49 protein-coding genes and 2 pseudogenes (1 of these 51 running past the window's edge) are annotated in these 57569 nt (G+C 58.1%); 24 read left to right on the top strand and 27 right to left on the bottom strand.

The window, feature by feature from the left end; genetic code table 11:
- A partial coding sequence (locus tag EK369_RS21860) for an Ig-like domain-containing protein (RefSeq protein ID WP_164727049.1) occupies positions 1-3393 on the top strand: 3393 nt, incomplete at its 5' end.
- Positions 3394-3475: 82 nt separating this feature from the next.
- Here the strand turns inward: EK369_RS21860 and EK369_RS19120 are convergent.
- Positions 3476-4156, bottom strand: a pseudogene (locus tag EK369_RS19120) (IS6 family transposase).
- Between the two features lie 292 nt (positions 4157-4448).
- On the opposite strand from EK369_RS19120, the gene EK369_RS19115 reads away from it, so the two are divergent.
- The 3 genes from EK369_RS19115 to EK369_RS19105 all read left to right on the top strand — a co-directional run bounded on the left by EK369_RS19115 (position 4449) and on the right by EK369_RS19105 (position 7407).
- Complete coding sequence (locus tag EK369_RS19115) at positions 4449-5342, top strand: tripartite tricarboxylate transporter substrate binding protein (protein ID WP_164727048.1); 894 nt, start codon at positions 4449-4451, stop codon at positions 5340-5342.
- Positions 5343-5408: 66 nt separating this feature from the next.
- Positions 5409-5885 (top strand): tripartite tricarboxylate transporter TctB family protein, encoded by a 477-nt coding sequence (locus tag EK369_RS19110; RefSeq protein WP_206198121.1) that lies wholly within the window; start codon positions 5409-5411, stop codon positions 5883-5885.
- Positions 5886-5889: 4 nt separating this feature from the next.
- Positions 5890-7407 carry a tripartite tricarboxylate transporter permease gene (locus EK369_RS19105; protein WP_127115870.1) on the top strand — a complete coding sequence of 506 codons (1518 nt, stop codon included), beginning with the start codon at positions 5890-5892 and terminating at the stop codon, positions 7405-7407.
- Between the two features lie 30 nt (positions 7408-7437).
- Here EK369_RS19105 and EK369_RS19100 read toward each other — a convergent pair whose 3' ends face one another.
- From EK369_RS19100 to EK369_RS19070, 7 genes are all read right to left on the bottom strand, one after another.
- Positions 7438-8517: an AbrB family transcriptional regulator gene (locus EK369_RS19100; protein WP_164727047.1), complete on the bottom strand. Its 1080-nt coding sequence runs from the start codon at positions 8515-8517 to the stop codon at positions 7438-7440.
- A gap of 87 nt (positions 8518-8604) precedes the next feature.
- Positions 8605-9993, bottom strand: a complete 1389-nt coding sequence (locus tag EK369_RS19095) for an FAD-binding oxidoreductase (protein WP_235871486.1) — start codon at positions 9991-9993, stop codon at positions 8605-8607.
- A 33-nt stretch (positions 9994-10026) separates the two neighbouring features.
- Entirely contained in the window at positions 10027-12318 is a 2292-nt protein-coding gene (locus EK369_RS19090; RefSeq protein WP_127115867.1) for a molybdopterin-dependent oxidoreductase, read from the bottom strand.
- 18 nt (positions 12319-12336) lie between these two features.
- Complete coding sequence (locus EK369_RS19085) at positions 12337-13428, bottom strand: 3-hydroxyacyl-CoA dehydrogenase family protein (RefSeq protein ID WP_127115866.1); 1092 nt, start codon at positions 13426-13428, stop codon at positions 12337-12339.
- 2 nt (positions 13429-13430) lie between these two features.
- A complete protein-coding gene (gene bktB / locus EK369_RS19080) occupies positions 13431-14636 on the bottom strand; it encodes a beta-ketothiolase BktB (RefSeq protein WP_127115865.1) in 1206 nt (401 codons plus the stop codon).
- Positions 14637-14669: 33 nt separating this feature from the next.
- Positions 14670-15023: a hydroxyisourate hydrolase gene (locus EK369_RS19075; RefSeq protein ID WP_127115864.1), complete on the bottom strand. Its 354-nt coding sequence runs from the start codon at positions 15021-15023 to the stop codon at positions 14670-14672.
- Complete coding sequence (locus EK369_RS19070) at positions 15023-16759, bottom strand: thiamine pyrophosphate-binding protein (RefSeq protein ID WP_235871485.1); 1737 nt, start codon at positions 16757-16759, stop codon at positions 15023-15025. The genes EK369_RS19075 and EK369_RS19070 overlap by 1 nt, the downstream gene beginning before the upstream one ends.
- Positions 16760-16991: 232 nt before the next feature.
- On the opposite strand from EK369_RS19070, the gene EK369_RS19065 reads away from it, so the two are divergent.
- The 6 genes and pseudogenes from EK369_RS19065 (at position 16992) to EK369_RS19040 (ending at position 22619) form a co-directional block, all read left to right on the top strand.
- The gene (locus tag EK369_RS19065; RefSeq protein WP_127115863.1) at positions 16992-17924 is read left to right on the top strand and encodes a LysR substrate-binding domain-containing protein; all 933 of its coding nucleotides are present in this window, start codon (positions 16992-16994) and stop codon (positions 17922-17924) included.
- A 144-nt stretch (positions 17925-18068) separates the two neighbouring features.
- A complete protein-coding gene (locus tag EK369_RS19060; protein WP_127115862.1) occupies positions 18069-19238 on the top strand; it encodes an acyl-CoA dehydrogenase family protein in 1170 nt (389 codons plus the stop codon).
- A 2-nt stretch (positions 19239-19240) separates the two neighbouring features.
- Entirely contained in the window at positions 19241-20041 is an 801-nt protein-coding gene (locus EK369_RS19055; protein WP_127115861.1) for an enoyl-CoA hydratase, read from the top strand.
- A 54-nt stretch (positions 20042-20095) separates the two neighbouring features.
- A complete protein-coding gene (locus tag EK369_RS19050; protein ID WP_127115860.1) occupies positions 20096-20548 on the top strand; it encodes an OsmC family protein in 453 nt (150 codons plus the stop codon).
- A 137-nt stretch (positions 20549-20685) separates the two neighbouring features.
- Entirely contained in the window at positions 20686-21717 is a 1032-nt protein-coding gene (locus EK369_RS19045; protein WP_127115877.1) for a YeiH family protein, read from the top strand.
- A gap of 218 nt (positions 21718-21935) precedes the next feature.
- Positions 21936-22619 (top strand): annotated as a pseudogene (locus tag EK369_RS19040) (IS6 family transposase).
- A gap of 203 nt (positions 22620-22822) precedes the next feature.
- Here EK369_RS19040 and EK369_RS19035 read toward each other — a convergent pair.
- From EK369_RS19035 to repC, 3 genes are all read right to left on the bottom strand, one after another.
- Positions 22823-24055 carry a type II toxin-antitoxin system HipA family toxin gene (locus tag EK369_RS19035; RefSeq protein WP_127115859.1) on the bottom strand — a complete coding sequence of 411 codons (1233 nt, stop codon included), beginning with the start codon at positions 24053-24055 and terminating at the stop codon, positions 22823-22825.
- Positions 24055-24459 (bottom strand): helix-turn-helix domain-containing protein, encoded by a 405-nt coding sequence (locus EK369_RS19030; protein WP_235871484.1) that lies wholly within the window; start codon positions 24457-24459, stop codon positions 24055-24057. The genes EK369_RS19035 and EK369_RS19030 overlap by 1 nt, the downstream gene beginning before the upstream one ends.
- A gap of 311 nt (positions 24460-24770) precedes the next feature.
- Positions 24771-25148 carry a replication initiation protein RepC gene (gene repC / locus EK369_RS22205; protein ID WP_235871483.1) on the bottom strand — a complete coding sequence of 126 codons (378 nt, stop codon included), beginning with the start codon at positions 25146-25148 and terminating at the stop codon, positions 24771-24773.
- Positions 25149-25438: 290 nt separating this feature from the next.
- Between repC and EK369_RS19020 the strand changes: the two genes are divergently transcribed.
- Positions 25439-26332, top strand: coding sequence for an IS481 family transposase (locus tag EK369_RS19020; RefSeq protein ID WP_127115858.1), 894 nt, complete (start codon positions 25439-25441; stop codon positions 26330-26332).
- Between the two features lie 51 nt (positions 26333-26383).
- Here the strand turns inward: EK369_RS19020 and EK369_RS19015 are convergent, their stop codons facing one another.
- From EK369_RS19015 to EK369_RS18990, 6 genes are read right to left on the bottom strand one after another with little or no spacing between them, the layout of a single operon-like run.
- Positions 26384-27235, bottom strand: a complete 852-nt coding sequence (locus EK369_RS19015; RefSeq protein ID WP_127115857.1) for an alpha/beta fold hydrolase — start codon at positions 27233-27235, stop codon at positions 26384-26386.
- Positions 27232-28683, bottom strand: coding sequence for a M81 family metallopeptidase (locus EK369_RS19010; RefSeq protein WP_127115856.1), 1452 nt, complete (start codon positions 28681-28683; stop codon positions 27232-27234). Before EK369_RS19010 ends, EK369_RS19015 begins: the two co-directional genes overlap by 4 nt.
- 10 nt (positions 28684-28693) lie before the next feature.
- On the bottom strand, positions 28694-29233 hold the full coding sequence (locus tag EK369_RS19005) for a TRAP transporter small permease (protein WP_127115855.1): 540 nt from the start codon (positions 29231-29233) through the stop codon (positions 28694-28696).
- A 4-nt stretch (positions 29234-29237) separates the two neighbouring features.
- Positions 29238-30215, bottom strand: a complete 978-nt coding sequence (locus EK369_RS19000) for a TRAP transporter substrate-binding protein (protein WP_127115854.1) — start codon at positions 30213-30215, stop codon at positions 29238-29240.
- A gap of 38 nt (positions 30216-30253) precedes the next feature.
- Positions 30254-31540 (bottom strand): TRAP transporter large permease, encoded by a 1287-nt coding sequence (locus EK369_RS18995; RefSeq protein WP_127115853.1) that lies wholly within the window; start codon positions 31538-31540, stop codon positions 30254-30256.
- Positions 31537-32673 (bottom strand): NAD(P)/FAD-dependent oxidoreductase, encoded by a 1137-nt coding sequence (locus tag EK369_RS18990; protein ID WP_127115852.1) that lies wholly within the window; start codon positions 32671-32673, stop codon positions 31537-31539. The genes EK369_RS18995 and EK369_RS18990 overlap by 4 nt, the downstream gene beginning before the upstream one ends.
- Before the next feature lie 130 nt (positions 32674-32803).
- Between EK369_RS18990 and EK369_RS18985 the strand changes: the two genes are divergently transcribed.
- Entirely contained in the window at positions 32804-33388 is a 585-nt protein-coding gene (locus EK369_RS18985) for a helix-turn-helix domain-containing protein (RefSeq protein ID WP_235871482.1), read from the top strand.
- A 157-nt stretch (positions 33389-33545) separates the two neighbouring features.
- Entirely contained in the window at positions 33546-34361 is an 816-nt protein-coding gene (locus tag EK369_RS18980) for a bifunctional allantoicase/(S)-ureidoglycine aminohydrolase (protein ID WP_127115850.1), read from the top strand.
- 32 nt (positions 34362-34393) lie between these two features.
- On the opposite strand, the gene bhcR is transcribed toward EK369_RS18980, so the two are convergent.
- Positions 34394-35242, bottom strand: a complete 849-nt coding sequence (gene bhcR, locus EK369_RS18975; RefSeq protein ID WP_127115849.1) for an HTH-type transcriptional regulator BhcR — start codon at positions 35240-35242, stop codon at positions 34394-34396.
- A gap of 169 nt (positions 35243-35411) precedes the next feature.
- On the opposite strand from bhcR, the gene bhcA reads away from it, so the two are divergent.
- From bhcA to bhcD, 4 genes are all read left to right on the top strand, one after another.
- The gene (gene bhcA / locus EK369_RS18970) at positions 35412-36602 is read left to right on the top strand and encodes an L-aspartate--glyoxylate aminotransferase BhcA (protein WP_127115848.1); all 1191 of its coding nucleotides are present in this window, start codon (positions 35412-35414) and stop codon (positions 36600-36602) included.
- Positions 36602-37570 (top strand): beta-hydroxyaspartate dehydratase BhcB, encoded by a 969-nt coding sequence (bhcB, locus tag EK369_RS18965; RefSeq protein ID WP_127115847.1) that lies wholly within the window; start codon positions 36602-36604, stop codon positions 37568-37570. Before bhcA ends, bhcB begins: the two co-directional genes overlap by 1 nt.
- 33 nt (positions 37571-37603) lie before the next feature.
- Complete coding sequence (gene bhcC / locus EK369_RS18960) at positions 37604-38767, top strand: 3-hydroxy-D-aspartate aldolase BhcC (protein WP_127115846.1); 1164 nt, start codon at positions 37604-37606, stop codon at positions 38765-38767.
- A gap of 77 nt (positions 38768-38844) precedes the next feature.
- Complete coding sequence (bhcD, locus tag EK369_RS18955; protein ID WP_127115845.1) at positions 38845-39810, top strand: iminosuccinate reductase BhcD; 966 nt, start codon at positions 38845-38847, stop codon at positions 39808-39810.
- 83 nt (positions 39811-39893) lie between these two features.
- Here bhcD and EK369_RS18950 read toward each other — a convergent pair whose 3' ends face one another.
- A complete protein-coding gene (locus EK369_RS18950; protein WP_127115844.1) occupies positions 39894-40805 on the bottom strand; it encodes a LysR family transcriptional regulator in 912 nt (303 codons plus the stop codon).
- Between the two features lie 161 nt (positions 40806-40966).
- On the opposite strand from EK369_RS18950, the gene xdhA reads away from it, so the two are divergent.
- The 5 genes from xdhA to guaD all read left to right on the top strand — a co-directional run bounded on the left by xdhA (position 40967) and on the right by guaD (position 48722).
- Complete coding sequence (gene xdhA / locus EK369_RS18945; RefSeq protein ID WP_127115843.1) at positions 40967-42430, top strand: xanthine dehydrogenase small subunit; 1464 nt, start codon at positions 40967-40969, stop codon at positions 42428-42430.
- Between the two features lie 12 nt (positions 42431-42442).
- Entirely contained in the window at positions 42443-44767 is a 2325-nt protein-coding gene (gene xdhB, locus EK369_RS18940; RefSeq protein ID WP_127115842.1) for a xanthine dehydrogenase molybdopterin binding subunit, read from the top strand.
- A gap of 11 nt (positions 44768-44778) precedes the next feature.
- Complete coding sequence (gene xdhC, locus EK369_RS18935; protein ID WP_127115841.1) at positions 44779-45630, top strand: xanthine dehydrogenase accessory protein XdhC; 852 nt, start codon at positions 44779-44781, stop codon at positions 45628-45630.
- Positions 45631-45698: 68 nt separating this feature from the next.
- A complete protein-coding gene (locus EK369_RS18930; RefSeq protein WP_127115840.1) occupies positions 45699-47279 on the top strand; it encodes a xanthine/uracil/vitamin C permease in 1581 nt (526 codons plus the stop codon).
- A 102-nt stretch (positions 47280-47381) separates the two neighbouring features.
- On the top strand, positions 47382-48722 hold the full coding sequence (gene guaD, locus EK369_RS18925) for a guanine deaminase (RefSeq protein WP_127115839.1): 1341 nt from the start codon (positions 47382-47384) through the stop codon (positions 48720-48722).
- 80 nt (positions 48723-48802) lie between these two features.
- Here guaD and EK369_RS18920 read toward each other — a convergent pair whose 3' ends face one another.
- From EK369_RS18920 to puuE, 3 genes are read right to left on the bottom strand one after another with little or no spacing between them, the layout of a single operon-like run.
- Positions 48803-50227 (bottom strand): uracil-xanthine permease family protein, encoded by a 1425-nt coding sequence (locus tag EK369_RS18920; protein WP_127115838.1) that lies wholly within the window; start codon positions 50225-50227, stop codon positions 48803-48805.
- Between the two features lie 50 nt (positions 50228-50277).
- Positions 50278-50763 carry an ureidoglycolate lyase gene (locus tag EK369_RS18915; protein ID WP_127115837.1) on the bottom strand — a complete coding sequence of 162 codons (486 nt, stop codon included), beginning with the start codon at positions 50761-50763 and terminating at the stop codon, positions 50278-50280.
- Positions 50760-52172 (bottom strand): allantoinase PuuE, encoded by a 1413-nt coding sequence (gene puuE, locus EK369_RS18910; RefSeq protein ID WP_127115836.1) that lies wholly within the window; start codon positions 52170-52172, stop codon positions 50760-50762. Before puuE ends, EK369_RS18915 begins: the two co-directional genes overlap by 4 nt.
- 147 nt (positions 52173-52319) lie before the next feature.
- On the opposite strand from puuE, the gene uraH reads away from it, so the two are divergent.
- Positions 52320-52673, top strand: coding sequence for a hydroxyisourate hydrolase (gene uraH, locus EK369_RS18905; RefSeq protein ID WP_127115835.1), 354 nt, complete (start codon positions 52320-52322; stop codon positions 52671-52673).
- 13 nt (positions 52674-52686) lie between these two features.
- Here uraH and EK369_RS18900 read toward each other — a convergent pair whose 3' ends face one another.
- Positions 52687-53601: a LysR family transcriptional regulator gene (locus EK369_RS18900; protein ID WP_127115834.1), complete on the bottom strand. Its 915-nt coding sequence runs from the start codon at positions 53599-53601 to the stop codon at positions 52687-52689.
- Positions 53602-53701: 100 nt separating this feature from the next.
- Here EK369_RS18900 and EK369_RS18895 point away from each other — a divergent pair, with 100 nt between their 5' ends.
- Entirely contained in the window at positions 53702-54937 is a 1236-nt protein-coding gene (locus EK369_RS18895) for a urate hydroxylase PuuD (RefSeq protein WP_127115833.1), read from the top strand.
- A 47-nt stretch (positions 54938-54984) separates the two neighbouring features.
- Here EK369_RS18895 and EK369_RS18890 read toward each other — a convergent pair whose 3' ends face one another.
- The 4 genes in view from EK369_RS18890 to EK369_RS18875 are tightly spaced (at most 11 nt apart) and all read right to left on the bottom strand, a layout consistent with a single transcriptional unit that may run on beyond the window.
- A complete protein-coding gene (locus EK369_RS18890) occupies positions 54985-56079 on the bottom strand; it encodes a class II histone deacetylase (protein ID WP_127115832.1) in 1095 nt (364 codons plus the stop codon).
- An 11-nt stretch (positions 56080-56090) separates the two neighbouring features.
- Complete coding sequence (locus EK369_RS18885; RefSeq protein WP_127115831.1) at positions 56091-56786, bottom strand: ABC transporter ATP-binding protein; 696 nt, start codon at positions 56784-56786, stop codon at positions 56091-56093.
- Position 56787: 1 nt separating this feature from the next.
- Entirely contained in the window at positions 56788-57537 is a 750-nt protein-coding gene (locus EK369_RS18880) for an ABC transporter ATP-binding protein (RefSeq protein ID WP_127115830.1), read from the bottom strand.
- Positions 57534-57569, bottom strand: partial view of a branched-chain amino acid ABC transporter permease gene (locus EK369_RS18875; protein ID WP_127115829.1) — the final stretch only. Its footprint extends 942 nt past the window's final position; only the last 36 of its 978 coding nucleotides appear in the window; its start codon lies beyond the right edge, outside the window — the gene reads right to left on this strand; it ends in the stop codon at positions 57534-57536. Before EK369_RS18875 ends, EK369_RS18880 begins: the two co-directional genes overlap by 4 nt.

Below are 57569 nucleotides of genomic sequence, written 5' to 3'. Positions count from 1 at the left end.
GACAACGCGGCCCCCAGTTTCGTCACCGCCGTTCGGCAAAACCCGACCGCGGAAGACACCAGTGCCGATACGCTGACATTCCGTGTGACGTTCAGCGAGGCAGTGGCAAGCGTGAGTGTTGGCGATTTTGCGATCAGCGGCACAACGGCCGTAGCGACCAGTAGCTCGGTCATCAATTCGTCAACCTATGACATTGGCGTCTCAGGCGGGGATCTGGCGGGGTTCAATGGTACGGTTGGCATTTCTCTGTCTGGTTCGTCTGACATTTCTGATGCCGCGGGTAATCTCGTCAGCAACGCCACCGCCAGCACGACGAACCAGACCTATGCAATCGACAATGCTGCGCCGACGGTCGGGATCACGGGTGTTCCCGCATCTCCCAATGGCCCTTTCACGGCAACATTCACGTTTAGCGAGGCCGTCACAGGCTTTGTACAGAGCGACATCGCCCTGACCAATGCCACGGCTTCGGCCTTTAATCCGGTCTCGACAACACAATACACTGCCTTGATTACCCCGACGACCGACGGTGCCATCAGCGTTGGCGTCAATGCAGGAGTTGCTGACGACGCGGCTGGCAACGGAAACACCGCGGCGACGACCCAGAACGGCACGGCTGACCTGACCGCGCCGACGCTGCAGTCCTTTTCTCGCCAAACTCCTGGTTCGGTAAACACCAACGCAGACGTGCTGGTATTCCGCGCAACCTTTAACGAGACGGTACAGAATGTCGGCGTTGCAGATTTTGCCGCCTCAGGCACAACGGGCACCGTTTCTGCGGTGTCAGCGGTCAGTGGCTCGGTCTATGACGTAACCGTTTCTGGAGGGGATCTGGCCTCGCTTTCCGGGACGGTGGGGCTGAACCTGGCCCCTGGGCAGGATATTCAGGATGCAGCAGGCAATGCGCTGCCAAATTCGGAACCGGCAACAGATCACACATATTCCGTGGACAACGCGGCCCCCAGTTTCGTCACCGCCGTTCGGCAAAACCCGACCGCGGAAGACACCAGTGCCGATACGCTGACATTCCGTGTGACGTTCAGCGAGGCAGTGGCAAGCTTGGGACTAGGCGACTTTGCGATCAGTGGCACAACGGCCGTAGCGACCAGTGGCACTCTCATCAATTCGTCAACCTATGACATTGTCGTCACAGGCGGGGATCTGGCGGGGTTCAATGGTACAGTTGGCATTTCTCTGTCTGGAACGCATAGTGCTGCTGATGCCGCGGGCAATCTCGTCAGCAACACCACCGCCAGCACAACGAATGAAACCTATTCTTTGGACAACATTGCGCCGGGCGTTACCGCGGTTTTGCGACAATCACCAACGACTCTTCTGACCAATTCGGATACGCTCACCTGGCGGGTGGTCTTTGATGAAGACGTGCAAGGCGTCGACGCCACCGATTTTGTTGTGGGTGCCACCACGGCCACGTTGGCTGTGACTCCGATAAGTGCTTCGTCCTATGATGTGACCGCTTCGGGCGGGGACTTGGCCGGTTTGAACGGTACAGTGGTGCTGAGTTTTGCCGGTGGACACACAATTGAGGATCTGGCCAGTAACGCGCTGACCAATACAGCGCCCTCCGGTGCGAATGAAAACAGCTTTGAGTTGGATAACGATCTGCCTACGGTGGCAATCACCGATGTGCCAGCTCTGACCAATGTGGCCTTTACCGCGACGTTTACTTTCAGCGAAACGGTTAGCGGTTTTGCAAGCGGCGACATCGCGTTGACCAATGCCACCGCGTCTGCGTTCAGCTCGGTTTCAGCCTCGGTTTATACGGCGCTGATTACACCTTCCAGCGATGGTGTCTTTTCTGTGGGCGTCGCTGCGAACGCGGCAGCAGACCCGTCCGGCAATGGCAACGTGGCTGCGACAACCCAGAACGGCACAGCCGATTTTAGTGGCGCAGACGTAACCCTGACCGGGACGCCAGCGTTCCCCGGAACGCCATATCCCATCACGATAACCTTTACTGAGCCAGTCACAGGACTCGAGCTGAGCGATTTCACAACAACGAATGTGAGCTTGGCCAACCTGGCAGGGGGGCCAACTGTCTATACGGTCGATGCAACGGCAACAGATTTTGCCCATTCGGTGCAATTGGCTGCCGGTACGGTCATCGATGACGCGACCAACCCCAACACTATATCCAATCTGTTCGAGAACACGCCCGATGGTACCGCACCGACGCTGGCCATCACCGGTGTTCCTGGCGTCTTCGACCCAGGCGATGTTTTCGGCGTGACCTTCACTTTCTCGGAAGAGGTTATTGGGTTTGCACAGGGCGATATCGGCGTGACGAACGCAAGCCTCAGCGGGTTTGCGGGGGGGCCGACTGTATTCACGGCCACCGTGACGCCCGATGGCACCGGAAATGTCACGGTCAGCGTCGCCGATGGAGCTGCAAATGACGTCAGCGGTGACCCAACTGCTGCGGCCAGTGTCACCGCTTCGATTGACAGTGCGCGCGTCGCCACCGAGCACATTACCAAGTTTTTTGAAATGCGGAACCAAGCGTTGATCCAAAATCAGCCCGATGTGCTTGGCTTTCTGACCGGCGATCCGCGCCCCAGAATAAACTCAAGCGTGTCGCGGGGAACGGCCAATATTGATCTTCACTCAGGTGGGATGTTGCCATTCTGGATTGCGGCAACAGGGTCCATTTCCGAAAATGATGATTATGAGCTGAGTTATGGGCTGTTGTCGGTCGGGGCACATACCAAGCTTGGGGAAGATCTTATTGCAGGTGTCATGTTCCAATATGATGTGGCCTCGCAGTCGTCCGACGGGGGCGTGGACATCGATGGCGAGGGCTGGCTGATTGGCCCCTACATCGCAACACGCATCGGCGATCAACCCCTGTTCTTTGACGCGCGGGCTCTCTTTGGAGAAACGTCAAACGACATTACGCCGCTTGGCACTTTTACAGACAGCTTTTCCAGTGACCGTTATCTGATCATGGCAAACCTGACCGGAGAGTATGAGGTCGACAAAACAACGAGGCTGATCCCGTCGCTGAGCCTGACCCATGCACATGACGACCTCCAGCCCTATGTGGACGGCCTTGGCAATCCGGTTGCCGCACTCAGTGTTTCGACAACCGATTTTTCGCTTGGGCTTGGCATTGAAAAGGATGTCATGGTCGATGTTGGCGAGTTGACTCTGACAGGCGGGATTTCAGCTACATGGTCCGAATTGAACGGCTCCGGCGGCGCGACAGCGTTTCTTCAGGAAACCAGTGGCGGGCGGGCACGTATTGATGCCGGGCTCCGCTACGGCCTCAGCGATAGCCTGGTGTTTGATATCGAAGCCTTCCTCGACGGTATCGGCAGCTTTAACGACACATATGTCTACGGCCTGGAATTGGCGCTCAGGTTCGACTTCTGAACGCTCAACGGTTCTGATGGTATCCATCGGTTTTGTCGCAAATTTTTCGGAAAGTTGAGAGTATTCTGTCTGCTGAACACAGTTATCCTGCGAGCGCCGCAAACTGTGCGAAACCAGACCCTTCCAGCCTAAATTGTTTCTTACGGATCATCTGAGCAACCTCGATGCCTTGGAGTGTGGCTGAAGCCGAACTGAAAGATTTGAACCCCAGCATTGGACGCGTTCGCCGCTTGATGAACCTGTGATCTTGTTCAATCACATTATTGAGATACTTAGATCTCACAGTAGTGATCGTTGTGGGGTAACCAAAGCGCTTGAGGATCTTATTCACCCCTTTGATCCCGGCACCATTGGAGCCGCTCTTGTCGATCACAATCCTCAAGGGAATTCCGCTGCTGGCCAGAGCTTTGGCGAAGAACAGCGTTGCCGCCGCAGTATCTCGCTTCTCAGATAGCATAAAATCAAGGGTTTTTCCGTCCCTGTCTACTGCACGGTATAGATACGTCCATTGACCCCGAACCTTGATGTAAGTTTCGTCCATCCTCCAAGAAATAGCGCCAGCTCTTTTGCGTTTGTGCGCCTCGATGGCAACCAGTGGCGAGAATTTCACCACCCATCAGCTGAGTGTTGCGTGATCAACTACGACACCGCGTTCAGCCAAGATCTCTTCCAAGTCTCGCAATGAAACTGAATACCGGAGATAGAAGTATATCGCGTGAAGAATGACAGATTTCGGGAAGTGACATCCTTTGAACGATATCATGACAAGTACCTGCGTTGTTGATTTGCCGATACAACATGCCGATCTGCGCCGCTCATGGCAATCAGGCCAGAAAGTTTGCGACTGACCCATCAAAGTGCGATCAGGCAATACCTAATTGTAAGCTATTCGGCGGATCGTCATATCATTCTGTTATTGCGGCAATCGCGCGAAGGAATTTGCGCGACGTGCCTCCTTGGGCGAGCTTATGGTCAACCCACAAAGGAGAAAACCCATGAACGCGTTTCGAAAGTTCGCTCTAACCTTAAGAAATTCTGCGATTATTTGCAGCGCAATGGCCAGTTTCGCCGTCGCCGACACCTACCCGGACAAACCGGTTGAGATGGTCATTGGTTTCAAACCCGGTGGTTTTTCTGATGCTATGGCCCGCAAGCTGTCCGAGCCTTTGACTGAAATCCTGGGGCAGCCGATTGTGCATACCTATAAAGGCGGCGCAGGCGGCAGCATTGCGGCAACTGCGGTCAAGGACGTTCCGGCGGATGGCTACACCGTCGTGGTGGCGACTAGTCTGACTTTCGGGTTTAACCCGCTCCAGGGCAAGGTGAACTATACCAAGGACGACTTTGACTACCTGTTGACGATGGCGCGCTTTGACACAGCCTTTGTTTCGTTGGCAAACAAGCCCTGGACCGACTTCAACTCGATGATCGAACATGCGAAAGCCACCGGCATGCCTCTGAAGTTCGGCTCGCTCGGGCCGGCGGATCGCTTGCAGATGGAAGCGGTTATGAAGGCCACGGGCGTCGTTATCATTCCGCTGCCGGTCAAGGGTGGCGCGAACATGATGCAGCAGATCCTTGGCGGCCACGTGGATTTCGGCCTGAGTGGCGGCCCACACGTTCAGTACGTTAAATCCGGCGAGATGATTGCGCTTGCTGCGTCTGGTTCGGAACCGCTGAACGCCACGCCGGATGCGCCGACAATGTCGAGCCTTGGCTATCCCGCGGTCAGCTACAATTCGGTCATTGCGGCACCCAAGGGCCTGCCGGATGATGTGAAAGCCAAACTAGAGGGAGCTCTTTTGGAGGCGGCAAAATCCGAAGGATTCCAGGAACTGGTTACGGGCCGCTATGTTGGCATCCCGCCAATGAATGGCTCGCAAACGGCGCAGTCCATCGAGGAAATCACCAAAGCGATGCAGGCTGTGATTTCGGCATCTGGCAACTGACCAAAATCGCTAAGGTCGACTGGCAGGCCAGTACTAACGGATAACACAATGCAAAATCGACGTATCATGTCATTGTTGCTGATAGCCCTGAGCCTAGTCGGGCTCTGGGTCAGCAAATCAGAGCTTCGCAGCGGAGGAACACCCTTTGCATCAGGTGAAGCGATGCTACCGGAATTGGCTCTCTGTCTGATACTGGGCTTGTCCATTTTGAACCTTGTCCGCGGCCTCATGGCGCGCGCGGACAAGGCTAAGACCATGGATGTCGGTGCCGAAATTGATGTGGCTATTGCCGCCCCTCAGATTGCCGCGATCCTCTTTGTTTGCGGCCTGATGGTCGCCTACAGCCTGGCATTTACCGTGATCGGCTATATCCCTGCATCCATTGTCCTGCTCGCCGTGCTCATGGCCTCGGCAGGCGGGCGCAACAAAATGGCGATCTCGCTGGTCTCGGTACTGGTGGCGATCGTGCTCTATCTTGGTCTGCGCTATGGCCTCGGCGTGCACGCGAAGGCTTTTCCCGAATTTCTGGCTCTGAAAGGCTGACCCAATGGACGCACTTTTTGCAGGCATTCTGAGCGCGCTGTCCATTGGTCCCGTGATCGCGATCCTGATCGGCGTTTCGATCGGGATCTTCATGGGGGCCATTCCGGGGCTGACAGCGGCGATGGCGATCGCGTTGTTGTCTCCGGTGACCTTTGGGATGGACCCTTTGACCGCAATCGCCTTTCTGGTCGGAATCTACAAAGGTGGGACCTTTGGGGGATCAATTTCGGCCATCCTTCTGAATATACCGGGTTCGCCCGAGGCCACGGCCACGGCTTTTGACGGCTATCCTTTGGCACAAAAGGGACAGGTCAAGCGCGCGCTGCAGATGGCGCTGTTTGCCTCGGTCGGCGGGGCGGTGTTTGCAGATTTCCTGCTCTATGTTGTGGCGGCGCCCTTCTCGAAAGTCGCGCTCAAATTCGGCCCTGCCGAGTTGACGTTTGTTGTGCTTTTCGCCTTTACCTTCGTCGCCGGTTTGACCGGGCGCTCGATGAGCCGGGGTCTGACCGCCTGTGCCATTGGCGTCTTGTGCGCCATGGTCGGGTTGGACCCGATGACGGCAAGCCCCCGCCTGAATTTCGGCTTCATCGAGTTGCAGGATGGCTTGCCTCTCTTGCCGATCGCGATCGGAATGCTGGGTGTGACCGAGGTTATCATCGCCGTCGAGCGCAGTCTTGAACGTCGCCGGAGCAACCCGAACGCCGCCGCGGCAACGGTCGGCCATTCGAGTGGCCCCGGGATCGGGCTGGCAGAGTTCTTTAGCTATTGGAAAACCATCCTGCGGTCGAGCTTGATCGGCTCGGCGGTCGGGGCCCTGCCCGGAATTGGCGGCTCAATGGCGGCCTTTGTCGGATATGGCGCGGCCAAGAGGTTTTCCAAGAAACCGGAAGAGTTTGGCTCGGGTTCGGTGGATGGAGTTGCAGGCCCCGAGGCTGCCAACAGCGCGGTGGTCGGGGGCAGTTTTGTGCCGCTGCTGACGCTGGGCATTCCAGGCAATGTGACAACCGCGCTCCTGATCGGCACGTTTTTGGTGCATGGCATCGAACCCGGTCCGCATGTCTTTAAAACGCAGCCGGTATTGATCTACGGGATTTTCACGATCCTGTTCGTCGCGAACTTCTTCAATCTGATCGTAGGATTGTTGGGTAGCGGCATCTACAGCCACATCGTCAAGGCGCCGGAATACATCAGTTATTCCGTGATCGGGTTGACCTGCCTGACAGGAGTCTACGCCGCGTCCAACAGCATCTTCAATCTCTACGTGATGATCATCTTTGCCATAATCGGCTACTTCATGAAGAAATTCGACTACTCCTTTGTCGCCTTTCTGATTGGCTTTGTGTTGGCGCCCGAGTTCGAGTTGTCGTTCCGTTCGTTTATCCTGGTTGCGCAGGGCGATCCGCTTGGCCTGCTGTTGCAACGTCCCATCGCGCTTTTGTTCTGTATCATGACGATCGTCGCGGTTCTTCGTATCAGCTGGACCGAATACAAGACTGCCCAACATGCGCGCCGCTCGGCCTGAGCGCACAGCAGACAATTGCAAAGCCTCTGGTCACAACGCCGGGGGCTTTTTGTTTGGGGGTCGGAGCGGGCGGCGTCGAGCCACATAGCGCCACAAGAACGGGACAATCAATGAGACCTCAAGAATGCGCGCCAGATGAAACATCATCACAAAGGGGACATCTGCATTTTGATCCGTCGCGACCAGGCTCATTTCCATGAGCCCGGCTGGCGCCAGGGCCAGAACTATATCCAGAAAACTCTTCGGAACATACGGGCCAAGCGCGTTCGCGGCGGCAAACGTCGCTGAAATGACAAGAACCGCCAATATCATGGCCAGGACAAGCAAACGTGCGGCGCTGACCCATGTCGCTCCGACGAAACCGCAACCGATGGCAACGCCAAGTGTTACCTGACTAAGTTGGAGCCACAGTTTTGACGGCTCAAAGGTGTCTAACATACCCAGGTGCCCAGCGATGACAGTCAGACAAAAGGGGCCAAGAAAGACCTTTGCCGGCAACCGCATGAAGTGCCCCGCCACCCAGCCCAGGGCTGCTAGCAGCGTCAGCTCTGCAAGGCCTGAAAAATGTACATCAGACAGGCTAATCTGTTGACGCACGTAATCGTCGCCACCCACGATCCAAATCAGGGCAAACGGGATCGTCAGCACAATCAAAAAGATGCGCGCCGACTGCATGAAGGCCACGGTTTGCAAATCGCCGCCCGCCTCGTCGGCGAGCAATGCAAATTCGGTCACGCCACCGGGGGCACCGCCAAAAAACGCAGTCACGCGGTCAAGCTGGCCAAGTTTGCGCAGCACCAAAAAACCGATGGCACAAATAGCGATGTTGAACAGGAACTGCGCCGATAGCCCGGTGATCCAACTGGGGTCGGGCGTGAGCATTTCCAGCGTCACGCTAGCGCCAAGAAAAACTCCGACGATTGCCCCCACAACCTTGAAAGCGCTGCGCGGAAACCAGAGAGGTGCGCCGCTGAGGGCTGTGAAACCGGTCACGGTCATGGCACCCAACATGAAGGCCAAGGGCAAGGCGTAAAGGTTGAAAATCAGAGCGCCACCCGCACCAAGAACAGTGGCAAACAACAAGCCCAATGCCTTCTGTCTCCAATTCATCACGGTCTCCATCGCCTTTGCGGCGCCACCCGAGACCGCCACGCCAGGTTTGATCAGGATTCTGGCAAGGCCGCGTGGGATGTAGCCCTACTCGGGAAAGAGCGCGCCTGGGTTCAGAATGTTCTTGGGGTCGATCGCCGTCTTTATCTGGCGCAGCAGGGTCAGTTTGGTTGGATCCCCATAGCGCTGCAAATCATCAATGCGAGCGCGCCCGATGCCGTGTTCGGCGCTGATCGCCCCGCCACAGTCGTGGGTGATGTCATTGATCAAGCGGTACACCGATTGAATGATTGCGCTGCTCTCGGTTCGAAAATCTTCGCGACTCACACTTTGGGGGGGAAAGACATTCACATGAATGTTGCCGTCGCCGATATGGCCATAGCAGTTGACGCGTAAGCCTTCGTGCAAATCACTGATACCGGCCTGACAACGCGCGATAAAGCTTGCGATTTTCCCGAGCGGCACAGATGTGTCCGAGCTGACGACGACGCCTTCCATCTTGTTGTATTCATAGGCGCGTTCCCGCAGGCTCCATAAGTCGTTGGCCTGTGTTTCGCTTTCGGCGATGACGGCGTCCAGCAAACCACCGGCCTCAAACGCCCGGCCCAACACCTCTTCCAATGCATCGCGGGTTCCCTTGGAGCCTTCGACCTGAACCAACCCATACCATTCGTGAGGTTCTGCAAAAGGCGCGCGCGAATCGGGAAAATGTTTCAGAGCCAGTGAAAGCCCCAAGTGCGACATCAATTCCAGACCGGTGACGACTTCGCCCAGGGCGTCGCGGATCTGATGCAGCAACTCCAGTGCAGATTTGGGCGATGACAAGGCCCCCATGACCGTGATGCTCTCGGCGGGTTTGGGCGACATTTTCAGGCAAGCAGCGGTGATGACGCCTAGTGTGCCCTCGGATCCGATCAACAGATGACGCAGGTCATAGCCGGTGTTGTTTTTGCGCAAGGGATGCAGCGCGTTCAAGACGGCGCCGTCCGGCATCACCGCCTCAACGCCCAAGCACATGTCACGCGCGTTCCCATAGCGCAGAACCTGAATGCCCCCGGCGTTGCTGGCAAGGTTGCCGCCAATTGTGCAACTGCCCTCTGATGCGAGCGACAGCCCAAACCGGCGGCCAGCGGCATCCGCAGCCGCCTGCACGTCCGCCAGAACCACGCCCGCCTCGGCTGTGATAGTGTCATCGTCGAGGTTACTGCTGCGGATCTTGTTCATGCGTTCGAGCGACAAGACAACCACGGGGCGTTGCGAAACATTGATATGTCCGGACGCGCCGCCCGTGCCCGCGCCAAAGGGCACGACGCCAATTCCATGGGTATTGCAGTGGGCGAGAATCTCGGAAACCTCCTTGGTCGACGCCGGGCGCAAAATCAACTCGGCAACCCCTTTGAAGACACCGCGCAGGTCGTCAAAGTATCGACCCCCATCCGCGGGCGCGAACCAGCCTTTGGGGCCTACTATGGCCATGAGGTCTACAAGAGATTGGTTTGGAACGGACATCTACTTTTGCTGTGTTGAAAGGGCGAGAGGGGGTGTTGCATCATCCTGAAATGGTCGAATTTGAACCAGGCAGGAATGGGCCGAGGGACCTTGGCCAAGCGCCGATGTGCCGACATCGGGCGTCAGGACATTGGGGTTACCGCCCAGGCAGCGTCCGTTTGCGTCCGGGTCAAACCATGCCCCGGTGTTTATGCGCAGAACACCGGCCCGGATGTCGGGGTTTACGACCACGCAGGCCAGGATAGCGCCGCGGGAGTTATGAACCTCGACGCGCATGCCGTCTTCGATGTCCAACCTTGTCGCGTCGGAAGGAGACACTTGGATCGGCTCCAAACCGCGGATTTTATCACCTTTGCAGACCGATCCCTGATCGAGCTGAGAATGCAATTTGTTCTGTGGCTGGACACAGAGCAGATGAAGCCAGCTATCGTCCTTGCGATTGCCCAGCCATTCGTCTGGCGCGCGCCACCAGGCGTATCCAGGGCAATCAGCATCGCCAAACGCAGATACGGTTTCGGAAAACAACTCGATCTTACCGGATGGGGTTTTCAGCGCGTTTGCGTTCGGATCTGCGACAAACTCCTGCAGCATGATGGTCGGTTTGTCGGGCATCTCGACCTTGGCCCACCCCTGCGCACGCAAGGTTTCAAGCGAAGGCAAAGACAACCCGACCTCGGACAAGCGCTGTTGAGAGCTATGATAAATCCAGCGTTGCCAATCTTCTGCCGAACGCCCTTCGGTAAAGGCCTGGCCAAGCCCCATGCGGTCCGCAATCCCCGACAGGATGTCATAGTCGTTGCGGGCTTCGCCTGCGGGTGCAACAGCCTGCTCCATGGCGACCACATAGGCATCACGTGGCGAAAGCGCGAGATCTGATCGCTCAAGGTGATTGGTGCAGGGCAAGACGATGTCAGAGTGGTTGGCCGTCGCGGTCCAGCACCAGTCTTGCGTGATGATTGTGTCGGGCCTTTGCCATGCCCGACGCAGTCGATTCAGGTCCTGATGGTGGTGAAACGGATTGCCACCGGCCCAGTACACCAGTTTGATTTCGGGATATTGTTTTGTTTCCCCATTGAAACGATATGTCTCGTTGGGGTGCAATAGCATGTCGGCAATCCGCGCGACGGGGATGAAGTCTTTGACCGGGTTTTCGCCCTGGGGCAGAGACGCATAGGGCAGGTGCTGACGTCGCGCACCAATCCCGTTGGTGGCGCTGTACCCAAATGCGAAACCTGTGCCCGGCTGGCCGATTTGCCCCAGCATTGCCGCAACGGAGATTGCGGCCCAATAGGGCTGCTCACCGAACCTTTGGCGAGTCAGCGACCAACTAACCGAGATCATCGTACGCTTGGTCGCCATGTCTCGCGCCAGAGCGCGGATTTCCTCGGCGTCAACGCCGCAGATTTCGGCCGCCCATTCCGGGGATTTCGCGATGCCGTCGTCTTGACCTTGCAGATAGGCAAAGACCCGATCGCTCCCCACTGTGTAGCGTTCCAAGAACGCGTGATCCACCCTGTCGATCCGCAGCAGTTCGTGCCCGATAGCCAAAAGCATCGCGGTGTCCGTGCAGGGGCGTATAGCCATCCAGTCCGCCCGGGCCTGAGGTGCTATGGCACTACGGTCCGGACTGACATTGACAATCCTCACGTTGGCGCGCACGGCCTCCATCAGGCCTGCGCGCTGGATGTGACGGCCGATGCCGCCATTGTCGATTTGCCCATTTTTCAGAGGGATGCCGCCAAAGGCGACCAGAAGCTCTGCGTGCTCGGCGACGGAATCCCAGCTGGTCGTGGTGTTCAAGAACTTGCGATAGTCGCCAAGGATATGCGGCACGGCCACCTCAGCGGCGGCGAAGCTGTAGGTATTGACTGACTTTGTGTAGCCGCCGATGCAATTCAGAAACCTGTGAATCTGGCTTTGCGCATGGTGGAAACGCCCAGCCGAGGCCCACCCATATGACCCGCCATAGATTGCCTGGTTGCCAAATCCCCTGCGAACACGATCCAATTCTGCCGCTACAAAGCTTTCGGCCTGTTTCCAGCTGACCTGCACAAAGGGCTCTTTGCCGCGCAGGTCGGTGCGCGCGCCGGGCCCGTCACGCAACCAGCTTTCTCGCACCATCGGGTGCAGGATGCGCGTGTCGTCCTGCATCGCCGAAACAATGCCCTGCCCAATCGGCGAGGGATCGGGGTCTTCTTCGAAAGGCAACAGGGCCGTGACCCGCTCGTCTTCAACCTTGACGCGATATGCGCCCCAATGGGTGCTGGTCAGCGGCAGTTTTTGTTCTGGCATGGCGGGTCTCGGAATTGTTCAGTTGACGAGGCTTTGCAGTGGCGCTTTCAAGTGGCCAGTTTTGCCGGGCGCAACCAGACCAAGCAAGCGGGTTGTTTCCTCAAAGCCCAGATTGCGCATCATCTTGACGGGGCCACTGGCAAAGGTGAAGGCCTTTTCCGCACCAGTGTCGATGTCCTCAGCTGTGGCGACGCCCTCGGCGATTTCGTCCAGCACCGCATAAAAAATCGCACCACGCAGCCTGTCGGAAATGGCCGCCGCCGCGGCCGGGTCCAACTCGGCTGCTTCGATGTCAATTTCCCACAAGGCTTTGGCCTTACCTACACGGACGAACTCGGGTGAGGCAGCGTAGAATTTACCGAGGTGCGCGAGGTTCTGCACCGCCGTCAGGTTGATGCTGGGCTTGACGATGTTCATCACGAAAAACGGTCCAATCGCGACGCCAAGCGTGTCCTTTGCAACTGCGTCGATCTGGGCGTGCGTGCCCAGGCCTGCCTCGAGACAACGAACCGCCTCGTTGGTGTAGGGGCAGAAGAACCGGTTCAGCGCAAAGCCGCTTTGGTCGAGGCAGCGGATCGCGATCTTGTGGCATTGCGCTAAGAACGGCAATACAGCATCAAGCGTGGCGTCGGCCGTCTGGGTGCCGCGAATGACTTCGACAACCGGGTTTACTTCGGCGGGGCTGAAATAGTGCAGCCCACAGAACCGTCCCTTGTGGATCAATGCCTCGGCTATGTGGTCTACTTTGAGTGCGCTGGTATTAGTCGCCAGGACGCAGGCGTCGGATACGATGGTTTCGAGCGTTCCGAAAACCTGGCGCTTGACGGACATGTCTTCGAACACCGCTTCGACCACCAGATCGGACCCTGCAAGAGCGGCGATATCACAGGATACCGTCAGGCGGTTGTTGACCGCCTCTGCTTCGGCCTCGGTCATGCGGCCCTTGTCGACTTGGCGAGCCGTGTATTTGGTCAGTTGGGCGGCGGCGCGTGTCAACGCCTCTTGCGAGCTGTCGGACAGGGTTACGTCAAAGCCACCCATGGCGGCGGTGATTGTTATGCCAGCGCCCATGGTGCCTGCGCCCAGGACGCCGATGTTTTGAATGTCCATGATTATGTCGCCTCGGAGTTTTCAATGACCACTGAGATGCCCTGACCGCCGCCGATGCACATGGTGGCCAGCCCGTAGCGTCCGCCAATCCGACGCAACTCATAGATCAACTTGATCAGGATGATCGCGCCGGATGCGCCGACTGGGTGACCCAATGCAATCGCGCCGCCATTGGGGTTGGTAATCTCAGCAGGAAAGCCCAGCTCCTGCGCCACGCCGCAGGCCTGCGCGGCAAAGGCTTCGTTGCTTTCGATCACCGAAAGGTCCGCAACGGTCAGCCCGGCAATCGAGAGCGCCTTTTGGGTGGCTGGAATGGGACCAAGCCCCATGACTTCGGGCGCGACGCCGCCAACCGAGGCTGCGCGGATGATCGCCAACGGCGCGCCGGGGGCTGCTGCTGCGGCTTCTTCTGACGCCAGCACCAAGGCGGCAGCGCCATCGTTGATGCCAGAGGCGTTGCCGGCAGTGACACTGCCGTCCTTGCAGAAGGCCGGACGCAATTTGCTCATGTCCTCGGGCTTGATATCGGTGCGAACATGTTCGTCGGTGTCAAAGTTGACCACGCCTTTGCGTGTTTTTATCTCGACCGGCACAATCTGTTCCTTGAAGCGCCCCTCGGCGATGGCTGAGGCCGCGCGGTAGTGGCTTTCCACGGCGAGCGCGTCCTGGGTGTCGCGGTCGATGCCCATGCGTTCTGCAATGTTTTCCGCCGTAACGCCCATATGACCGTTGCCAAATGGGTCGGTCAGCGCGCCAGTCATCATGTCAACAGCCTTGACGTCACCCATCTTGGCGCCAAAACGCCCGGCATTCAGCATATGGCCAACCCGGCTCATGCATTCTGCGCCCCCGGCTAGGGTCATCGAGGCATTGCCCAAGGTGATCTGTTCTGCTGCCGAAACCACTGCCTGAAGCCCGCTGCCGCACAGCCGGTTCAGTGTCAAAGCTGGTGAGGTTTCCGGAACCCCGGCGCCAATCGCAGCAACCCGGCTGATGTACATGTCGCGCGGTTCGGTGTGGATCACGTTGCCGAAGACGGTTTGGTCAATCTGGTCGGGGGAAACGCCTGCGCGGGAGATCGCCTCTTGAGCGACATGGGTTGCAAGATCGCAAGGGGGTGTACCTGCAAGCGATCCGCCAAAGGTGCCAATGGCCGTGCGTACTCCGGACAGGATGGCGATATTCATGAGAGAGGGGGTTTGTGTCATATGCTCAATCCAGGGGAGGGTCTGACGCTGGTTTCAGTGCGACAGCCATGTTGAATAGGTGTTGGGGCCAAGGATGACCGGCATGTGATAGGCGCCTTCGGCGTCGGACATTTCGAACCGCAGAACGATCTGGCGGATGTGCCCGGCGGTGGGCGCGGCAGCGGCCTGGGTCGCCCAATAGGCCGCAGTGTCCATCACCAGTTCATAAGTTGCGGCAGTGTCGATCTGATCGGCGGGAATCTCCCGGCGCAGGCGACCGCCCGCGTCGGTTTCCGTTTCGAAGATCAGTTCGGCGCCCGCCTCGGCCAACTTGACGAGCGTGACGCCGATGCCACCCGCGTGGGTACCATCGACGCCGTTCAGCGTATGGGTGGACAAGGTTGCCATTATTCGATCGACGCCTTGTCGCGCTTGTCAGCGGTTGCGGCCACGATTGGGCTGATCACGCCGCGACATTTGACATTGACGCAGGCGGTCTTGCCGCTGGAGATCGCGCGCTGGATGGCGCCGGACAGGTCTTCGCGCTTGGTAACCAACTCGCCATAGCCGCCCATGCCTTCGAACAGGGTGTGAAAGGGGATATCGCGGAAGTCGGTTGCATAGTGTTGGCCGTTCTTGAACAGCTTTTCCTGTTGCTGGCTGATGCAGTCCAAACCGCCGTTGTTGTCGATTACCACGACAATTGGCAGGTTTTCTTGGAAACAGGCCTCAACTGATAGGCCACCAGACAAAAAGGCGCCGTCGCCCGAGACCACGACCACAGTCTTGTCTGGGTGGACGTTCTTGGCCGAGAGCCCAAAGGAAACGCCGACACCCAGTAGGCTGTAGTTGCCCGGATGCATGATGCCGCCCAACTTCAGGCCACGCTTGGCGGCGATATTGGTGGCAATCTCGTTCCAGAAATGGGTGTTACCGCCGTCAAAGACCAGCCAGTCACCGTCTTTCATCTCGGCTTGAACATCCACGCCCAGTTGGAGTGGATGCATTTTGCACTCACCCGCTTGATGTTTGGCGTCTTCTTCTTCCAAATGGGCGGTCCACTCCGCAACCCAGTCGCCGCGGCGTTGGACCTGCAGGTCAAACCAGCTATCCCAAGTATTCTCCAGTGCACCCATGGCATCCAGGAAAGCGCCTGGGTCTGACAGCAACGGCATGTCAGCGCCATGGTTGTAATCCAGCTCTTCATGGCTGCCGTTCACGCAGATCAACTTGGTGCCCTCTAGAATGAAAGGCGGGTTGCCAAAGTTCATCTGATTGTCCAGTCGACAGCCGACCATAACTACTACATCTGCCTCGTGGATCGCCGGTTTCGAGGGTTGGAACTGATGGAAGTCCGCAAGGCCAATGTAGCATTCGCTTTCTTCGCCAAGGTTCTTGGTGTGATAGGGCACGTTATAGACCGGCACCCGCAGCTTGTTGCAGGCCTCGGCCAGCTTGCCTTCGGTCTTAGACCACCACACACCATGGCCGGCGATCACCACAGGACGTTCGGCATTCTTAATGGTTTCCAGCACCGGCGCCAGCGCCTCCGGGTCGGGCCAAGCGCGCGGCAGCGGTTGTGCAGTGCGGTTGAACGGGCGTTCATCCAGCCCGGCATCCTCGGGGAAGGACGAAAACATGATGTCGACGGGCAGGGCCAGATGCACCGGGCCGGGGTAGCCGGTAGTGGCGGCTTTCCATGCACGATCAACGAACTCACTAATCCGGTTGCCGTCGACGATCTGTTCAGAATACTTGGTCAGAGGGGCGGCGATCGCCACGTCGTCAATCTCTTTGAAGCCGCCCGATCCCTGGCGCTTCAAGGTTGATGAACCGGTCACGAAAATCACGGGCGAACGCTCGCCCCAGGCTTCGAGCATTGCGGGAACGGCGTTGGCAAAGCCTTCGGGACCGACGATGCAGAGAGTCGGCTTGCGGGTGATGCGGGCGTGGCCGTCAGCCAAATGGCCAGAGATCTGTTCGTGCGGGCAGTTGATGACCGGCATCTGGCATTCCATGAAACCCTCAAGTGCGGGATTGCAGAAACCGCCGGCCAGCGTAAACGCATGGTCGATGCCCTTTTCCTTGAAGGCACGCGCCAAGAGCGCGCCGCCACGCAACATATGTTTGGATTCCATGTTCATCTGAACCTCCGGCAAGATCTTCTGAATGCATCCCGGGCCCGAAGTAGAAACGAATTGTCGCGCAGGCCCAGGTTTGGGCAAAGATTGCGTGTGCAGAGTCGCTTGCACAAATCCTATTGAGTGATAATCGTAATAGCAGTTTGTTATGACAGGCGCCGCCGGAGGTTACATTCCATGATTGCCGGCTGTCTGGTCTGACCGTGGTAGCCCAGGACAAAGATCGGAGTTCTTCATGAAACTCATCCAATTGCGATATTTTTGCTCGATCGTCGAAAATGGCGGATTTATCGCGGCCTCTCGCGAACTTTTCATTGCTCAACCCGCGCTAAGCCGACAAATTGTCGATCTCGAGGCAGAGATCGGGGCGGAACTCTTGGTGCGTGGGCCAAGCGGCACGCAGGTCACCGAGGCAGGTCGGCGGTTTTACGGCCACGCCAAGTCTATTCTGGAGCATGTCGAACAAGCCAAGAACGATGCGAGCAGCGCCGCCGGCAAGCTGGCTGGCGATATCATGATTGCATTGCCCGTCGGCATGGCTGGCATGCTGGCCGCGACGATTGTGCAGGCTGTTGAACGTCTTTATCCCGATATCAACGTTGCGATTATAGATGGACTGGGGTTCGAGGCGGGGCAAGCGCTTGAGTCGGGCAAAGCAGATTTTGGCGTGCTGCCCAATGTCGGCCGCCTTCAGGATGTTGCCTTTGAACCTGTGGTACGCGAAGAACTGTTTCTGTTTTCTAAGCGCCAAGGCGGAGAACCTGACAATTCCGACCTGCGGTTGGCGGAACTGGCGCACTTCGATCTTGTGATGCCAAACAGGCGTGTGCATGTGCGTCGCGCACTGGAAGATGCCATGTTGGAAACCGGTAAGTCCCTCAAGGTGCGGTACGAACAGCAATCACTCTTAACCATTCGCGGCATGGTCATGGCGGGCGTCGGCGCAACCGTACTGAACTGGCCGTCGATGGCCGACATACTTGTCATGGGAGAGATTGACGCACGCCGCATCGTTGATCCCAAGCTTTCACGCAACGTGTCTTTGGCCGTTCCGAAAATCAGACCGCTCACGCCGGTTTCGCAGGCTGTTTATAACGTCGTGCGCGACGTGCTGATTTTGGAAGTACGCAAGGGACATTGGAAAGGTGAGGTGATCGCACCCAAGTGACTTTGACCAATCTCGCAGTGTGTCATAACAAAATCAGATCACCTAGATAGCCACAAAAAATTAGTCCGCCCGGCGGCTTGTTCCTAGGGTTCATTCAACTTTCACATCGGCCCGCGGGTCGATTTGCAGATTTGGCGGACAGAAATGGCGAACCTTCAAATACCTACGTCCGGCTGGATGGATGACGAATTGCAAATGTTGTCTGACGCTTGTGCGCAGTTCTACAAACAGGAATGCGAACCCCACTATGAAGACTGGGAAAAACAAAGTTCGTTCCCTCGTTCGTTGTGGGAAAAGGCGGGTGAAATGGGATTGCTCGGCGCTGAGGTGCCCGAGGAGTTCGGCGGACCCGGGGGTAGTTTTGCCCACGATGCGGTAATCGCCTATCAGGGGAACCTGGCAGGCATTGACGGCTGGGGCGGCGGCCTGCACAACTCGATCGTGATCCCCTACATCATCCAATACGGGTCAGAAGAACAGAAAAAGTCGATCCTGCCCCGCATGGTTTCGGGCGAATTGATTGGCGCCATCGCGATGACGGAACCAGGTGCAGGTTCTGATCTGCAAAACATCAGGACCGTGGCCCGCAAGGACGGCAATCACTATTCGATTTCAGGCTCCAAGACCTTTATCACCAACGGGCAGTTGGCCAACTTGATTGTCGTTGCCGCCAAAACTGATCCGACGGCGGGTGGGCGCGGCATTTCGCTTTTCGCGGTTGAAATCGATCAGGTCGAAGGTTTTCGCCGTGGCCGCAATCTCGACAAACTGGGAATGAAATCCAACGACACCTCCGAGCTGTTCTTTGACGACATGCGGGTACCGGCCTCGGCCCTGATTGGTCCGGAAGAGGGCAAAGGTTTTGCCCAGATGATGGAACAATTGCCGCAGGAACGGCTGCTGATTGGCGTCTATGCGGTGGCGAGGATGGAACGGGTGCTGCGCCTGACATTGGATTACGTGGACGAGCGCAAAGCCTTCGGCAAGAAGATCTCGGATTTCCAGAACACCCAGTTCGTGCTGGCTGAATGTGCCTCTGAGTTCACCATTGCCAAGGTGTTCCTTGATCACTGCATTTCCGAGCATCTCGAAGGGCGCCTGACCACGGAAAAGGTTTCGATGGCAAAATACTGGCTAACCGAACTGCAAGCGAAAATCATCGACCGATGCCTGCAATTGTTTGGTGGCTATGGGTTGATGGCGGAGTACCCGCTGGAGCGCATGTATCGCGACAACCGTATCGAGCGAATCTACGCGGGAACCACGGAAATCATGAAATTGGTTGTCGCACGCGGCCTGCTAAAGGATCAATGAAGATGCAAGATTCGGAAGCCATCTTGCAGGTCGCTGTCGCAGGTCATGTTGCGACGCTGACCCTGAACCGGCCCGCTGCCCGCAACAGCCTATCGATCGACATGCTTACGGCCCTTGGTGACGCGATTGCCGAGTGTGGTGCGCGCACAGATGTCAAAGTTATCATCTTGGCCGCCAATGGTCCGGTGTTCTGCGCCGGCCACGACTTGAAGGAAATGACCGCAGCGCGAAGTGAAACAGATGGCGGCAAAGCCTTCTATCAGAAGACAATGGAGATGTGTTCTGCCACCATGCAGACCATCGTAACCTGTCCAAAGCCGGTGATTGCCGCAGTGCATGGAGTTGCGACGGCGGCAGGGTGCCAATTGGTGGCAAGCTGTGATCTGGCGATTGCTGCAGCGGGCACGCAATTTGCCACTCCAGGAGTAAATATTGGTCTGTTTTGCTCCACGCCGATGGTTGCGCTGTCACGCAACGTTGGGCGCAAGCAAGCAATGAAAATGTTGCTAACGGGTCAGATGACCGATGCCAGAAGCGCCCGCGATTGGGGCCTAATCAGCGACATCGTCGCTGCAGAGGACCTGATGGCTACAGCGCAGGAACTGGCGACACAGATCGCGAGCAAGTCCGGACACACTTTGCGCATCGGCAAAGAGGCCTTTTACGCCCAGGCCGAAATGCCTTTGGCTGAGGCTTACGACTATGCCACGACCGTCATGGTGGAAAACATGATGACCGACGATGCCCGAGAAGGCATTCAGGCGTTCCTCGAAAAGCGCACGCCTGAGTGGCAGCCACTCTGACTCACCGGCCCTTTCGCGGCCCGCATCCACAATTCTGCCAAAAAGGATACCCCAATGTCCGAACTCTCAATTGATCTCAATTGGTCGCGCAACACGCCAAATCTTGCTCCTGGCAAGATCGATAACGGCCATGATATTACGTACAATTCCTACTACACGTTGCCAGGTGACGCCGCGCCTGACTGGGGTGGTGATGCGACGGCAACCAATCCCGAACAGGCTCTGGCGGCGTCGCTGTCGAGTTGCCACATGATGACCTTCCTTGCGCTGGCGGCCAAGGCCGGCTGGCCTGTCGCAACCTATGCCGACCACGCCGAAGCTTATTTGGGCAAGACCGACAAGGGCCTGATGGCGGTGACCGAGCTGAAACTATCGCCCCTCGTGTCGTTTGACACTGGATTCAGTATTTCCGGAGACGAGATCAAAGAAATGCATGAGCGCGCCCACCGCTATTGTTTCGTCGCGAATTCTGTTTCGGCAAGGATGACGATCAGCCCAGTTGTCTAAGCTAAGGCAGCCAAGGCTTTGTTGACGGACACATGCCCGACGAACCTCCCTGGCGAAGCAATCTGCTTCGTATGACTAGCGCCCACAGATGCGGCTATCTTCACCTGTGGGCGCCCTTTTCTCAAGGAGCCAAACGTATGGAGAAAACGATTTCTCCGGCTTCGGCGCGGCTACAAAACCTGGTTTCTACTCTCGGGCCGGGATTTCTCGTTTCCGTAATTGTAGCAATTGCGGCGAAATTTCTGTCCGAGCACTATAACGCGCCCGCCATGCTAATGGCTTTGTTGCTGGGAATAGCCCTGCATTTTCTGGTTGAAGAAAAGGACAATTCCTGCACTGCCGGTGTGGACTTTACCGCACGGACCGTTTTGCGGTTTGGGGTCGTTCTGCTTGGGGCCAGGATCAGCGTTGAACTGATGATGGGGCTTGGAGCAGAGTTGATAGCGGTCGTCGTTACGGGGGTTGTTTTGACGATTCTTTTTGGCCTGCTCGGCGCAAAGATTTTGGGCCGGGGCTGGCGGTTTGGTCTTTTGACCGGGGGATCCGTGGCGATCTGCGGGGCATCTGCCGCCATGGCTATCTCTGCTGTTCTACCCAAAAACGAACATTCCGAACGCAACCTGATCTTCACGGTTCTCAGCGTTACGATCCTTTCCACTCTGGCAATGATCGCCTATCCCATGCTGACCAAAGCCATCGAATTCAGCGACAAATTGTCGGGTGTGTTCATTGGGGGCACCATTCACGACGTGGCGCAGGTTGTTGGCGCTGGGTTTTCGGTGTCAGAACGGACCGGAGAAGTTGCGACTCTGGTTAAGCTGATCCGCGTGGCCATGCTGGCGCCGGTTGTGGTAATTATTACTTTGGTTTTGCGTCAATCTTCAGAGGCGGGCAGGTTGCAGGGTAAGCGGCCTCCGATCCTTCCACTCTTTGTCATCGGGTTTCTTGGATTTGCGGGGGCAAATTCGATGGGCTTGATACCTGAAACCATGTTGGGTCTGTTTTCGGGCCTCTCCCGTTGGGCGTTGCTGGTATCAATCGCTGCTGTCGGAATGAAAACATCTCTCAAAAGCGTGTTAGAGGTTGGTGGGCAAGCAATTGTTTTGATTATTGCCGAGACAGTCTTTATCGCCTTGTTCGTACTGCTAGCAGTGACGGCTTTGGATTAAGAACATCTGGTTAAAAGGCTGATGTCACTGTACCCTAATTACTCAGAATCGCCTTTGAGATTTTTGTTTGTTTTCAGCAGCAGGCTGTACCCCAAATTTTCATGTTTTCCGTTAATTGCCATACTGTACCCTTAATGGTTCTGTCGCAAACATTGTCCCTACCTGTCAGGTCGAATGCATTTCTGGTAGCGCGCTTTAGAACTTGACAGGAGCGGGCCGTGTCGACCTCATTTAAGGGTGCGCACTTTCCGAAGGACGTGCTCTTGCATGCGGTATTCTTCTGCCTGCGCTAAGGTGTTTCCTACCGGGATCTGGAAGAAATCATGGCGGAACGTGGCGTTGATCTGGATCATGCAACGCTAAACCGCTGGATCAGTCGATATGCAGGCCTCATTGCTGAAGCAGCGCGGTATAGAAAGCGTCCCGCCAGCCGTTCGTGGCGAATGGAGGAAACCTATGTGCGGGTCAAAGACAAATGGGTTTATCTTTGCCGAGCGATCGACAAACACGGCAAGACCCTGGATTTCATGTTGTCCGAGCGCCGGAACAAAGCTGCTGCGACGAAGTTTTTCGCCCTCGCGCTTGAGGTGAACGGTCTGCCGCGCAAGATCGTCATCGACAAAAGTGGTGCCGATACAGCTGGCATCAAGGCGATCACCAAGATGCTCAAGAGCTTTGGTTGTCCAATCCCGATCGAGATGGTCAGGCGCAAATACCTCAATAACATCATTGAGCAGGGTCACCGATTTATCAAACGCCGAATCCGACCCATGCTGGGTTTCAAATCCTTCGCTTCAGCCGCGTCTGCCTTGGCAGGTATAGAACTGGTCAGCATGATCCGCAAAGGTCAATTCACGCCCGGACTCCGTCCGTTTCAGCAGTTCATCCAACTGGCGGGATAAACCGTTCGCCAAATCCACTGATGCTTTGACATCTAAAAAATTTGCGACAGAACCGTGCAAACATCTGGAATACATGTTGAGATGTTCCGCCTTACCTGATCCGTATGAACCTGACCAATGCCACAGTTTTGTAGGGTTCCTCAGTGGCTTTTGCCCTCAGGCATTCATCGAAGCAGCAAGCAATTTGTTGCAACCGGATCAGCTTACAATCCGAGAGCCGTCTCCATCCTCTCATGTTCAAAGGCTGGTGCGCATCTTCTATGCGCAGCCCCGGTAATGCCATGCTGTCGAAGCGTTTCGCCCCAGGTTTCGGTTACGGTATTGGCCATTTCCCTGGCCATAGCCTTGGCATCAGCGGCCCCAATATCAAAAAAGGGCGCGGCATCTATCACCGCTTCCACGGAAGGCTCAAAGCCATGAATGTCGCTGATCCCCGTTTCCAATGTGGGTTGCCTGCGTGGCTGCGGGTTTACGTCAAACATCGGTGACAGGCGCCAACGGTTGTCACGAACATAGAGCAATCCATGATTTTTCAGGTGATCATCGGTGTTTGTGATCAGCACGGTGAACAACAGACGCCACCAAAGCTCCAGAATGTCCCTTTCTGGTAACACAGACCTTTGCCGCAAAGCATCCGCAATGTCGGTGTAGTAACCATGGGCGGAACCTCTTTTCCCCAAAGCGGTACGGGCCGACATATATGGCAGACGACCACCTTGGCGGCGATCAAAGCGCTTTATGAGTCCGACAGGGTGCCTGCTCGCCGCCAGCTCAAGCCGTGCCTCCGGTGTTCGAATACCGACCGCGCGCGCCATTGCGAGGGTGGCAATTTCCAACCTTTCGACGGGCCATGTATCATCAATCGAGGTAAACTTTGCGATCCACAGGTCATCGCCATCCTCGACATTGGCTTTGGGGCGCGCACCGCCAAGTGAACCTGCCGCACCCACAAGATCACGCGCTTCGGCTTCAGCCCCATCCGGATCCCGCTCATACCGTGCTGCGATCGCACGAAGCTCTTCAATATTTGCCAGGCGTGGCACAGGGGGCTGATCCGGGTGGAACACATCACCCTTTTCATTCAAAAACCGCAAGGCTCCCTGGCGGGCCCTGTCATCTGCGGCAACCAGATAGTCAAACTCTGTCGCTCCCTCGCCATGCACCCGGCGAATGAGTTTACGTCCCCAACTATCAGGCGATGTATCTGCGAAGGGCCCCGCCAGGACATCCCGACGACGGCTGTCGCGCCCCTCAGACGAAGAGTGAAAAGGCGCGCGGCCGCGCGGCATGTCCGGCGCGAGATCAAATCCTATCGGGTTTTCGAGCCATCGTTCATCATAGATGAACGTGGAATGAGACCGGCGCCCATCAGTTTCAAAAATCAAACGACCGACGGGGATACAGGCATCCCCTAGAACAACAAAAGCCTCAGGCATTAAAATGCTGTCCCTTCATCATCATCAAAAACGACTGGCCCCTTTGCGGTGTCTTTTAAGTTAGCTGGGGTGGCCTTTGTGCCCTTGCTGGTCCGCGCGGAAGCCGATGGACCGCGCTGCCGGATGCGCTCCGGGAGTTTCTCCCTATCCAGTCCGATGCCGGTGGAATCCGAAGATGGGTCTGCGATCTCGGCCAACCGTTCCAGCATTCCCAGAGCCAGAAGCGCCATAGCAAAGGTCTCAAGCCGGACGCCACCATCGCCCCGCTCAAGCTTTGCAAGAGTCTTGTCGCTGACACCAATCCGGCTACAGAAATCCGCAACCGACATGCGGCGCCTTTTGCGCGCCGTCTGGATATCGCGACCGAGCTGCGACAAAGCGGACTTAACTTGTAACGAGCTCACAACACTCTCCAAGGGTTACACCGGATATTTTTCCGGCTTGAAAGCCTTAGTCCGGAATTTTCTCCGGTATACAGCCCCACCTCACATAAATCAAGGTTCCACACCGTAATCCGCCTAAAACTCCGATCTAAAACCCTTAAAGCGAATTTTTCTCCGAGTTATTAGGGGTGCAACCCGCATCCCCTCCCCTGCCCCATAATCCACAGCTGAGCACACAGACGGGCCCTCGAAAAGCTCGGACTCATATTTGCTAAATCCCGCAGATTCTCTGTTTAGTAAACCTGCGGACATCGACCGGCGAACCGCCATCGTCATGCCGCCTGCCCACTGAGCCTGCCATAGAAGCTGCGCTCGAGATGCAACTCCCCTGCCCCGGCTTTCTGGACAATACCACGCAGATATCCGCCTGGGGACGCCACTTCACCGGCGCAATGCTTGTCAAAAGTCAGAACCAGCGCTGCTGTTGCAATTTGGGGTCCAAGACGGGTCTGTGCGAGATTCCAGGCGTGCTCGGACACGCCGATCATCGGCCAAAGTTGCCCGGCAACGCGATGAAGATCGCCCCACTCCTTCCGATACCCGCCCATATTGCGTGCCCAGGACGCGAATTCTGGACAAGCCTGCATCACAGTCGGCAAATCAAGTGCTGTTCCTCGTGTCTTGCGGGCCTCAGTAACCCAATCTTCCAACTCCCTATCCACCTGCTCTTCGGGTGGCGCATTGGGCACCACGCCCGCCGCTTGCTCAGTTTCTGAGCGATTACAGGTTACAGGATTAAGTTGGGTTGTAATTAAGTATATGAGGTTCAGAATTGACCTCTCTGGGGTTCAATTCTTGAGTCTTTTCACTGACTTGTTCGATGGTTTCAGCGGCGTTATCCACAACCTCATTCGTCTGAGTTCCCTTGAGAATTGTAGATATGTCGGTACTCGCGGGACATTTTCTTTAACCTCCCAATTTTGGGACGAAGGAGATGTTCATGAACACAGACAAACGCGAGATTCGGCGCAAATTGCGCATCCTTCGCTACGCAGAAGAACACGGCCATGTTGCCAAAACCTGTCGATACTTTGGGATCGCTCGTTCTACGTTCTATCGATGGCGCCAGGCCTATGCGGAACGTGGTGAAGCCGGTTTGATCAATGCGCCGCCGATCCCCAGGTGGCATGGCAACAGAACGGCGCCAGAGCGTGAAGAGAAGGTGCTGTATCTTCGTCGCAAATACCACCTCGGCCCAATGCGGATCGTCTGGTATCTGGAGCGCTACCACGACATCAAGATCTCGGATGCAACGGTTTCCCGCATTCTCCGTCGCCATGGGCTAAGCCGACTTCCGCGCGGCACCCGCATGCGAAAGGTTCACACGAAGCGGTATCAGAAACAGGTTCCTGGGCATCATATCCAGATGGACGTCAAATTCCTGACATTCAAAGGTAAAAAGAGAGAAAAGGTTCGCCGGTTTCAATACACGGCAATCGATGACGCCACGCGCGTGCGCGCCCTGAAAGTCTACGAAAAGCACACACAGGCTAATGCCATAGACTTCGTAAATCATGTCATCAACAGGTTCCCGTTTCGTATCCGGGGAATCAGGGCCGACAATGGTCATGAGTTCCAGGCGAAGTTTCATTGGTATGTCGAGGATCTGGGTATTCGCCACGCCTACATCCGACGCGCAGCGCCCCAGTTGAACGGGAAAGTCGAGAGATCACATCGTTCAGATCAGCAGGAATTTTACCAACTGCTCAGCTACAAAGGTGACGTCGATCTGGAAACCAGATTGCGCGAATGGGAAGCTTTCTACAACTTCCACAGGCCGCATGGAGCACACAACGGAAAAACGCCTTACGAAGCTCTCAGAGAAAAGCTATAACGGTAACCCAAAATGTCCCACGGGTAGCCGCACCTTACATTGCGACAGAGCCTATCGGCAACGCTCCTTTTCGGTGCCCCAGTCCGGGCCGGTTCCGGTCAGGCCAAAGGTTTGCTCCAGCAGTGCCGTGTAGTCTGCCGGACGTGCGACATAGGGAAAGTGCCCGCCGCTTAGAAACCGATAGGCAATGCCCGGGTTCAACTGCGCGCGCACGGCTAAGCGCATCTCGGCCGGGATCAAGGGATCATCATCGGCTTCGATGGTGACAATCTGATCCGCCGTGTGCGGCACCGGGGGGAGCGCGGGTGCCTGCTTTAACGCGTCCAGCCGTGCGCGCAACTCGGGTTCCAGAATGCGCCCGCCTGCCTCAGCAAGCAGCAATTCCACAAGATCTGCTTGGTCCGGATGTGCCTGACCCCACGCGGACAATCCGGCGCCAAACCCTGCGCGCAGCTCTTCAATTGGCGCGGCCTGCAGGTCCAGCGAATAGGGTGGGCGTTGGTCCAGCCCCACTGCGGAATGCAGCGTGTTGGCGGCCAACAGGCGCGTAACGCGATCGGGTGCAGCACCGGCAATGTACTGCGCCAGATACCCACCGAGAGATGACCCCAGGATCGCGGCTGCGGGGATGTTCAGATGATCCATCAACCCCTGAATATCAGCAGCCCATTCGGCAATGCCGCCGGAGGAAGGATAGCTGACCGTCACGATCCGCAACCTGTCTGACAGGGCCTCGATCTGGTTCCAGAAGATATCGCCGCGACCAAGGGTGCCCGGGATCATCAACAGAACCGCACCAGAGCCGACATCCCGGTAGCCCCAGTCACGCCCATTCAGCAGGATGCGCAGTTCCGGATGTTTGGTTGCAAACGCATCACGCGCTTGGATCAGTGGGTTGGTCATGAAAACGGGTCCTCGATGGCGGGCCAATAGGTGCGGCTGCGCTTGGTGTAGGGAATGTTGGCAAAGTCCGGCGTGATGGCGCCGGGGGTGGCGACGGGGATGATGCTGGCCGCCATCGGTGCGAACCCCGCCTGGTAGTGGTTCGAAGATTTGACGCAGACGTATTTGCGCTGCGTAAGGTCGATGCCCAGCTTTTCAAAGGCTTCGGGGTGAAAGGTTTGTGTGCGGGTGTCGTTGATCACGATGTCGATCCCGTTCGTTTCCACCCAGACACATTCCCCCATTGGCGCAGGCAGCTTGCCAAAGCGCTGGGTCAGGCCCGATGCCAGCTTGCGCACGGTCACCCGCAGATCGAGCGGATCGCCGGACATGGGCCCGCACTTCCCGCCAAGCCGCAGGTCCAGTGTTGCGCCCTCGCCCGCTTCTCGGCAAATGCGCACTGCCACCGGGTCCCAGAAGATGCCGGTTGCGATGCTGGTCATGCCCCGCGCCAGCATTTCGCGCAGCATGAAGGTTGCGTCAGACGGTGCACCGCCGCCGGCGTTGTCCGACATGTCTGCCAGTACGATCGGACCCTTTGGTGCGGCTTCGGCCTGATCCAGAGCGCGGGCCAGGTCGGGAATGTCGCGGTGCAGCTCATGGCGCATGGACCACAGGGCTTGTCCCAGGCGGGTTGCCTCGGACTGCGCGAGGTCGGCATCTCCGTCGCATATTGCCAGGGCGCGGGTTCCGACCCTTGGGTGGTCGCCCCAGGGAAACCCATGCGCAATCGACAGCGACAGAACGCCATCGTTGGCCTCGCGCGCCTGCATGGCGTCGACAAAGCCACGCATCGGCTGATCCGGCGTCGGCATGGCAATGATCATGCGACAGTCATAGTCCCGCATAACCGGTTGCGTGACACCAGTTGCCGCGTCGCGGGCCAGGGTGAACAGGTCCGCTGCGCGTTCGGGAACATCTATATGTGGATATTCTTTGTAGGCGACCAACAGCGTCGCGTTGTCCATCATCACCTCGGTCAGATGACAATGCGGGTCCAGCAAGGCCCCAATCACGGCATCCGGCGCGAGGGCACGGCAGGCGGCAATCAGATCACCTTCGCAGTCATCATAGCCATCGGCAATCATCGCCCCGTGCAGCGTCAGCAGGATCACGTCCACCGGCCCGCTTGCACGCAGATCAGCCAGGATCTCATCGCGAAACGCCTCGTATACCGGACGTACAGTAGGTCCCGAAGGCTGGGCATGGGCAGAGAGGGATTCAACGACGTCCCAACCCAGCTCTTCCGCGGCATCGCGCCAGATGTGCAGGGGGCCAGTCCAGTACTGAACCGGGTCCTGCGTCGCATTACCGTGGTGGATCAGCCCCTCTTCAAACCCCAAAAGGCCCGTGGGCATGGGGGAGAACGAATTGGTTTCCGTCGACAGACCAGCCATGAACATTTTCATCAGAGGCACCTCATTCAGCCGTGGTTTTGGGAGAGACATACTGTCCCGTGGCGCGCATTAGAAAATCCGCAAGCGCATGGATCAGGATGATGGAAAACGCCAGTGGAACCGCGGCGGTGAACCATATCATGGCCACGTCCAGCATCTCTGCCTGCCTGCCAGCAGACCGCGCCAGAAATCCCCGCGCCATGTTCATCTTGGCCCCAAAGACCGAGTACCAGATGATCGGCGTGGCAAAGGCCAGCACGCCGATGCCCCGAAAGATCGTCAGCGCCATGCCGGTCTTGCCGCCAATCTCGCGCATATCCGGAAAGAGAGACGGGTCCGCACTGGCCCGAAAGGCGCAGGAGGCGCCCAGCATTCCGGCCCAAACCATGGCGCGCCGTGCCAGTTCCTCGGTCCAGACCGGGGGGGCGTCGAGCACGTAGCGCGCCAACACCTGCCAGCTGGCGGAAAAGGTCATTACCAACACCGCCAGCACCGCCCCCCAAAGGGCGATGCTGTTCAGACCAGCAGAGAACCGATCAACGATCTGGGCCAGCTTGCGCATGGGTTTAGTTTCCTTTGGCTGCTTCCCAGGCCGCGATCTGTTCGGCGCTCAGCAATCCGCTTTCATAGGCTGGCCCCGAGGCTGCACGAAACTCTTCACGAGCCTCTTGCGACATGCGCACGACAGCAACTCCGGCGGCCTCAAGCTTTTCCAGAACGGCATCCTGGGTGCCCAGCCAGTTCCGGTTTGCCGCTGTCGCAGCCTCGGCCGCGGCATCTACGGTGGTGCGCTCTTCATCGCTTAAACCCTGATACCAGTCTTCCGAGACGATGGTGATCCGCAGCGACGGCGAAATGCCTGCATCGGTATAGTGTTTGATGAACTCCGTGTGACCGAACAACAGCGGCACAAAGGCCGGGTTCAGGTAGCCATCCGCCACCCCGGTTTGCAGCGCGTTCGGCACCTCGGCCCAGCTTACGATGGTGCCCGCAGCGCCCCATGCCTCGTAAAGGTCGATCTGGCTTTCATCGAGGGCACGCATGCGCAGGCCGGCCATGTCGGCGACCGAATTCACGGGCTTCTTGGTGTTGAAGATGCCCGAGGCCTGTCCGACGTTGTTCACCGCGATCACGCGCACGCCGCTGGGGGTGGTGGCCGCGTTGATCTTGTCCAGCATGCCCCCTTGGTTCAGGGCGCGGTCCACCTGGGCCTGATCTTCAAAGAAATAGGGCAGGCGCATACCGTAGATCAGTTTGTCGAGCGAGCCGACGATACCCAGCGGCGACATCGAGACTTCGAGCAACCCCTGGCTGACCTGGTCAAACAGTTCGTCATCGCCCCCCAGCGCGCCACGCTGAAACTCTTCTGCGGCCATACCGTGGTCGTTGAGATAGGTGCTGAATGTGTGTGCCCAGACATAGCTGCCGGACCCCTCCAGATCCTGCGGGCTGTCCAATGCGATTTTGACCTGGGCCGAGGCCGCACCTGCAAATGACATAGCGGCGGCAACGGCAAGCCCGCCCAGAATTTTCGAATACTTCATGATTTCCTCCTCGTTGAATGCTTGGATCTGCCTTTGGGTCAGCCTCCTGCCAGACCAAAGGCGCGTGGTAGTGCAAGGCACAGCGCAGGCACCCTGACCAACAGGATCAGGACACCAATCTGCACCAGAACAAACGGAATGACGGCCCGTGCGAGCTTCCAGTAGTTCACACCGGTCACCGCGGACACGACCATGAGGCACCCCCCCATCGGCGGCGACACGAGGCCTATGCACAGATTGAAACACAGCACGATGCCCAGGTGCACGGGATCAACACCCTGGGCCAGGGCCACCGGTGCCAGCAGGGGCACCAGAAGCGCCAGCGCCACGGGGATATCCAGCACCATGCCTGCGATCAGAAAGATCACGTTCATGACCAGCATGTATTCCATTGGACCAAGCCCAAGCTCGGCCACGGTGTTGGAAATCGCCTCGGGGATGCGCTCGAGCGCGCCGAGGTGACCCAGCGCGGACACCGCACAGATGATAATAAAGATGGAGCCTGACAGGGTTGCGGTGCGCCGAAGCGCTTCCAGGATCGAGGTGACTGTCAGCCCCTCATAGAACCACCCCGCCGCGAGGGCGGCAAAAACCGCGACCGCCGCTGCTTCGGTGGGTGTGGCAAGACCAAAGACGATGCCACCCAGAATGATCATCGGCAGCGACACGGCAGGCAGAGATGTCAGCAAGGTCGGAAAGAACGGCGGCATATCGGCTTTTTCAACCCGGGGGTGCTGATAGCGCCAGGCAGTAATCGCGTTCACCACAATCAGTGCTGCCGCCAGAACCAGCCCCGGAACAATGCCCGCCAGGAACAGCGACGTCACCGATGTTCCCATCAGGGCGCCATAGAAAATCAGGATGATTGACGGCGGCACAATCGGTCCGATGATGGACGAGGCCGCCGTGATCGCGCTGGCGTAGGTCAGGCTGTAGCCGCGCTTTTCCATCTCGGGCACGAGGGTGTTAGAAAGGGCTGCCGCATCAGCCACTGCGGAGCCGGAAATGCCTGCAAAAAACACCGAGGTCATGACGTTCACATGACCCAGCCCGCCGCGCAGTCGCCCGACGAACGCCATCGACAGGTTGATCAGCGCCCCGGTGATGCCGCCCCGATTCATCAACTCGCCCGCCAGAATGAACAAGGGCATTGCCATGAGGGCAAACACATCCACCTTGGAGAACACCTGTTGCGGCAGGATCGCCAGATATCGGGCGTTGTCCGTGGCAAAGAACGCAAGAACCGCAGCCCCGCCGATGACATAGGCGATCGCCAATCCGGACAGCAAGAAGACCAGCGCAACCACGGGCACCAGATAAATCATGCCGCCACCTCATTGCGCCGTAGCATCAGGTCAGCCGCCGTGACACCTTCGTTCAGAATATCCGAGGGGATCGGCGTTTCCGTGATCAACGCAGCGGCAAACCGGGCCAACGCGGGCGCAGATTGAATGCCATAGCCCCCCTGTCCGACCAGCCAGAAAAAGCCTCGGGCGTCGGGATCAAAACAGGCGTATGGCGCGCCGCCCGGAACAAAGCTGCGCAGACCCGCCCATTTATGCGAAATCCTGCGGATGCTGAGATCAAAGGCCGTCTCGATACGGTCGACGCAGATGGCGACGTCCATTTCGTCTGGTTGAACGTCACAAGGGGGTGACTGGGTTGCATCCGCAGGCGAGATCAACAAAAGGCCAGCATCGGGTTTTAGGTAGAACTCTTCGTCGACGTCCACGACCATGGGCCAATCGTCGATATGCGCGGTTTCTGGCGCTTCGACCAAGATGGCCGTTCGCCGTTTCGGCATAAGCCCGACGGGCGCGACGCCTGCCATCTCGGCCACGTCGTCTGCCCAGGCCCCGGCAGCATTCACCACGACCGGCGCCTGAACCGGACCAGTGGGTGTGTCTGCACGCCACAGGCCATCCGAATACTGCAGGCTGGCCACGGGTGACTTGAGCCTGATGTCACTCCCCAATGCGCGAATTGTCTTGAGGTAGTGTTGATGCAGCGCGTCGACGTCAATGTCTGCCGCTTCTTTGTCGAACACGGCCCGCGACACGTAGTCGGACCTGAGCAAGGGCGACATGTGGCACGCCTCTTGGGCCGTTGTTGGGACAACGCTATCCCCTAAGAGGTCTGACAATTTCTGGAGCGCTGCGTGTTGGTCCGACCTGGCAACGAACAAAACGCCCCGGGGACGCAACAGGCCCTCTGGGGCCTCAGTGCCGTCAGTGGCCCGAAAGAACCGTTCGGACGCCCGTGTCAAACCACGGATCACCGGTGGGCCGTAGGCCTTGGTGAATTGGGCCGCGGACCGGCCCGTCGTGTGATACCCGGCTTGCGTTTCGGCCTCTAACAGCACCACCGTACCGGTTCTGGCCAGCTCGGCCGCCACCGAGGCACCAGCGATGCCGCCACCGATGACGATTTGGTCGACTGTTTCAGGATCGTTTGGCATCAACCGCTCCAGGCAGACAAGAAAATACGGCGTGTCCAAAAACAGTATCACCAATTTTCCAATTGGAAAGTTTTATTTTCCGATAAGAAAATTTCTTGGCCTTTCAGCCGTTTGCGGGTATTTCAGAATGATGACCGCTTCGAATCCCTCCGAGAATTCCCGGCTCCAGTTTGGGCGACGGTTGCGACAATTGCGCAAGGACAAGGGCTGGACGTTGGTCGAGGTTGCCGAGAAGTCAGGGCTTGCCGTTTCGACCATTTCCAAGGCTGAGCGCGGGATCATCGCATTGACGTACGACCGCCTGGAGCTGTTGGCCAACGGGCTGGGTGTTGACCTGGCCGCGTTCTTTCACGCAGGAGGAAAACGGTTCGAGCCGGGCAGTTTCGCGATTGCGCGAAAGGGCGAGTTTCGCCGTCAGGAAACCCAGAATTACGTCTACGACATGCTGTTTCCCGATGTCTGGAACAAATCCATGAGTCCGATGCTTGGCACACTCAAAGCGCATGAGTTCGTCGACTTTGAAGAGTTTGTCCGCCACCCGGGTCAGGAGTTTCTGATGGTTCTGGAGGGCGCTGTTACCGTATTCGCGGAAAACCGCATGCCGGTTGTCTTGCAGAAGGGTGACAGTATCTATTTCGACAGCGCTATCGGGCATCTTTATGCGTCTGACAAGGACATCGGCGCCAGTATTCTGGTGGTGTGCGTCGCGGACTGACCCGTCGAAGATCAGCCCGGCCTTTTTCACAAAAATTCATACAGACCGGACATATTGTCAAAATTTCCGGAAAGGAGTTGTCGTATCTTTGTGACTGGAACAGTGGCGCGGCACCCCGCATATTTTGCACATCTTATCTCTGTTTGCAGGATCTTTTATGAGCACCAAGTACTACGCGCCAACCGGGGGGCACCCGGGCCAAGAGCAACTGCTCACAGACCGAGCCGTTTTCACGGATGCCTATGCTGTGATCCCCAAGGGCACCATGCGCGATATCGTGACCAGCTTCCTGCCTTTCTGGGATCAGACGCGCCTCTGGGTGCTGTCGCGCCCGTTGTCGGGTTTTGCGGAAACCTTTTCCCAGTACATCATGGAAGTGCAGCCGGGCGGGGGATCGGACCGCCCCGAAACCGACCCCGGGGCCGAAGGTGTTCTGTTTGTCGTCGAAGGCACGGCGACCCTGCGGGTGGGCGGTCAGACGCACGAGATGACGCCCGGCGGATATGCGTATCTGCCGCCCTCATCCGACTGGACGCTGCATAACATGAGCACTGAAACCCTGCGGTTCCACTGGATTCGCAAGGCCTATGAGGCGGTTGACGGGCTGGATGTCCCAGAGGTTCTGATCCTGAATGAAAAAGACGTGACGCCAACGGAGATGCCGGGCACCGATGGCAAATGGGCCACGACACGATTTGTCGATCCGTCAGACCTGCGTCACGATATGCATGTGACCATCGTGACCTTTGAGCCCGGCGCGGTCATTCCGTTTCTGGAAACCCACGTGATGGAGCACGGTCTTTACGTGCTCGAGGGTAAGGCTGTCTATCGGCTGAACACCGACTGGGTCGAGGTCGAAGCCGGTGACTACATGTGGCTGCGCGCGTTCTGCCCGCAGGCCTGCTATGCAGGCGGCCCGGGCAGGTTCCGTTATCTGCTTTACAAGGACGTCAACCGCCACATGTCTTTGTGATTTGCGGCCCTGTCGTCACCCCAGCAGGCGACCTAGGTTTGCGGTTGCGTAACCATTCCGCCGATGGCAACCGTTAACTCATGGGCGGCCCGGGCGACCGGCTGGCTCAGACGTTCGATCTCTGTCGGGCCCACCCTGCTGGTTGGTCCGGACACGGAAATTCCCGCAATCGCCTCTCGGTTCATATCAAAGACCGGCGCCGCGATGCATCGCATGCCCAGGTTCCTCTCTTCGTTGTCGACCGAGTAGCCGCGCCGGCGCACCAGTTCCAGATCACGCCGTAAAGCGTCCGGATCGGTGATCGTCTGGTCGGTGTAGGTCTCAGGGCGGCTGGCCGCCAACAACCGGTCCAGCCTGTCAGCGTCCATATGGGCCATCAGGGCCTTGCCAATGCCCGAGGCGTGCATCTGTGACAAGGTTCCGGGTGGAAAGAAGGCGCGGATGCTGGCGTAGGTCTCGACCTGGCTGAGGAACAGCACAGCGCCCTCCTTTTCAATCCCGAGGTTCGCGGTCTCTCCCGTTGCCTCCATCAGCCTGCGCATGATCGGGCGCGCGCGGTCAACTAGGCTGGTCCGCCGCAGGAACCGCGCACCAATCACAAAGGCCTGCGGGCCGATATGCCAGACCTGTTCTTGAGGATCGAACTCGACAAGACCCCGCCCCTCAAGCGTGACGAGAATGCGGTACACCGTTGCCGGAGACTGGCCCATTTCGTCAGCCAACTGCGTCAAAGGTTTCCCCTGGGCTTCGCTCAGGTATTCAAAAACCTCCATGGCCCGATCCAGGGATTTAATCGTATTCTGCGCGGTCTTGTCGTGCCAGTCCCGCGGCCTCCCCCGGGCCTTTTTCGCCCGAGATTCGCCAGTTTCTTGGAAATCCATAAGAAGCCTATCTTCGTTTGTGAAAGACGAATTCACAATATGAAAAATTCAACGTACTGACAAGAAACAATTTTTCCAATTTTTCAACCTATGAAAAATAAATTCAAAAAAATTTTCGAGCCATGCATAACCGCGTAAGGTCAAGAACAACCACGCAAGGAGTTGTTCCATGAGCTTTCAAAACCCCGTCTTCATCCCCGGCCCGACCAATATCCCGGAAAGCCTGCGTAAAGCCTGCGACATGCCGACCATTGACCACCGCTCGCCCCTGTTTGGCCAGATCCTGCATCCCGCCCGCGAGGGGGTTCGCAAGATCCTGAAGAGCGACAGCGCCGAGGTTTTCATCTTTCCGTCCACCGGCACCGGCGGCTGGGAAACCGCGCTGACCAACTGTTTGTCGGCGGGCGACAAGGTTCTTGCCGCACGGAATGGCATGTTCAGCCATCGCTGGATCGACATGTGCCAGCGTCACGAACTGGACGTGCAGATTGTTGAAACCCCCTGGGGTGAGGGCCTGCCCGCAGATCGGTACGAAGAGATCCTGACCGCTGACAAACAGCACGAGATCAAGGTGGTTCTGGCCACGCACAACGAAACCGCCACTGGCGTTAAGTCGGACATTGCCGCCGTGCGCCGCGCGCTGGATGCAGCAAACCACCCGGCGTTGCTGTTTGTTGACGGCGTATCGTCGATCGCGTCGATGGACTTCCGCTTTGATGAATGGGGCGTCGATGTCGCCGTGACCGGCTCGCAAAAGGGTTTCATGCTGACCGCGGGCCTCGCCATCGTGGGTTTCAGCCCCAAGGCTATTGCAGCGGCCAAGACCGGGACCCTGCCGCGCACCTTCTTTGACATCAACGACATGGCCGCAGGCTACGCCAACAATGCCTATCCCTATACACCTGCCGTTGGGCTGCTGAATGGCCTGAACGAGGCCTGCACGATGCTGCTGAACGAAGGGCTCGAAAACGTGTTCGCCCGTCATCACCGCATTGCTGAAGGAGTGCGCGCTGCTGTTCAAGCCTGGGGCCTGAACCTCTGCGCCGCCAACCCATCGGTTTATTCGGACACGGTCAGCGCCATTTGCACGCCAGAAGGGTTTAACGCCACCGACATTGTGACCCATGCCGCAGACAAATACGGCGTCGCATTTGGCGTGGGTCTTGGCGAGGTTGCGGGCAAGGTTTTCCGCATTGGCCACCTTGGCAGCCTGACCGACGTCATGGCGCTTTCTGGCATTGCCACCGCTGAAATGTGCATGGCTGATCTGGGTCTCGACATCACCTTGGGTTCCGGGGTTGCCGCCGCGCAGGACTATTATCGCGGCCATGCTGCCGTCGCCCACAAGGACGCCGCATGATGAAGGATACGACCATGTATATCCCCACCTACGACGACATGCTGACCGCGCATGAGCGCATCGCGCCGTATATCCGCCGCACCCCGGTGCGGAGCTCGGATTACCTCAACGAACTGACCGGCGCGCAGTTGTTCTTCAAATGCGAGAACTTTCAGGAACCCGGCGCCTTTAAGGTGCGGGGGGCCTGCAATGCGGTGTTTGGACTGGACGACGCGCAGGCGGCCAAAGGTGTCGCCACCCATTCCTCCGGCAACCACGCCTCTTGCCTCAGCTACGCCGCCATGAAGCGGGGTATTCCCTGCAATGTGGTCATGCCCCGCACGGCACCGCAGGCCAAAAAGGACACGGTGCGCCGCTATGGTGGCCAGATCACCGAATGCGAGCCCTCGACCTCGTCGCGCGAAGAGACCTTTGCCAAGGTACAGGCACAAACCGGTGGTGATTTTGTGCATCCCTACAACGATCCGCGCGTGATCGCCGGTCAGGGCACCTGTTCGCGCGAGTTTGTGGAACAGACCGATGGCCTCGACATGGTGGTCGCGCCCATCGGTGGCGGCGGCATGATCTCGGGCACCTGCCTGACGCTCTCGACGCTGGCACCGGAAACGCAAGTGATTGCCGCTGAACCGGAACAGGCCGACGACGCCTATCGCAGCTTCAAGGCAGGCCACATCATTGCCGATGACGCCCCCAAGACCATCGCCGATGGACTCTTGGTGCCGCTCAAGGATCTGACCTGGCACTTTGTGTCCAACCACGTGAGTGAGATCTACACCGCCTCGGAGCAAGAGATCATCGATGCGATGAAGCTGATCTGGAAGCACCTGCGGATCGTCATGGAACCGTCCAGTGCGGTGCCGCTCGCGACCGTTCTTAAAAACCCCGACGCCTTCAAAGGCAAGCGTGTCGGCATCATCGTCACGGGTGGCAACGTCGATCTCGACAAACTGCCCTGGCTCACCGCCTGAGCCCCACACCTTCTGAGACTGAGGACCAAGATCATGAAAGACCAGAGCTATTTTGACGACTTCGAAGTGGGTTACGACATCCCGGCCAAACCGGGCATGGACGAAGCCGACATTCAGACCCCGGCGCTTGTGCTGGATCTTGATGCGCTGGAGCGCAACATCAAGAAAATGGGCGACTACGCCCGCGATCACGGCATGCGCCACCGTGTGCACGGCAAGATGCACAAATCGGTTGATGTGGCCAAACTGCAGGAAAGCCTGGGCGGTGCGGTTGGCGTTTGCTGCCAGAAGGTGTCAGAGGCCGAGGTCTTTGCCCGCGGCGGCATCAAGGATGTTCTGGTGTCTAACCAGGTGCGTGACCCGGCCAAGATCGACCGTCTGGCCCGCCTGCCCAAGCTCGGAAGCCGCACCATCGTCTGCGTCGATGATGTGGACAATGTTGCCGACCTGTCGGCTGCGGCTGTCAAACACGGTACCGAGCTGGAAGTCTTTATCGAAATCGACTGCGGCGCTGGCCGTTGCGGTGTGACCACAACCCCGGCGGTGGTCGAGATCGCCAAGGCCGTTGAGGCGGCAGACAATCTGAAGTTCTCGGGCATTCAGGCCTATCAGGGCGCGATGCAGCACATGGACAGCTATGCCGACCGCAAGGAAAAACTGGATGTGGCCATCGCCATGGTTCAGGACGCCGTGGATGGCCTCAAAGCCGAAGGCATCGAATGCGAATTGGTCTCGGGTGGTGGCACAGGGTCCTACTATTTCGAGTCGAATTCGGGTGTCTACAACGAGCTCCAGTGTGGGTCCTATGCCTTTATGGACGCCGACTATGGCCGTATCCTCGACAAGGACGGCAAGCGTATCGATCAGGGCGAATGGGAAAACGCATTCTTCATCCTGACCTCGGTCATGAGCCACGCCAAGGCCGACAAAGCCATCGTGGACGCAGGTCTCAAGGCGCAGTCGGTCGACTCGGGCTTGCCGGTGGTCTTTGGTCGCGACGATGTCGAATACATCAAATGCTCGGACGAACACGGCGTCGTTATGGATCCCAAGGGCGCGCTCAAGGTCAATGACAAGCTGAAACTGGTGCCAGGTCACTGCGATCCCACAGCCAATGTGCACGACTGGTACGTCGGCGTGCGCAACGGCAAGGTCGAAACCGTCTGGCCCGTCTCGGCCCGTGGCCGCGCCTACTGAGTGTCCCGACTACCCACCTGAGAGAGCGTCACTCCCGTCGCTCTCTCGGGTGGGCAATACAATAATTGGAGAACAGCATGCTGATCGTCCCAGAAAGTAAGATCGCCGGGTTGATGACTCGCGAGGCGGCCTTTGATGCCGTTGAAAAAGTCTTTGCCGCCATGGCAGCAGGCGACGCCTATAATTTCCCGGTGGTGCGTGAAGCCATCGGCCATGAAGACGCACTCTATGGCTTTAAGGGCGGGTTTGATCGCGCAGGCCTGACGCTTGGGCTCAAGGCCGGTGGCTACTGGCCCAACAACCTGGAAAAACGCGACCTGATCAACCACCAGTCCACGGTTTTCCTGTTTGACCCCGACACGGGCAAAGCCAAGGCCATGGTGGGCGGCAATCTGTTGACGGCCCTGCGCACCGCCGCGGCATCCTCGGTTTCGATCAAGCATCTGGCCCGCGATGACGCAAAAGTGCTGGGCATGGTTGGCGCAGGCCATCAGGCCACCTTCCAGCTGCGCGCCGCGCTCGAACAGCGGGACTTTGAAAAGGTCATCGGCTGGAATTATCACCCTGAAATGCTGCCCAATATCGAAAAGGTCGCCAATGAGGCGGGCCTGCCGTTCGAGGCCGTCGACCTGCCCGGCCTGACCGAGGCGGATGTCGTGATCTCGATCACCTCTGCGTTCTCTCCGTCGGTCATGGCAGATCACATTTCCGCAGGCACCCATATCGCCTGTATGGGCACCGACACCAAAGGCAAACAAGAGGTCGAGGCGGCGCTTTTGACCCGTGCAACCGTCTTCACCGACGAGGTTGCGCAGTCCGTAACCATCGGCGAAGCCCAGCACGCCATTGGCGAGGGCCTGATCCGCGAGGAAGACGTGTTCCAACTGGGCGCGGTGATCAACGGCACCCATCCGGGGCGTACCTCGGCCGATCAGATCACGCTGTTCGATGGCACCGGCGTCGGCTTGCAAGACCTCGCCGTCGCGGCCTCGGTTGTTGATCTGGCCGTGGAACAGGGCATCGCGATCGAAGTCGATTTCTAGACGCCACGGCAACATTCCACATTTCAAAACGCCTCGGGAATTCCCGGGGCGTTTTTCCAATCAGGCCCGATGGCTGGGAACCCTCAGGCCGAGAGTTGTTTCATCAATTGCAAGGCACGCCCCGCGATAAAATCCAGCATCAGCCGCACTTTGGGGTCCTGCAGGTTCTTGTGCGGATAAAGACAGCCAAAGATTGACGGCATCGGGCGCGCGTCTGGCAGGACCTCAACCAATTTTCCGGTTCTCAGGTGCTCGGCCACTTCAAAAACCGGCTTGTTGGTGATCCCCCGACCGTCCAGAGCCCAGTTCAGCAGAACATCACTGTCATCAGCGTCGTATTTCCCGCTGACCTCGTATTTCTGGTAACCTGTCGCCCCGCGCAACGTCCAAAAATACTCTGGCGATCTGGGGTATCTCAGCAACAGGCAGTTGTGCCCGATCATCAGGTCTTTTGGCACCCGCGGTATGCCATGTTTTTCCAGATACTCGGGTGCGGCACACAAGACCCGGTCGCAGTCTGAGATTTTGCGCAGTTTGAGGCTGGAATCCCGCGGGTTGCCGACAAAAAAGGCGACGTCGATGCCATCCGCCAGGATATCCACCGGCCTGTCAGACATGCGCATTCGAACTTCGATATCTGGATTGTGATCCACAAACTCCGGCACCAAAGGCGCGATCAACCGGCGCCCCGCAGCAAGGGGCGCAGTCACCCGGATCGTCCCCCGAGGCGCGTCGGAATACTGGGCCACAACGTTTTCCGCGTCCCCAACCGCCTCGAGAATGCGCAGGGCTTCACGGTAGAATTGCTGCCCAACTTCTGTCGGTGTCAGCGACCGGGTTGTACGGTTGAACAGCCGCACGCCCAGATGCTTTTCCAGCTCTTTGATCCTCTTGCTGGCCACGGCAGGGGTCAGCCGCAGATCGCGCCCGCCTGACGTAATGCTGCCCAGTTCGATCACCCGGCAAAACACCCGGACACTTTCAAGAAAGGCCATGACTCGCGTCCCCTGCTTTCACTGATGAATTTGTGCGCTGGTAGAGAATAGCTTTTTCAACGTTTTGTTGAAAGTATTTCGTAAAGCCAATCATTTTTGATGGTATTCACAACTGTTACACTCATCGCATGCTCGTGATTCCGGGCGCGCAGGGAGGTCAAATGGCACATCAAGATGAAATCCGGTTTCTGCTGAATGGCAAAGAAACAACCGTTGCCAACCCCAAGGCGACGCTGACGCTTTTGGACTATCTGCGCATCGAACAGCGCCTGACCGGCTCAAAAGAAGGCTGCGCCGAAGGTGACTGTGGGGCCTGCACCGTGCTCGTGGGACGCCTGCGCAATGGCGCGCTGCACTATGAAACCGTCAATGCCTGCATCCGTTTTCTGGCCTCCTTGAACGGTTGTCACATCGTCACCATCGAGCATCTCTCGGGTCCCAATGGTCGGTTGCACCCGGTGCAGCAAGCCATGGTGGACTACCACGGCAGCCAATGCGGGTTCTGCACACCCGGTTTCGTGATGTCGCTGTACGCGCTCTGGATGCAGACCCCGATGCCGAGCGCGCAACAGGTAGAAACCGCCGTTCAGGGCAATCTTTGCCGCTGCACCGGATATGAGCCGATTGTGAAAGCCGCTCTGGCGGTGAATGAATACGGCAGCCCTGTGAATGACCACCTGACCCAGGAACGCGCCGACATCACCGCGCGACTTACGGCTCTCCAGCCTGAGGGCCGTGTCGAAACCGGGCCCGAAGACGATCGCGCCATCCTACCGCATTCGGTTGCCGATCTCGCCGAGGTTCTGGCCTCGCACCCCAAAGCCACCATCGTTGCAGGTGCGACCGATGTTGGCCTTTGGGTGACCAAGTTCATGCGCCCGATTTCGCCGGTTGTCTTCATCAACCATCTGGAAGAGCTGAAGGCCATCACGCTTGACGACGACGCGCTGACCATTGGCGCAGGCGTCACCTATAGCGAAAGCGAAGAGGCCATCCGCGATGCTTTTCCGCATCTGTCGGAATACTGGGATCGAATCGCCGGCTGGCAGGTCCGCAACATGGGCACCATCGGCGGCAATGTCGCCAATGGCTCGCCTATCGGAGATACCCCTCCGGTGCTGATCGCGCTGGGGGCAGAGGTCACGTTGCAGAAGTCCGGTGGCACACGAACGCTTCCCGTTGAAGATTTTTTCATCGACTATGGCAAACAGGACCGCGAGGCCGGAGACTTTGTTGCCTGCATCCGCATCCCGCGCGCGACTGCCGGACAAATCGACGCCGCCTATAAGATTTCCAAGCGTCGCGACGAAGACATTTCTTCGGTTGCGGCCGGTTTCAGCGTGACGCAGGTGGACGGCACGATCACGGCTGCGCGGCTGGCCTTTGGTGGCATGGCCGCCACCCCGAAACGCGCTGCAAATGCCGAGGCTGCACTAATTGGCCAGCCCTGGGGGGCGCAGGCCTTTGAGGCCGCAGCACAAGCTCTGTCTCAGGACTTTACCCCGCTCACCGATTGGCGTGCCTCTGCGGATTACCGCATTCTGGTCGCCGCCAATCTCATCCGCCGGTTCCATCTGGAACACGACACCACCACCGACGCCCCCGTGCGTCTGGCGATCGCTTGAAGGAGCCCGGCTATGAAAGATAACACAACAGTTCAGGGCGCGGTTCATCAGGATCTGAAGCACGACAGCGCCATCAAACAGGTGCAGGGACGCGCCGAATACACCGACGATATCGCGGAACCTGCGGGTACTCTGCATGCCTATCTTGGTGCGTCAAATGTGGCCCACGCCAAGATCAGGGGCATGGACCTGTCGCGTGTCCGTTCTGCCCCTGGCGTCGTTGACGTATTGACCGCTGACGACATCCCCGGCGTCAACGATGTCAGTCCGACCGGCAAGCACGACGAACCGGTGTTTCCCACCGAAAAAGTTGAATTCCACGGCCAGCCACTGTTCGCCGTGATCGCCGAGACCCGCGACGCCGCGCGCCGGGCCGCGGAGCTGGCAGAGATGGATTACGACATCCTGCCCCACGCGCTGGACCCCGTGTCAGCGCATGAGGCCGGAATGCCCTTGGTCACTGACCCTTTGAAACTGGAACGTGGTGACGTTGATGGCGCCTTTGGCGGCGTGGCCCACCGCATTCAGGCCCAGATGACTGTCGGCGGTCAGGACCACATGTACCTCGAAGGCCACATCGCCTTTGCCATTCCCGGTGAAGACGACGATGTGATTGTACATTGCTCGACCCAGCACCCCTCCGAAGCGCAACATATGGTGGCGCATGTGCTTGGCGTGCCCTCGAACGCAGTGGTCGTGAACGTGCGTCGCATGGGCGGTGGGTTTGGTGGCAAGGAAAGCCAGATGAACTTGTTCTGCGCCGTAGCCGCACTGGGAGCCAAGAAGCTGGGCCGCGCAGTGAAAATCCGCCCCGACCGGGATCAGGATATGACCGCCACCGGCAAACGCCATGACTTCGTGATCGACTATGATCTGGGCTTTGACGATGAGGGCCGCATTCAGGCGGTCGAGGGACAGTTTGCCGCCCGCTGCGGCTGGACCTCGGACCTCTCCGGCCCGGTCACCGACCGCGCGCTGTTTCACGCCGACAACGCCTATTACTATCCAAACGTGCGCCTCACTTCGCGCCCACAAAAAACCAACACCGTGTCGAACACCGCCTTTCGCGGTTTTGGCGGCCCGCAAGGCGTGATTGCCGCCGAACGCATGATCGAAGAGATCGCCTATGCCCTGGGCAAGGACCCTCTCGAGGTGCGCAAGGCCAACTTTTATGGCGAAGCGGGTGATGGCCGCACCCTGACCCCCTATCACCAGGAGGTTGAGGACAATGTCATTGGTCGCATCGTCGAAGAGCTGGAAGACAGCGCCGACTATCAGGCCCGTCGCAAGGCCATTCTGGACGAGAACGCCAAAGGCGGCATCATCCGTCGTGGCATCGCCCTGACACCTGTTAAATTCGGCATTTCCTTTACCGCCACCTGGTACAATCAGGCCGGTGCGCTGATCCATGTCTATAACGACGGGTCGATCCATCTGAACCATGGCGGCACCGAGATGGGCCAGGGTCTGAATACCAAGGTGGCCCAGGTTGTCGCCGAGGCGTTTCAGGTCGACTTTGATCGCATCAAGATCACCAAAACCACCACGGAAAAGGTGCCCAACACGTCGGCCACGGCGGCCTCGTCCGGCTCGGACCTGAACGGCATGGCAGCCCTTGATGCTGCCGAGCAGATCAAGGAACGGCTGGTTACCTTTGCCGCCGAAAGCCGGGGAGTTTCCGAAGACGCCGTCAGCTTTGCGCCCAACAGGGTTGTGATCGGTGACGAGAGCGTGGCCTTTGATGCCTTTATCAAAGAAGCCTACATGGCCCGCGTGCACCTTTCTGCCGCTGGGTTCTACAAGACCCCCAAGATTCACTGGGACCGCGCCGCCGGCAAGGGCCGCCCGTTCTATTATTACGCCTATGGCGCCTCTTGCTCAGAAGTCGCAATCGATACACTCACGGGCGAGTATCGGGTTGAGCGCACCGACATCCTGCACGATGTTGGCAAATCGTTGAACCCGATACTCGACAAGGGTCAGGTCGAAGGCGCCTTTATCCAAGGCATGGGCTGGCTCACCACCGAAGAGCTTTGGTGGGACGACAAGGGCGCATTGCGCACCCATGCGCCCTCGACTTACAAAATCCCGCTCGCCAGTGACCGCCCGCGCATCTTCAACACCAATCTGGCCGATTGGTCGGAGAACCGCGAAATGACAATCAAACGCTCCAAGGCGGTGGGGGAACCGCCCTTCATGCTGGGGATCTCGGTGTTCGAAGCGCTGTCGATGGCCGTGGCCAGTGTTGCAGACTACCGCGAATGTCCGCGCCTTGATGCCCCCGCAACCCCTGAGCGGGTGTTGATGGCGGTGGAACGTCTCAAGGCCAGCCAGTGAGGATCTGAGCAATGACCCAGGCGGACAAACTGAATGATTTCCTGAACGGTCCCGGCGCGGTTGCCTGCGTGCGGCTGACCCGTGTGCGTGGGTCCTCGCCCCGTGCCACCGGGACTGAAATGTTTGTCCGCGACTCCACGCTTTGGGGCACGATCGGTGGCGGTCAGCTTGAGCATATGGCGATTGCTGCCGCCCGAGACCTCTTGGCCTTGGGCAACCTGTCGGAACATCTCGATATCCCGCTTGGTCCCGAGATCGGGCAATGCTGCGGTGGCCGGGTCGAAGTTTCGATCACCCGCATGAGCCGGTCCGACAAGGAACACGCCTATGGCGAGGCTCTACGTTCGGATGATGCCCGGCCTGCCGTGTACATTCTGGGTTCTGGCCATGTGGGGCGGGCCCTGGCTGATCTGTTGCAACACATGCCAGTACGCACTGTGCTGATCGATCAGCGTCTCGAAGAACTTGAACAATGCCACGCGGGCGTGGAGCGGCGCCAATCCGCCATTCCTGAAATCGACGTGATGAACGCCCCTGCTGGCAGTGCCTTTATCGTCCTGACCCATGACCATGGGCTGGATTTCCTGCTGGCTTCGGCGGCCCTTGAACGCAATGACGCGGCCTATGTCGGGTTGATCGGTTCAAAAACCAAACGCGCCAAATTCAACAGCTGGTGCAAAGAACACTGTGATGGCCTGTCCATCGCACCCTTGATCTGCCCCATCGGGGCAGGCGGTAGCCGCGATAAGCGGCCTGCCGTGATCGCCGCGCAAGTCGTGGCCGAAGTGATCACGGCGCTGACCTCTGAAACTGCCGCAATCCCCCAACTTCGGGGCACTGTTTCGCATATCGCGGCGCAGTGAGGAAACGCGGGTAGGGCTGGCAAGAGGAGACGCCACAGGCCCTACCGGCTATAACAGGAGGTCCCACAATGAGGGATGGTAGCTATACCTATAAGCTGTTTCACCGCAGCGACTTCAGCGCGTTCTGGGCGCTGTTCACAGACAACCTGATCAACCTGATGGTGCTGGCAGGCGTCTGTCAGTTCGTCTTTGGCATGCCCGCCGAGATCGTCTATGGGCGTATCGTGCCCGGCGCCGCCGTCGCCATTCTGGCCGGTATCGCGGTTTATGTTGGCCTCGCCAAACGCGCTGCTGCCCAACATGGCCGCGACGTAACCGCCCTGCCCTATGGCATCTCGACCCCGGTGATGTTTGTCTATCTCTTTGGCGTGATCGGTCCGATCTATTGGTCGACCAACGACCCCATGCTGGCCTGGCAGGTTGGCATTGGTGCTGGTTTCATGGGGGGCATCGTGGCCGCCCTTGGCGCCGTGATCGGCCCCTGGCTAAAGCGGGTCACTCCGCGCGCGGGCATGCTTGGCACGCTCTGCGGCATCGCGCTGGTCTTCATCGGCACCGTGCCACTGGCCACCGTGTTCGAAAACCCCTTTATTGGCTTTGCCTCGATGATCATCATTCTCTGGGGTCTCGTGGGTCGCTTCCGCCTGCCCTACAACATTCCCGCAGGCCTTTTGGCACTGATCGTCGGGACGGTTGTGGCCTTTGCCATTGGCGAGGCAAAACTCAGCGTCGAAGGCGTCGGATTCTATCCGCCCATGCCCTATTTCGGCGACTTGATTGTCGGTGTTCAGTACCTCTTTGCCAATCCTGAACTGTTCCTGGTTCTGGTGCCGGTGCAGATCTACAACTTCATCGAAACCATGAACAACGTGGAAAGCGCCGAGGCTGCGGGCGACCATTATCCCGTAGCCACCTGCCAGATCACCGACGGCCTGGGCACCATGGTTGGCGCGATCTTTGGCTCGCCCTTCCCGACCACCGCCTATATCGGCCACCCAGCCTATAAACGCATGGGCGCGCATGCGGGCTATATCATCGGCGTTGGTGTCGTGATCCCTGCGGCGGCCTTTTTTGGCATGCTGGCCTTCCTCAACAACCTGATCCCCGTGGCTGCTGCTGCGCCGGTTCTGGTTTTTGTGGCCCTCAGCCTGATCACCAACACCGCCCATTCGGTAAAGACCGATCATATGGCTGCCGTGACCATCGCAATGATGCCGCATGTATCCTCCTTCCTGATGGTGAAATGGGGCTCGCTCATGGGGGCATTGGGGGCCGTTGGCGTTGCCGCCCTACCGCAACTGGGGGACGAAGCCCTGACAGCCGCCCTCTTGCAGCAAGGCGCACATTTCGAAGGCCACCTGGCTCTGTCCCAGGGTGCAATCCTGACCGGTCTGATCTGGGGCGCCATCGTGGCCAGCGTCATCGACGGCCGGTTCCGCAACGCCGGGGGGTTTGCTCTCGCCGCCGCCGTTATGTCGTCTCTTGGCATCATCCACGGCGCCAGCCTGCATTGGCCCGACATCAACGGCGTCACCGCAGGTTACCTGATCGCCGCCGCGTTCCTCTACATCTACCCGCGCTTCCACAAAGAGGACGAGCTGGTAAATGAGAATGTGGTTGTCGAGGAAGCCCCGACAGCCGCCGAGTAAACGTCCGTCTTTACGGACCAGCCGTGCGGGCCATCCCATGTTTCCCCTCCGATGGCCCGCACGCCATTTCACCTATTCCGAGTTTCCAAACTGGACCCGATCATGACACAGACGGATCAACACACGCTGTTGCGTGGGCGTATTCTGGATTTCCACGCCAGCCCGCAGGACGAAGCGGATACCGATGCCTACAGCTACATCGAAGACGGAGCCATCCTGATTGCCGATGGCAAGATCATCGCGACCGGCACGTTTGCCAAAGTCTCTGCCCTTGCGCCAACCGCGCCCATAACCGACCACCGCCCGCATCTGCTGATGCCCGGCTTCATCGACACCCATGTGCATTTTCCGCAAGTACAGGTCATTGCCTCCTGGGGCGCGCAGCTTCTGGATTGGTTGAACAACTACACCTTCCCCGAAGAGACCCGCTTTGAAAGCCCTACCCACAGCGCCCTGATGGCGCGGCATTTCTTTGACCTCTTGACCAGCCACGGCACCACGACTGCCGTGTCCTATTGTTCGGTCCACACCACATCCGTTGATGCCTATTTCACCGAGGCCGCCCGCCGCAACATGTGCATGATCGGCGGCAAGGTGATGATGGACCGCAACGCGCCGGGCGCGCTGATGGACACGCCGCAATCCAGCTATGACGACACCAAGGCTATGATTGGAAAATGGCATGGCGCGGGTCGTGCCCATTATACGATCACCCCGCGTTTTGCCATCACCTCGACGCCCGAGCAGATGGAGATGGCGGGCGCGCTGGTGGCCGAGTACCCCGATTGCTTTGTGCAGACGCACCTTAGTGAGAACCACGACGAAATCGCCTATACAGCCGAGCTTTACCCGGAGGCCCCGGACTATCTCGGTGTCTATGAACACTACGGGCTTCTGTCGCCCAAAATGCTCTTGGGCCATTCGATCCACCTGAAGCCACGCGAAATTGACGTGCTGGTGGACACCGGGGCAAAGCCTGTGTTCTGCCCCACATCAAACCTGTTTCTGGGCAGCGGGTTGTTTGACGACGCGGGCCTGCGCGCGCGCGGCATAGAGAACGCCATCGCCACCGATATCGGCGCGGGGACCAGTTATTCGATGCTGCAGACGCTGAACGAAGGCTACAAAGTCCTGCAGCTTCAGAACCAGAAAATGCACCCCCTGCGGGCGTTCCACTGGATCACACGGGGCAATGCCGAAATCCTCGGTCTCGCAGACAGGATTGGAACACTGGCACCCGGCTCGGACGCGGACATCGTGGTGCTGGATTCCCGCGCAACCCACGCCATGGATCTGCGGATGCAACGCGCCGATTCCTTGTCGGAAGAGCTGTTCATCCTGCAAATGCTGGGGGATGACCGCGCCGTTGAGGAAACCTATGTGGCGGGTCAGGCCATGAAAGAGGGAAACCTCCGTTCCGAAATCCTGCTGCAAAGCGCCTGAACGTCTCAAAGACACCACACAATAAGAAAGGCGACGTGATGGTCACGCCGCCTTTTTTCATTTTTTACTCTGTCGCGGGATCAGACGTGATCGTCATGCGGCAACGAGCCTTCGCCATGTCCGGCCATACCGCCCGAGACCTCTTCCGTGGCCTCATCTGACAGCTCTTCTGGCAGGATCAGGTTCAGTACGATGGCAATCAGCGCCGCAGGCAGAATGCCCGAGGTCGCCAGAACCTTGACCGTGCCCGGCAGGTGCTGCAACGCTCCCGGCTCAAGCTGCAGACCCAAGCCCAGCGAAAGGGAAATCGCAAAGATCACCATGTTGCGACGGTTCCAGTGCACATCCGACAGCATCGAGATACCTGCCGCTGCCACCATGCCGAACATCACGATCACACCGCCGCCGAGCACTTCAATCGGGATCGACGAGATGATCGCGCCGATCTTGGGCACCAGACCCGCAAGGATCAGGAACAACGCGCCGATGGTCACAACCATCCGGCTCATCACGCCGGTCATGGCAATCAGACCCACGTTCTGGCTGAACGAGGTGTTGGGCAGCGCGCCAAACAGTCCGGACACTGCCGTGCCGATCCCGTCCGCAAAGGTTGCGCCCTGGATCTCTTTGTCAGTCGCTTCCCGACCGGCGCCACCCTTGGTGATCCCCGACACGTCCCCGACAGTCTCCACCGCCGAGACAAAGGACATCAGGCAGAACCCGATGATCGCGGCCACCGAGAATTCAAGACCAAAGTGCAGCGGGTTTGGCAGCGCGAATGAGGCCGCACGGCCCACATTGCCAAGGTTCACTTCGCCCATCGCAAAGGCAAAGATGTAGCCCACGATCAGGCCAATCAGCACCGCCGAAACCGACAACATGCCCTTGGCATAAAACTTGAGTCCCAGCGTGACAAAGATCACGATCAGCGCCATGGTCCAGTTCATCAGCGAGCCATACTCAGGCTTGCCAATCGCCGGAACGCCACCGGCGGCATACTGAATGCCCACCTTGACCAGCGCCAGACCGATCATCGTGACCACGAGGCCGGTGACCAGTGGCGGCAGGGCAAAGCGGATCTTGCCGATGAACAGCCCCAAAACTGCGTGGAACAGGCCGCCCACAACGATGCCGCCCATCAGAACCGCAATCGCATCGACGCCCTTCCCCGCAACCAGTGGAATCATGATCGGAATAAAGGCAAACGATGTACCCTGCACAATTGGCAGGCGCGCGCCAACCGGGCCGACACCGATTGTCTGGAACAATGTTGCGATGCCTGCAAAGAACATCGACATCTGGATCATGTAGATCATCTGTGGAAAGTCCGGGCTGTTCGACCCGAACCCAAAGCCTGCGGCGCCACAAACGATGATTGCCGGCGTGACGTTTGAAACGAACATCGCCAGCACATGCTGCAACCCCAGTGGTATCGCCTTGGCTAAAGGCGGTGAGTAGTTTGGATCCCGGAGCTGCTCCGGGGTTCCGATTGATGCATCAGCCATGGTGTTTCCCTCCCTATGATGCGCGGGCCAGCTCCTCCACCGGCCCTTGTTCAACCTTGAATCGTGATCTCCTCTTTGAACCAGAACTCTTCAAGGTTTGGGCCGTCACCGATCCGGTCGACAACGGCAAATTGTCCCTGTTCAGACAATGGTGCGCAGACGCCATGCCAGACGTTACGATGATAATTGACGCCTTGTCCGGGCGCGGTGATGAAGGCAACCGGCGTCCCTGGTTTGCCCCCGTCGTCCGGAGCGACCACCACCAGAAAAGGCGCGCGGCTCAGTGGCAGGAACGCCTGACTGCCATCCGGATGACGCTCGACCATATCCAGGCTCATCGGCAAAGAACGGGCCTCGGCGTCAAACAGGCTGATCCCCGCCTGCCCATCCGAAAAATCCAAGATCGCCCGGTCGTGAAACCGTCCGCAAAGGCCCTGATTGATCATCTTGTCCGGTGTCCCAACGGCCTCGAGCACATCACCAAAAGGCGCAAAGGCCTCAGCGGTCAAAGGTTGGGGCGCAATCGTGAGGCTCATGCGCCGAACTTCTCCAAGAGCCGCACCTCGGCAATCCGCTCGACCTGACGGCAGGCCTCGGCAAATTCGGTGTCACGGTCGTTGTCGATCCGGCGGTGGAACGCTTCCATGATCGTTGCCTTGGTGTTGTCGCGCACCGCAATAATAAAGGGGAACCCGTGTTTGGTCGTGTAGGCCTCGTTCAGACGGGTAAAGGTCTCGCGCTCTTCATCGGTGAGCATGTCCAACCCGGCCCCGGCCTGTTCGCTGGTGCTTTCCGCCGTGAGACGCCCGGCTGCCGCCAGTTTTCCCGCGAGATCCGGGTGCGCCACAAGCACGCCCAACCGCTGCTCTTCGCTCGACGAGCGGAACACGCGGGCCAGCGCGCTGTGCACGCCCACTGCCGTATCATGGGTTGGGCCAAGCTCGAGGTCATAGGCCCCCTCGGCGATCCATGGGCTATGTTCAAAAACGCCACCAAACTCGGACACAAAGGTGTCGCGGTCCATTTCAGAGGGTGTGATCTGTTGCATGGGAGGGTGTTCTTTCATCCAGTGATCGGCAATCTCTTCACGCGTGGCAAACCAGACGCCGTCGTGTTCCCGGTAATAGTCCAGCACACGTTTCAACGCAGCGGCCCGGCCCGGACGCCCGATCAGACGGCAATGCAGCCCGATCGACAGCATCTTGGGCGCGCCCTCCTGCCCTTCGGCATAAAGCATGTCAAAGCTGTCTTTCAGGTAGCTCTCAAACTGGTCGCCATTGGTATATCCCGCCTGAATGGCAAAGCGCATGTCGTTGCAGTCCATCGTATAGGGCACGATCAACTGATCCTTGCCACCCGCCTTGACCCAATAGGGCAGATCATCGGCATAGCTGTCCGCGATATAGGCAAATTCGCCCTCTTCCGCCGCCAGATCCACCGTGTTCATCGAACAGCGCCCCGTGTACCAGCCGCGCGGAGGTGAGCCGGTCACCTCGGTGTGCAGGCGGATCGCCTCGCGGGTGTGTTCACGCTCTTCCTCGGGCGACATGTCCTTGTGTTCGATCCACTTCAGCCCGTGGCTGGCGATTTCCCAACCTGCGGCCTTCATGGCCGCGACCTGCTCGGGCGCGCGAGCCAGCGCGGAGGCAACACCATAGACCGTAAGCGGTGTGTCCTTTAGCAAACGATGCACGCGCCAGAACCCGGCGCGGGCGCCGTATTCATAGATCGACTCCATGTTCCAGTGGCGCTGCCCTTCCCAGGGCTGCGCCCCGGTGATTTCGGACAGGAAAGCCTCGGACGCCGGGTCCCCGTGCAGGATGTTGTTCTCACCGCCTTCTTCATAGTTCAGAACGATCTGCACGGCGATCTTTGCACCATTCGGCCAATTCGCATTGGGTGTCCGGGCCCCATACCCGGTCAGATCTCTTGGATATCGTTTCAACGCTTGTTCCTCGGATTTTGACACTTGATAAACCAAATAATCTCTCGTGTTTTTCAAAAAATTGCAAAAAGAGCATCTTGAATGACCAGCTTTGCGTCCCACCTTGCAACCAGAATACAAGGGCATGAACAATCAGGAGACACTATCATGACCGGATATCTGACCACGCATGTCCTCGATACAGCCCGCGGGTGCCCGGCGGAGGGTCTGACAATCGAACTCTACCGGATCGACGGCGACACGCGCAGCAAACTCAAAACGCTTGTGACCAACGATGACGGCCGCACCGACGAACAGATCCTGCCAGCCGAGGAATTTGCACCTGGCGAATACGAGCTTATCTTTTACGCGGGCAGCTATCTGGATGCCACTGGCACACCGCCGGAAGATCCGCGCTTTCTGGATGTGATCCCCATTCGTTTTGGCATGTCGGAACCCTCGCACTATCACGTGCCGCTTTTGCTTTCGCCCTTCGGTTACAGCACTTATCGCGGCAGTTAAGCCGGAATAGTCTCTATTTCGGAGAGGCCAGCACAGCCTTTGCGATCCGCTCGATCATGAATTCCATGAACAGCCGCGTCTTGGGATCCTGCATCCGGCGGTGGGTGAACAAACAGGCCATCTGAATGGGTTTTGGCGGTGTTTCCACCGCCACCGGCACCAAGGTGCCCTCGCGCAGATGGTCCGCAACTTCAAAAACCGGCTTCATGGCAATGCCGTGCCCGGCCACGGCCCAGTCCGTCAGAACATCCCCATCATCAGACTCGTAGCGGCCAGAAATCCGAAAACGTTTGTCGCCTTCGCGCGTTGACAACAGCCACTGAAATTCGGTGGCACCGGGGAACCTCAGGCTCAGGCATTCATGGCCGTCCTGCACTAGGTCATCGCCATTCTTGGGCATCCCCCGGTTCCGAATGTACTGCGGAGACGCACATAACACGCGTTTGACATCGGCAATCTTGCGAATGCGCAGATTGCTGTCTTCGGGCTGGCCCAGGAAAAACGACAGGTCCAGGCCTTCGGTTGTCAGATCCACATTCCGATCCGTCAGACGCAGCCGGATGCTGACTTCGGGGTACTCTTTCAGAAAGTCCGGAACCTGAGGTGCAATCAGACGACGGCCCACACCCAAGGGCGCCGCGATATGCAATGAGCCACGCGGGTTCTCGGTGATATTGACGATCTTCGCTTCAGCCCTCTCAACAGATTCAAGGATCTCAGTCGCCCCCCGGTAAAAGGACTTGCCCTGTTCGGTCGGGGTCAGGCTACGCGTTGTGCGTTGAAACAGCCGCACGCCCAAATGCTCTTCCAGCTGCGAAATCCGCGACGAGGTCACCGCTGGCGAGACCCGCAAATCCCGCCCCGCCGCAGACATGCTGCCCAGTTCATACACACGTACGAAGGTTCGGATATTGTCAAAATAGGACATTGTTTCGCTTTTTTTGATACTGCTTGGCTTTTAGTTGCAATACCAGAATAAATACATCTCGAATAGAGTGTTTGCGAATACGAATCTTTGGAGGGCCTCCATGTACGATATGGCAATTCTTTGGGACTGGATCGCGTTTTCGGTGCGTTGGCTGCATGTCATCACCGCAATGGCCTGGATCGGCGCGTCGTTCTACTTTATCGCGCTGGATCTGATGCTGAAGCCAGCCAAGCACCTGCCGGACGGAGCCTATGGTGAGGAATGGGAGGTACACGGCGGTGGTTTCTATCACACGGTGAAATTCCTCGTGGCCCCTTCGGAGATGCCCGAACACCTGACCTGGCACAAATGGCAAAGCTATACGACCTGGCTTTCGGGTGCTGCGCTCATGATGATAATCTATTGGGTCGGCGGTGAATTGTTCCTGCTGGACCCGACCAAGGCAAACCTCTCGCTGATGCAGGGCATCGTGATCTCTGGGGGGTCGCTGACCATTGGCTGGCTGGCCTATGATGCCATGTGCAAATCCCGGCTCAGCGAGCATCCCACGGTTTTGATGCTCTTGCTGTTTGTGATCCTTGTGGTGATGTCCTGGGGTTACAACCAGATCTTCACCGGTCGCGCCGCCCTTTTGCACCTCGGGGCCTTTACTGCGACAATCATGACCGCCAACGTGTTCTTTCAGATCATGCCGAACCAGCGCATCGTGGTCGAAGACCTCAAGAACGGTCGCACGCCGGATGCCAAGTACGGCAAGATCGCCAAGGTCCGCTCGACCCACAACAACTACCTGACACTGCCGGTGGTCTTCCTGATGCTTTCCAATCACTACCCGCTGGCCTTTGCCACCGAGTACGCCTGGATCATCGCAAGCCTGATTTTCCTGACCGGTGTCACCATCCGCCACTATTTCAACACCATGCACAAGACCGGCAAAGGTCCGCACTGGACCTGGCTGGCGACGGTCCTTCTGATGATCGCAATCGCCTGGCTCTCGACCGTGCGCGGCGGGGAAACCTACGAAGAGTCCGAAGCCCGCGAGATGACCCCGTACGAACAGAAATACGCCTCGGTCGATAGCTTTGAAGAAGCTTTCTACGCGGTGACGGGCAACTGCTCGATGTGCCACGCGCGTGAACCCTCTTGGGACGGTATGCACTGGCCGCCCAAGGGTATCGTTCTGGAAACCGAGGCAGATGTGGCCCGACATGCGGACCAGATCTATCTCCAGGCGGGCCTGTCGCACGCCATGCCTCCTCCCAACGCCATTGAGATGGACAATGAATCACGCGACCTGATCGTCGCCTGGATCAAAGATGTTCGCGGCTCTCAATGACCAGAAAGTCGGGCTATCGACTAGCCGCCAAGAAAGAGCCTCTCGCCCTACATAAAGTGGTCAGCCATTTCGTTAATGAGTTCCAGATGGAAGGCATCGACGCGCGCATCGGGTTGTTGCCCATTGATCCGATTAAGCAGCGGATCTTCCGCGCGAATTTCGGATCCTGACATCTCTTCCAACATCGCGTGACCGCAAAACGGGACATAGAGCTCGGAATACCCGCCTTCATGTGCTGCCACCAACTTGCCGTCGGTGATCTCCATAACGCGCTTTGTCATTTCTCTGAAGGTTTCAGCAGAGCACATCATACGTGCCAGCGGATCGAACCCACCCGCATCAAAGCCACAGGCAACAATGACGAGATCCGGATCAAACGCCTCAATCGCAGGCACAATCAACCGCTCCGTTGCTTCGATATAGGTGTTGTGACCGCATCCCGGTGGCAAGGGAATGTTCATGTTTGCGCCCAGACCCCTGCCCGTGCCTCGGTCTTCGACGGAACCGGTGTCTTGAGGGTAGCACCGATCCTGATGGATCGAAATTGTCAGAACATCCGGCCGATCATAAAAGATCGCTTCGGTACCGTTGCCGTGGTGGACATCCCAATCCAGCACAACAATCCGTTTGGCGATCCCGTCCGCAATGGCCTTTTCCACGGCAATCGCAACGTTCGCCAAAAGACAGAAACCGTTTGGCCAATCCGGCAGGCAATGGTGCCCCGGTGGGCGCGATAAGGCATAAGCGTTGTCGTAGACACCCGTCGCAACCCCTTCGACGGCCTGGATCACCATCCCAGCCGACAACATGGCAATTTCAAAAGCGCCAGGGCCGAAAGGTGTCCGCAGCCCAAGCTCACCACCGCCATTGTCCGAGAGGGTCTTGAACTCGTCCAGGTACGCCTTGGGGTGCACTCGTTCGAGGTCCTCAAAGGTCGCCGTCTTGCCCACAACCATTTCAAGGTCTCGATTCAGCCCGGTAATCTCAATCAGGTTTTTCAACCGGCGCTTGGTTTCAGGGGCTTCCGGCAGACCTCCAGACACCATAGGCTGAACCAGACCGCCGACGGGCGCAAGCAAAGCGTAGTTGCCGCCAAAGTGCCAAAAGCACTTCTCGTGTGAAATAAATGCTGTTTTTCTCATGTCTTATTACCCTACACAGACAGGTACTTTTGTTTTGCGGCAATGGCCTCTTCCGAGAAGAAGTCCTCGCGAGAGAACTCGTGCAGTACCTGGCCTTGCTCGAAAATGTAGTGGCGGTCGGCCAATCTCTCGCAAACCCGTAGGTTCTGCTCGACAAGCAGGATCGGCATGCCGGTTGACTTGATCTTCTCAAGTGTTGAAACGATTTCGTGAACGATCACAGGGGCAAGACCCTCTGAAGGCTCATCGCACAGCAAAATCTTGGGCGCATTGAGCAAGGCCCGGGCGATGGCCAGCATTTGCTGTTCGCCCCCCGAAAGCTGACCACCCCCATTGGTTTTCCGCTCTTCGAGCCGGGGAAACAGGTTGTAGATATCCCGGAGCGCCCATTGGCTTTCAGGCCGCTGTGCCAGCACGAGATTCTCTTCAACGGATAGAATTTGGAAGATGTCACGTTGTTCCGGGATCAGGCAGATGCCCAGTTCCGCAATGCTGTGGGTTGGCATGCCGATCAGGCTTTGCCCGTCAAACTCGATCGTGCCTGTAACACTTGGGACCAGGCCCATGATCGAATTCAGCGTTGTTGATTTCCCTGCCCCGTTGCGGCCCAGGAGCGTGACAATTTCGCCTTCACCCACTTCGATGGACACATCAAACAGGATGTGACTTTTTCCATAGAGTGAGTTGACGTCGCTTAGGCGCAGCATTCTACAGATCCTCCCCGAGATACGCGATCTTGACTTTCTCGTCGTTTGAAACCTCGTGTGGGGTTCCTTCGGAAATTACTTTTCCGCCCTGCAGAACGGTGACCGCATCACAGACTTCGGTGACCAGGCCGACATTGTGCTCGATAAGAACAATTGTGCATTCCTTTTTCAGGTCGCTTAAAAGAGTGATCATCTGCGGGATGTCATCAATGCCCATACCTGACGTCGGCTCGTCCAGAAGCAGCACGCGCGGCTTTGACATGAGCGCAACACCCACCTCCAGTACGCGTTGTTGGCCGTGCGACAGTTCAGAAACCAGCGTATCGCGTTCGCCGATAAGCGACGTGCGTGCAAGCACCATATCCACTGCTTCTGCCGTTGATCCCGTTTCATGAGCCGCGTGCCAAAAGACAAATCCCTTGCCTGGCGACAACGCCTGATGCGCCAGCCTCAGGTTCTCAAAAACAGACAAATCGCTGAACAACGAGGTCACCTGGAAAGACCGCGACAGACCGGCAAGCGGGCGTTTGTGCTGCGCCAGCGTGGTGATGTCACGCCCCTCCAGAAGAACCTGTCCAGAGGTCGTCGGGACGGTGCCCGCAAGACAGTTGAAGAACGTTGTCTTACCCGCGCCATTTGGTCCGATAACGCCATGGATCGTACCCTTGGCAACGCTTAGGTTGATGTCCGTATTTGCGACAAAGTCTCCATACCGCTTGGTCAGCAATTTTGTTTGAAGCACGGTGCTCATGGTTTTTTACCCCGCTGGTCTTTTGCTGCGGA

Source organism: Shimia sediminis (assembly GCF_003990645.1).
Lineage (GTDB): Bacteria > Pseudomonadota > Alphaproteobacteria > Rhodobacterales > Rhodobacteraceae > Shimia > Shimia sediminis.
Note: the sequence above shows the minus strand (reverse complement) of the source record. Positions and strands in the feature narration are given on the sequence as shown.

Excerpts from the sequence above, each read along its gene's own strand:
- EK369_RS19115 (WP_164727048.1), top strand. The coding sequence starts at position 4,449 with ATGGCCAGTTTCGCCGTCGCCGACACCTACCCGGACAAACCGGTTGAG.
- EK369_RS19110 (WP_206198121.1), top strand. The coding sequence starts at position 5,409 with ATGTCATTGTTGCTGATAGCCCTGAGCCTAGTCGGGCTCTGGGTCAGC.
- EK369_RS19105 (WP_127115870.1), top strand. The coding sequence starts at position 5,890 with ATGGACGCACTTTTTGCAGGCATTCTGAGCGCGCTGTCCATTGGTCCC.
- EK369_RS19100 (WP_164727047.1), bottom strand. The coding sequence starts at position 8,517 with ATGAATTGGAGACAGAAGGCATTGGGCTTGTTGTTTGCCACTGTTCTT.
- EK369_RS19095 (WP_235871486.1), bottom strand. The coding sequence starts at position 9,993 with ATGGCCATAGTAGGCCCCAAAGGCTGGTTCGCGCCCGCGGATGGGGGT.
- EK369_RS19090 (WP_127115867.1), bottom strand. The coding sequence starts at position 12,318 with ATGCCAGAACAAAAACTGCCGCTGACCAGCACCCATTGGGGCGCATAT.
- EK369_RS19085 (WP_127115866.1), bottom strand. The coding sequence starts at position 13,428 with ATGGACATTCAAAACATCGGCGTCCTGGGCGCAGGCACCATGGGCGCT.
- bktB (WP_127115865.1), bottom strand. The coding sequence starts at position 14,636 with ATGACACAAACCCCCTCTCTCATGAATATCGCCATCCTGTCCGGAGTA.
- EK369_RS19075 (WP_127115864.1), bottom strand. The coding sequence starts at position 15,023 with ATGGCAACCTTGTCCACCCATACGCTGAACGGCGTCGATGGTACCCAC.
- EK369_RS19070 (WP_235871485.1), bottom strand. The coding sequence starts at position 16,759 with ATGAACATGGAATCCAAACATATGTTGCGTGGCGGCGCGCTCTTGGCG.
- EK369_RS19065 (WP_127115863.1), top strand. The coding sequence starts at position 16,992 with ATGAAACTCATCCAATTGCGATATTTTTGCTCGATCGTCGAAAATGGC.
- EK369_RS19060 (WP_127115862.1), top strand. The coding sequence starts at position 18,069 with ATGGCGAACCTTCAAATACCTACGTCCGGCTGGATGGATGACGAATTG.
- EK369_RS19055 (WP_127115861.1), top strand. The coding sequence starts at position 19,241 with ATGCAAGATTCGGAAGCCATCTTGCAGGTCGCTGTCGCAGGTCATGTT.
- EK369_RS19050 (WP_127115860.1), top strand. The coding sequence starts at position 20,096 with ATGTCCGAACTCTCAATTGATCTCAATTGGTCGCGCAACACGCCAAAT.
- EK369_RS19045 (WP_127115877.1), top strand. The coding sequence starts at position 20,686 with ATGGAGAAAACGATTTCTCCGGCTTCGGCGCGGCTACAAAACCTGGTT.
- EK369_RS19035 (WP_127115859.1), bottom strand. The coding sequence starts at position 24,055 with ATGCCTGAGGCTTTTGTTGTTCTAGGGGATGCCTGTATCCCCGTCGGT.
- EK369_RS19020 (WP_127115858.1), top strand. The coding sequence starts at position 25,439 with ATGAACACAGACAAACGCGAGATTCGGCGCAAATTGCGCATCCTTCGC.
- EK369_RS19015 (WP_127115857.1), bottom strand. The coding sequence starts at position 27,235 with ATGACCAACCCACTGATCCAAGCGCGTGATGCGTTTGCAACCAAACAT.
- EK369_RS19010 (WP_127115856.1), bottom strand. The coding sequence starts at position 28,683 with ATGAAAATGTTCATGGCTGGTCTGTCGACGGAAACCAATTCGTTCTCC.
- EK369_RS19005 (WP_127115855.1), bottom strand. The coding sequence starts at position 29,233 with ATGCGCAAGCTGGCCCAGATCGTTGATCGGTTCTCTGCTGGTCTGAAC.
- EK369_RS19000 (WP_127115854.1), bottom strand. The coding sequence starts at position 30,215 with ATGAAGTATTCGAAAATTCTGGGCGGGCTTGCCGTTGCCGCCGCTATG.
- EK369_RS18995 (WP_127115853.1), bottom strand. The coding sequence starts at position 31,540 with ATGATTTATCTGGTGCCCGTGGTTGCGCTGGTCTTCTTGCTGTCCGGA.
- EK369_RS18990 (WP_127115852.1), bottom strand. The coding sequence starts at position 32,673 with ATGCCAAACGATCCTGAAACAGTCGACCAAATCGTCATCGGTGGCGGC.
- EK369_RS18985 (WP_235871482.1), top strand. The coding sequence starts at position 32,804 with ATGACCGCTTCGAATCCCTCCGAGAATTCCCGGCTCCAGTTTGGGCGA.
- EK369_RS18980 (WP_127115850.1), top strand. The coding sequence starts at position 33,546 with ATGAGCACCAAGTACTACGCGCCAACCGGGGGGCACCCGGGCCAAGAG.
- bhcR (WP_127115849.1), bottom strand. The coding sequence starts at position 35,242 with ATGGATTTCCAAGAAACTGGCGAATCTCGGGCGAAAAAGGCCCGGGGG.
- bhcA (WP_127115848.1), top strand. The coding sequence starts at position 35,412 with ATGAGCTTTCAAAACCCCGTCTTCATCCCCGGCCCGACCAATATCCCG.
- bhcB (WP_127115847.1), top strand. The coding sequence starts at position 36,602 with ATGAAGGATACGACCATGTATATCCCCACCTACGACGACATGCTGACC.
- bhcC (WP_127115846.1), top strand. The coding sequence starts at position 37,604 with ATGAAAGACCAGAGCTATTTTGACGACTTCGAAGTGGGTTACGACATC.
- bhcD (WP_127115845.1), top strand. The coding sequence starts at position 38,845 with ATGCTGATCGTCCCAGAAAGTAAGATCGCCGGGTTGATGACTCGCGAG.
- EK369_RS18950 (WP_127115844.1), bottom strand. The coding sequence starts at position 40,805 with ATGGCCTTTCTTGAAAGTGTCCGGGTGTTTTGCCGGGTGATCGAACTG.
- xdhA (WP_127115843.1), top strand. The coding sequence starts at position 40,967 with ATGGCACATCAAGATGAAATCCGGTTTCTGCTGAATGGCAAAGAAACA.
- xdhB (WP_127115842.1), top strand. The coding sequence starts at position 42,443 with ATGAAAGATAACACAACAGTTCAGGGCGCGGTTCATCAGGATCTGAAG.
- xdhC (WP_127115841.1), top strand. The coding sequence starts at position 44,779 with ATGACCCAGGCGGACAAACTGAATGATTTCCTGAACGGTCCCGGCGCG.
- EK369_RS18930 (WP_127115840.1), top strand. The coding sequence starts at position 45,699 with ATGAGGGATGGTAGCTATACCTATAAGCTGTTTCACCGCAGCGACTTC.
- guaD (WP_127115839.1), top strand. The coding sequence starts at position 47,382 with ATGACACAGACGGATCAACACACGCTGTTGCGTGGGCGTATTCTGGAT.
- EK369_RS18920 (WP_127115838.1), bottom strand. The coding sequence starts at position 50,227 with ATGGCTGATGCATCAATCGGAACCCCGGAGCAGCTCCGGGATCCAAAC.
- EK369_RS18915 (WP_127115837.1), bottom strand. The coding sequence starts at position 50,763 with ATGAGCCTCACGATTGCGCCCCAACCTTTGACCGCTGAGGCCTTTGCG.
- uraH (WP_127115835.1), top strand. The coding sequence starts at position 52,320 with ATGACCGGATATCTGACCACGCATGTCCTCGATACAGCCCGCGGGTGC.
- EK369_RS18900 (WP_127115834.1), bottom strand. The coding sequence starts at position 53,601 with ATGTCCTATTTTGACAATATCCGAACCTTCGTACGTGTGTATGAACTG.
- EK369_RS18895 (WP_127115833.1), top strand. The coding sequence starts at position 53,702 with ATGTACGATATGGCAATTCTTTGGGACTGGATCGCGTTTTCGGTGCGT.
- EK369_RS18890 (WP_127115832.1), bottom strand. The coding sequence starts at position 56,079 with ATGAGAAAAACAGCATTTATTTCACACGAGAAGTGCTTTTGGCACTTT.
- EK369_RS18885 (WP_127115831.1), bottom strand. The coding sequence starts at position 56,786 with ATGCTGCGCCTAAGCGACGTCAACTCACTCTATGGAAAAAGTCACATC.
- EK369_RS18880 (WP_127115830.1), bottom strand. The coding sequence starts at position 57,537 with ATGAGCACCGTGCTTCAAACAAAATTGCTGACCAAGCGGTATGGAGAC.